This is a genomic window from Nocardioides sp. zg-1230, from assembly GCF_013155335.1.
Lineage (GTDB): Bacteria > Actinomycetota > Actinomycetes > Propionibacteriales > Nocardioidaceae > Nocardioides.
Genome location: NZ_JABJQZ010000001.1, coordinates 168,083 through 225,152, shown reverse-complemented (window position 1 = coordinate 225,152; position 57,070 = coordinate 168,083). Strand labels below are relative to the sequence as shown.

At 71.0% G+C, this 57,070-nt stretch carries 49 protein-coding genes, 2 pseudogenes and 1 other annotated feature (2 of these 52 cut by a window edge); of the genes and pseudogenes, 26 read left to right on the top strand and 25 right to left on the bottom strand.

From position 1 onward, the window contains the following. The 3 genes and pseudogenes from HOO61_RS01065 to HOO61_RS24720 all read left to right on the top strand — a co-directional run. Positions 1-2,549, top strand: the 3' portion of a protein-coding gene (locus HOO61_RS01065) for a vitamin B12-dependent ribonucleotide reductase (protein WP_172256137.1). The gene continues 349 nt to the left of window position 1, outside the view; the window shows 2,549 of its 2,898 coding nt (coding positions 350-2,898); the start codon falls outside the window, past its left edge; the stop codon is at positions 2,547-2,549. Positions 2,550-2,644: 95 nt separating this feature from the next. Continuing rightward, complete coding sequence (locus tag HOO61_RS01060; protein WP_172256135.1) at positions 2,645-3,808, top strand: DNA cytosine methyltransferase; 1,164 nt, start codon at positions 2,645-2,647, stop codon at positions 3,806-3,808. Then, positions 3,805-4,743 (top strand): annotated as a pseudogene (locus tag HOO61_RS24720) (DNA cytosine methyltransferase); the annotation flags it as partial. The gene HOO61_RS01060 and the pseudogene HOO61_RS24720, both read left to right, overlap by 4 nt. Positions 4,744-4,773: 30 nt before the next feature. Here HOO61_RS24720 and HOO61_RS23890 read toward each other — a convergent pair. Beyond that, a complete protein-coding gene (locus HOO61_RS23890; protein WP_367649971.1) occupies positions 4,774-5,733 on the bottom strand; it encodes a hypothetical protein in 960 nt (319 codons plus the stop codon). A 312-nt stretch (positions 5,734-6,045) separates the two neighbouring features. After that, positions 6,046-7,725, bottom strand: coding sequence for an AAA family ATPase (locus tag HOO61_RS01050; protein WP_172256131.1), 1,680 nt, complete (start codon positions 7,723-7,725; stop codon positions 6,046-6,048). Positions 7,726-9,289: 1,564 nt separating this feature from the next. On the opposite strand from HOO61_RS01050, the gene HOO61_RS01045 reads away from it, so the two are divergent. The 3 genes and pseudogenes from HOO61_RS01045 to HOO61_RS01035 all read left to right on the top strand — a co-directional run bounded on the left by HOO61_RS01045 (position 9,290) and on the right by HOO61_RS01035 (position 12,502). Next, complete coding sequence (locus HOO61_RS01045) at positions 9,290-9,691, top strand: very short patch repair endonuclease (protein ID WP_172258080.1); 402 nt, start codon at positions 9,290-9,292, stop codon at positions 9,689-9,691. A 130-nt stretch (positions 9,692-9,821) separates the two neighbouring features. Further along, positions 9,822-11,096 (top strand): annotated as a pseudogene (locus HOO61_RS01040) (IS3 family transposase). Next, positions 10,100-10,255: a sequence feature (AL1L pseudoknot), on the top strand. It overlaps the preceding pseudogene by 156 nt. 179 nt (positions 11,097-11,275) lie before the next feature. Next, a complete protein-coding gene (locus HOO61_RS01035) occupies positions 11,276-12,502 on the top strand; it encodes a hypothetical protein (protein ID WP_216658503.1) in 1,227 nt (408 codons plus the stop codon). 10 nt (positions 12,503-12,512) lie between these two features. Here HOO61_RS01035 and HOO61_RS01030 read toward each other — a convergent pair whose 3' ends face one another. Next, positions 12,513-12,743 carry a DUF2237 family protein gene (locus tag HOO61_RS01030; RefSeq protein ID WP_367649970.1) on the bottom strand — a complete coding sequence of 77 codons (231 nt, stop codon included), beginning with the start codon at positions 12,741-12,743 and terminating at the stop codon, positions 12,513-12,515. 115 nt (positions 12,744-12,858) lie between these two features. Further along, entirely contained in the window at positions 12,859-14,283 is a 1,425-nt protein-coding gene (locus HOO61_RS01025; RefSeq protein WP_172256127.1) for a serine hydrolase, read from the bottom strand. A 124-nt stretch (positions 14,284-14,407) separates the two neighbouring features. Here HOO61_RS01025 and HOO61_RS01020 point away from each other — a divergent pair, with 124 nt between their 5' ends. Further along, on the top strand, positions 14,408-15,418 hold the full coding sequence (locus HOO61_RS01020; RefSeq protein WP_367649969.1) for a DUF2804 domain-containing protein: 1,011 nt from the start codon (positions 14,408-14,410) through the stop codon (positions 15,416-15,418). 82 nt (positions 15,419-15,500) lie between these two features. On the opposite strand, the gene HOO61_RS01015 is transcribed toward HOO61_RS01020, so the two are convergent. From HOO61_RS01015 to HOO61_RS01005, 3 genes are all read right to left on the bottom strand, one after another. After that, entirely contained in the window at positions 15,501-18,311 is a 2,811-nt protein-coding gene (locus HOO61_RS01015; RefSeq protein ID WP_172256125.1) for a DEAD/DEAH box helicase family protein, read from the bottom strand. A 3-nt stretch (positions 18,312-18,314) separates the two neighbouring features. Continuing rightward, on the bottom strand, positions 18,315-18,968 hold the full coding sequence (locus HOO61_RS01010; RefSeq protein WP_172256123.1) for an endonuclease/exonuclease/phosphatase family protein: 654 nt from the start codon (positions 18,966-18,968) through the stop codon (positions 18,315-18,317). Between the two features lie 100 nt (positions 18,969-19,068). Beyond that, on the bottom strand, positions 19,069-19,779 hold the full coding sequence (locus HOO61_RS01005; protein ID WP_172256121.1) for a hypothetical protein: 711 nt from the start codon (positions 19,777-19,779) through the stop codon (positions 19,069-19,071). Between the two features lie 154 nt (positions 19,780-19,933). On the opposite strand from HOO61_RS01005, the gene HOO61_RS23885 reads away from it, so the two are divergent. Together HOO61_RS23885 and HOO61_RS00995 are read left to right on the top strand one after the other, a co-directional pair. Further along, positions 19,934-21,025, top strand: coding sequence for a histidine kinase (locus tag HOO61_RS23885; protein WP_172256118.1), 1,092 nt, complete (start codon positions 19,934-19,936; stop codon positions 21,023-21,025). Beyond that, a complete protein-coding gene (locus tag HOO61_RS00995; protein WP_172256116.1) occupies positions 21,022-21,699 on the top strand; it encodes a response regulator transcription factor in 678 nt (225 codons plus the stop codon). Before HOO61_RS23885 ends, HOO61_RS00995 begins: the two co-directional genes overlap by 4 nt. An 87-nt stretch (positions 21,700-21,786) precedes the next feature. On the opposite strand, the gene HOO61_RS00990 is transcribed toward HOO61_RS00995, so the two are convergent. Together HOO61_RS00990 and HOO61_RS00985 are read right to left on the bottom strand one after the other, a co-directional pair. After that, on the bottom strand, positions 21,787-23,895 hold the full coding sequence (locus HOO61_RS00990) for an MMPL family transporter (protein ID WP_172256114.1): 2,109 nt from the start codon (positions 23,893-23,895) through the stop codon (positions 21,787-21,789). 101 nt (positions 23,896-23,996) lie between these two features. After that, entirely contained in the window at positions 23,997-27,386 is a 3,390-nt protein-coding gene (locus HOO61_RS00985; RefSeq protein ID WP_172256112.1) for a BTAD domain-containing putative transcriptional regulator, read from the bottom strand. 95 nt (positions 27,387-27,481) lie between these two features. On the opposite strand from HOO61_RS00985, the gene HOO61_RS00980 reads away from it, so the two are divergent. Beyond that, positions 27,482-28,213: a hemerythrin domain-containing protein gene (locus HOO61_RS00980; RefSeq protein ID WP_172256110.1), complete on the top strand. Its 732-nt coding sequence runs from the start codon at positions 27,482-27,484 to the stop codon at positions 28,211-28,213. Between the two features lie 13 nt (positions 28,214-28,226). Here HOO61_RS00980 and HOO61_RS00975 read toward each other — a convergent pair whose 3' ends face one another. Both HOO61_RS00975 and HOO61_RS00970 read right to left on the bottom strand, forming a co-directional pair. After that, positions 28,227-29,060 carry an alpha/beta hydrolase gene (locus HOO61_RS00975; RefSeq protein WP_172256108.1) on the bottom strand — a complete coding sequence of 278 codons (834 nt, stop codon included), beginning with the start codon at positions 29,058-29,060 and terminating at the stop codon, positions 28,227-28,229. A gap of 130 nt (positions 29,061-29,190) precedes the next feature. Next, positions 29,191-29,670: a hypothetical protein gene (locus HOO61_RS00970; protein ID WP_172256106.1), complete on the bottom strand. Its 480-nt coding sequence runs from the start codon at positions 29,668-29,670 to the stop codon at positions 29,191-29,193. A 225-nt stretch (positions 29,671-29,895) separates the two neighbouring features. On the opposite strand from HOO61_RS00970, the gene HOO61_RS00965 reads away from it, so the two are divergent. From HOO61_RS00965 to HOO61_RS00955, 3 genes are all read left to right on the top strand, one after another. Next, positions 29,896-31,767 carry a BTAD domain-containing putative transcriptional regulator gene (locus HOO61_RS00965; RefSeq protein ID WP_172256104.1) on the top strand — a complete coding sequence of 624 codons (1,872 nt, stop codon included), beginning with the start codon at positions 29,896-29,898 and terminating at the stop codon, positions 31,765-31,767. 4 nt (positions 31,768-31,771) lie between these two features. Then, on the top strand, positions 31,772-33,136 hold the full coding sequence (locus tag HOO61_RS00960) for an FAD-binding oxidoreductase (protein WP_216658502.1): 1,365 nt from the start codon (positions 31,772-31,774) through the stop codon (positions 33,134-33,136). 91 nt (positions 33,137-33,227) lie between these two features. After that, positions 33,228-34,595, top strand: coding sequence for an FAD-binding oxidoreductase (locus HOO61_RS00955; RefSeq protein WP_172256100.1), 1,368 nt, complete (start codon positions 33,228-33,230; stop codon positions 34,593-34,595). A 60-nt stretch (positions 34,596-34,655) separates the two neighbouring features. On the opposite strand, the gene HOO61_RS00950 is transcribed toward HOO61_RS00955, so the two are convergent. Continuing rightward, on the bottom strand, positions 34,656-34,925 hold the full coding sequence (locus tag HOO61_RS00950; protein ID WP_172256098.1) for a hypothetical protein: 270 nt from the start codon (positions 34,923-34,925) through the stop codon (positions 34,656-34,658). 82 nt (positions 34,926-35,007) lie between these two features. Continuing rightward, positions 35,008-35,580, bottom strand: coding sequence for a hypothetical protein (locus HOO61_RS00945; protein ID WP_172256096.1), 573 nt, complete (start codon positions 35,578-35,580; stop codon positions 35,008-35,010). Between the two features lie 310 nt (positions 35,581-35,890). Between HOO61_RS00945 and HOO61_RS00940 the strand changes: the two genes are divergently transcribed. Beyond that, positions 35,891-37,183: an HNH endonuclease signature motif containing protein gene (locus HOO61_RS00940; protein ID WP_172256094.1), complete on the top strand. Its 1,293-nt coding sequence runs from the start codon at positions 35,891-35,893 to the stop codon at positions 37,181-37,183. 5 nt (positions 37,184-37,188) lie between these two features. On the opposite strand, the gene HOO61_RS00935 is transcribed toward HOO61_RS00940, so the two are convergent. Continuing rightward, positions 37,189-38,571 carry a plasmid pRiA4b ORF-3 family protein gene (locus tag HOO61_RS00935; protein ID WP_253941945.1) on the bottom strand — a complete coding sequence of 461 codons (1,383 nt, stop codon included), beginning with the start codon at positions 38,569-38,571 and terminating at the stop codon, positions 37,189-37,191. Positions 38,572-38,804: 233 nt separating this feature from the next. Between HOO61_RS00935 and HOO61_RS00930 the strand changes: the two genes are divergently transcribed. After that, positions 38,805-39,923, top strand: coding sequence for a hypothetical protein (locus HOO61_RS00930; protein WP_172256090.1), 1,119 nt, complete (start codon positions 38,805-38,807; stop codon positions 39,921-39,923). A 26-nt stretch (positions 39,924-39,949) separates the two neighbouring features. After that, on the top strand, positions 39,950-40,186 hold the full coding sequence (locus tag HOO61_RS00925) for a hypothetical protein (RefSeq protein WP_216658501.1): 237 nt from the start codon (positions 39,950-39,952) through the stop codon (positions 40,184-40,186). 80 nt (positions 40,187-40,266) lie between these two features. Here the strand turns inward: HOO61_RS00925 and HOO61_RS00920 are convergent, their stop codons facing one another. The 7 genes from HOO61_RS00920 to HOO61_RS00890 all read right to left on the bottom strand — a co-directional run bounded on the left by HOO61_RS00920 (position 40,267) and on the right by HOO61_RS00890 (position 45,118). Then, positions 40,267-40,473, bottom strand: a complete 207-nt coding sequence (locus HOO61_RS00920; protein ID WP_172256088.1) for a hypothetical protein — start codon at positions 40,471-40,473, stop codon at positions 40,267-40,269. 101 nt (positions 40,474-40,574) lie between these two features. Beyond that, entirely contained in the window at positions 40,575-40,757 is a 183-nt protein-coding gene (locus tag HOO61_RS00915; protein ID WP_172256086.1) for a hypothetical protein, read from the bottom strand. A 121-nt stretch (positions 40,758-40,878) separates the two neighbouring features. Then, entirely contained in the window at positions 40,879-41,472 is a 594-nt protein-coding gene (locus HOO61_RS00910) for a hypothetical protein (RefSeq protein ID WP_172256084.1), read from the bottom strand. 118 nt (positions 41,473-41,590) lie between these two features. Continuing rightward, positions 41,591-42,040: an isoprenylcysteine carboxylmethyltransferase family protein gene (locus HOO61_RS00905; RefSeq protein ID WP_172256082.1), complete on the bottom strand. Its 450-nt coding sequence runs from the start codon at positions 42,038-42,040 to the stop codon at positions 41,591-41,593. Continuing rightward, complete coding sequence (locus HOO61_RS00900; protein ID WP_172256080.1) at positions 42,037-42,348, bottom strand: hypothetical protein; 312 nt, start codon at positions 42,346-42,348, stop codon at positions 42,037-42,039. Before HOO61_RS00900 ends, HOO61_RS00905 begins: the two co-directional genes overlap by 4 nt. A 2-nt stretch (positions 42,349-42,350) precedes the next feature. Further along, positions 42,351-43,961 (bottom strand): LuxR C-terminal-related transcriptional regulator, encoded by a 1,611-nt coding sequence (locus tag HOO61_RS24715; RefSeq protein WP_216658500.1) that lies wholly within the window; start codon positions 43,959-43,961, stop codon positions 42,351-42,353. Between the two features lie 20 nt (positions 43,962-43,981). Further along, entirely contained in the window at positions 43,982-45,118 is a 1,137-nt protein-coding gene (locus HOO61_RS00890; RefSeq protein ID WP_172256078.1) for an NAD(P)/FAD-dependent oxidoreductase, read from the bottom strand. Positions 45,119-45,228: 110 nt separating this feature from the next. Here HOO61_RS00890 and HOO61_RS00885 point away from each other — a divergent pair, with 110 nt between their 5' ends. From HOO61_RS00885 to HOO61_RS00865, 5 genes are all read left to right on the top strand, one after another. Continuing rightward, entirely contained in the window at positions 45,229-47,904 is a 2,676-nt protein-coding gene (locus tag HOO61_RS00885; RefSeq protein WP_172256076.1) for a LuxR C-terminal-related transcriptional regulator, read from the top strand. A gap of 125 nt (positions 47,905-48,029) precedes the next feature. Continuing rightward, positions 48,030-48,722, top strand: coding sequence for a hypothetical protein (locus HOO61_RS00880; RefSeq protein ID WP_172256074.1), 693 nt, complete (start codon positions 48,030-48,032; stop codon positions 48,720-48,722). Continuing rightward, positions 48,719-49,387 (top strand): DUF2306 domain-containing protein, encoded by a 669-nt coding sequence (locus HOO61_RS00875; protein ID WP_172256072.1) that lies wholly within the window; start codon positions 48,719-48,721, stop codon positions 49,385-49,387. The genes HOO61_RS00880 and HOO61_RS00875 overlap by 4 nt, the downstream gene beginning before the upstream one ends. Further along, positions 49,384-49,653 carry a hypothetical protein gene (locus HOO61_RS00870; RefSeq protein ID WP_216658499.1) on the top strand — a complete coding sequence of 90 codons (270 nt, stop codon included), beginning with the start codon at positions 49,384-49,386 and terminating at the stop codon, positions 49,651-49,653. Before HOO61_RS00875 ends, HOO61_RS00870 begins: the two co-directional genes overlap by 4 nt. After that, the gene (locus HOO61_RS00865; protein WP_172256070.1) at positions 49,637-50,053 is read left to right on the top strand and encodes a hypothetical protein; all 417 of its coding nucleotides are present in this window, start codon (positions 49,637-49,639) and stop codon (positions 50,051-50,053) included. The genes HOO61_RS00870 and HOO61_RS00865 overlap by 17 nt, the downstream gene beginning before the upstream one ends. Here the strand turns inward: HOO61_RS00865 and HOO61_RS00860 are convergent. Then, entirely contained in the window at positions 50,037-50,426 is a 390-nt protein-coding gene (locus HOO61_RS00860; RefSeq protein WP_172256068.1) for a DUF2237 family protein, read from the bottom strand. The genes HOO61_RS00865 and HOO61_RS00860 overlap by 17 nt on opposite strands. 80 nt (positions 50,427-50,506) lie before the next feature. Here HOO61_RS00860 and HOO61_RS00855 point away from each other — a divergent pair, with 80 nt between their 5' ends. Continuing rightward, positions 50,507-50,695, top strand: a complete 189-nt coding sequence (locus HOO61_RS00855) for a DUF1918 domain-containing protein (RefSeq protein WP_172256066.1) — start codon at positions 50,507-50,509, stop codon at positions 50,693-50,695. A gap of 16 nt (positions 50,696-50,711) precedes the next feature. On the opposite strand, the gene HOO61_RS00850 is transcribed toward HOO61_RS00855, so the two are convergent. Beyond that, entirely contained in the window at positions 50,712-51,284 is a 573-nt protein-coding gene (locus HOO61_RS00850) for a cupin domain-containing protein (RefSeq protein ID WP_172256064.1), read from the bottom strand. A gap of 108 nt (positions 51,285-51,392) precedes the next feature. Further along, a complete protein-coding gene (locus HOO61_RS00845) occupies positions 51,393-52,325 on the bottom strand; it encodes an acyl-ACP desaturase (RefSeq protein ID WP_172256062.1) in 933 nt (310 codons plus the stop codon). A 135-nt stretch (positions 52,326-52,460) separates the two neighbouring features. Here HOO61_RS00845 and HOO61_RS00840 point away from each other — a divergent pair, with 135 nt between their 5' ends. Both HOO61_RS00840 and HOO61_RS00835 read left to right on the top strand, forming a co-directional pair. Then, on the top strand, positions 52,461-53,438 hold the full coding sequence (locus tag HOO61_RS00840; RefSeq protein ID WP_172256060.1) for an SPFH domain-containing protein: 978 nt from the start codon (positions 52,461-52,463) through the stop codon (positions 53,436-53,438). 12 nt (positions 53,439-53,450) lie between these two features. After that, positions 53,451-53,690 (top strand): hypothetical protein, encoded by a 240-nt coding sequence (locus HOO61_RS00835; protein WP_172256058.1) that lies wholly within the window; start codon positions 53,451-53,453, stop codon positions 53,688-53,690. Between the two features lie 38 nt (positions 53,691-53,728). Here HOO61_RS00835 and HOO61_RS00830 read toward each other — a convergent pair whose 3' ends face one another. Next, positions 53,729-54,916, bottom strand: coding sequence for a zinc-dependent alcohol dehydrogenase (locus HOO61_RS00830; protein ID WP_172256056.1), 1,188 nt, complete (start codon positions 54,914-54,916; stop codon positions 53,729-53,731). A gap of 203 nt (positions 54,917-55,119) precedes the next feature. Here HOO61_RS00830 and HOO61_RS00825 point away from each other — a divergent pair, with 203 nt between their 5' ends. Then, positions 55,120-56,541, top strand: coding sequence for a sensor histidine kinase (locus tag HOO61_RS00825; RefSeq protein ID WP_172256054.1), 1,422 nt, complete (start codon positions 55,120-55,122; stop codon positions 56,539-56,541). After that, positions 56,538-57,070, top strand: the 5' portion of a protein-coding gene (locus tag HOO61_RS00820) for a response regulator transcription factor (RefSeq protein WP_216658498.1). Its footprint extends 112 nt past the window's final position; only the first 533 of its 645 coding nucleotides appear in the window; its start codon is at positions 56,538-56,540; the stop codon falls past the right edge of the window. Before HOO61_RS00825 ends, HOO61_RS00820 begins: the two co-directional genes overlap by 4 nt.

Genomic DNA, 57,070 nt, shown 5'->3' with positions numbered 1-57,070 from the left:
AGATCTTCGAGCACGAGCTGACCTGGCTGCTGGTCAACCAGTACTTCTCCTTCAACTCCCCGGTGTGGTTCAACGTCGGCACGCCGTCGCCGCAGCAGGTCAGCGCCTGCTTCATCCTGAGCGTCGACGACTCGATGGACTCGATCCTCAACTGGTACAAGGAGGAGGGCTTCATCTTCAAGGGCGGCTCCGGCGCCGGCCTCAACCTCTCCCGCATCCGCTCGTCGAAGGAGCTGCTCTCCTCCGGCGGTACGGCGTCCGGTCCCGTCTCCTTCATGCGCGGCGCCGACGCTTCCGCGGGCACCATCAAGTCGGGCGGCGCGACGCGTCGTGCGGCCAAGATGGTCGTCCTCGACGTCGACCACCCCGACATCGAGGAGTTCGTGATGACGAAGGCGCGCGAGGAGGACAAGATCCGCGCGCTGCGCGACGCCGGCTTCGACATGGACCTCGGCGGCGCCGACATCACCTCCGTGCAGTACCAGAACGCCAACAACTCGGTCCGCGTCAGCGACGAGTTCATGCGTGCGGTCGAGGACGGCACCGAGTTCGGCCTGCGCTCGCGCGGCACCGGCGAGGTCATCGAGACCGTCGACGCCCGCGACCTGTTCCGCAAGATCAGCCAGGCGGCGTGGGAGTGCGCCGACCCGGGCCTGCAGTACGACGACACGATCAACGACTGGCACACCAACCCCGAGACCGGCCGCATCACCGCGTCCAACCCGTGCTCGGAGTACATGTCGCTCGACAACTCCTCGTGCAACCTCGCGTCGCTCAACCTGCTGAAGTTCCTCAAGGACGACGACACCTTCGACGCCGCCCTGTTCGCCAAGGCCGTCGAGTTCATCATCACCGCGATGGACATCTCGATCTGCTTCGCCGACTTCCCGACCGAGGCGATCGGCAAGACCACCGTCGACTACCGCCAGCTCGGCATCGGCTACGCCAACCTCGGCGCCCTGCTGATGGCGATGGGCCTGGGCTACGACTCCGAGGGCGGCCGCTCGATGGCTGCCGCGATCACGTCGCTCATGACCGGTACGTCCTACAAGCGCAGCGCCGAGCTCGCCGGGATCGTCGGCCCCTACGCCGGCTACGCCCGCAACGCCGACGCCCACAAGCGCGTGATGCGCAAGCACCAGGCGGCCAACGACGTCGTCCGCGTGCTGCACACCGAGGACGGCCGCGTGCACAAGCTGGCCACCAAGGCGTGGGCCGATGTGATCAAGGTGGGCGAGAAGAACGGGTTCCGCAACGCGCAGGCCTCGGTCCTCGCGCCCACCGGCACCATCGGCTTCATGATGGACTGCGACACCACCGGCATCGAGCCCGACTTCTCGCTGGTGAAGTTCAAGAAGCTCGTCGGCGGCGGCTCGATGCAGATCGTCAACCAGACCATCCCGCGGGCCCTCAAGAAGCTGGGCTACCAGGAGGAGCAGGTCGAGGCGATCGTCGCCTACATCGCCGAGCACGGCCACGTGGTCGACGCCCCGGGCCTGAAGTCCGAGCACTACGAGGTCTTCGACACCGCGATGGGCGCCCGCTCGCTCAAGCCGATGGGCCACGTGCGGATGATGGCGGCCGCGCAGCCGTTCCTCTCCGGCGCGATCTCCAAGACGGTCAACCTGCCCGAGGACGCCACGGTCGAGGAGATCGAGGACGTCTACCTGCAGTCCTGGAAGCTCGGCCTCAAGGCGACCGCCGTCTACAGGGACAACTGCAAGGTCGGCCAGCCGCTGGCCGACGGTGGCGGCAAGGCCAAGAAGGACGCCGCAGACAAGGCTGCCGCGTCGGCCGAGGTCGAGACCAAGGTCGTGGAGAAGGTCGTCTACGCCCCGGTCCGCAAGCGCCTGCCGAAGTCGCGCGTCTCCCGTACGACGTCGTTCACCGTCGGCGGTGCCGAGGGCTACATGACCTCCGGCGCCCACGACGACGGCCAGCTCGGCGAGGTCTTCCTCAAGCTCGGCAAGCAGGGCTCGACCCTCGCCGGCGTGATGGACGCCTTCTCGATTGCGGTGTCGATCGGCCTGCAGTACGGCGTCCCGCTGGAGACCTACGTCTCGAAGTTCACCAACCTGCGCTTCGAGCCCGCCGGTCTGACCGACGACCCCGACGTGCGGATGTCCCAGTCGATCATGGATTACATCTTCCGCCGCCTCGCCCTGGACTACCTGTCCTTCGAGGAGCGGTCGATGCTCGGCATCTACTCCGCCGAGGAGCGCCAGCGCCACCTCGAGACCGGCTCGTACGAGCCGCTCGTCGAGGAGACCGGCTCGGCCGCCGAGCTGACGACGCCGGCCTCGTCCTCCGCTGCGGCCGAGGTCGTCGAGGCCGAGGAGGTCGAGACCAAGGACACCCACGGCTCCGAGGCCCGCGAGGTCCCGGCCCAGGTGACCACGGGCGAGGCGAAGACGACCGCTGAGCTCTTCGAGAAGCTCACCGGCACCGCCGTCGACTCCCCGCTCTGCATGACCTGCGGAACGAAGATGCGGCCGGCTGGCTCGTGCTACGTCTGCGAGGGCTGCGGAAGCACCAGCGGCTGCAGCTGACGACAGCAAGACTGTCTTGCAATAGCCAACGGATGATTCGGGACTGTCGTACCCGACGACTAGCGTGCGAGGCACGCTAGAAACTAGGAGCAATTGTGAAGGCACGCGTCGTGGAGTTCTTCGCCGGCTGCGGCGGAACCTCCTTGGGGTTCGCCATGGCGAACAAGGAAGGCGTTGAATTTGAGGTCGTCGGGGGAGTCGAGCTAGATAGACACGCGGCGGCGACATTCGAAAGAAATCTCGGGGTGCCTCTGCACCTAGGCGACGTTCGAGACCTCGCCGATCCAGACACGCTGGCACGCGTGTCGAAGTCGTGGGCAGGCGACGGCCCATTGGTGCTGATCGGATGCGCTCCATGCCAGGGCTTCTCTTCGCACCGCAAGAAGGATTCACGAGCGGACTCGCGTAACGATCTCCTAGAGGCTTTCGCTCAGGTCGCGATACAACTCGATCCAGAAGTCATTGTGATGGAGAATGTTCCCGAGATGCTCTCCGCGCAGCACTGGCGGCACTTTCTACAGTGGCGATCCCTTATTGAGGCGGCTGGCTACACTGTGAAGGTTGCGATTCACAATCTCGCTGAGTTCGGAGTTCCGCAGGAGCGGTTCCGCGCCCTTGTGATCGCCGCCAAATGGCGACACTTCTCAATGCCGAAGCCCTTGATGGGTGCCAACCAGTTTCGGACGGTACGCGACGCGATTGCGCATCTGCCCGCGCTGAGCGCCGGCGAGGCAGACGTTGAGGATCCGATGCACGTTACATCTCGCCACCGTCAGTCGACGGTGGACCTGATCAGTCTGATCCCTCACGACGGAGGGAGTAGACGATCTCTTCCCCCGGGCGTAGGTCCCAAGTGTTGGGAGGGAGTGGATGGTTTTAGGGACGTGTACGGCCGTCTCTGGTGGGATCGTCCAGCGGTTGCCATCACAGCACGGTGCCGTACCCCATCGTGCGGCCGTTTCGCCCATCCGGCGCAAGATCGCGGCCTTTCGGTTCGAGAAGCCGCGCTATTGCAGGGTTTCCCGGAGGACACCCAGTTCGAGGGGCCGTTTGACGACAAGTTCAAGCAAATCGGCAACGCAGTGTCCCCGATCTTCGCGCGGGCGGTCGCTGAGCATCTCGCGATCGAGTGGAGCGCGGATCACGAGGACGAGGCTAGGTCTGCTCAGCACCAAGACCCGCAACTCCCGCTGGTCAAGTCATTCTCATCGTCTATCGCGGGCCTTAAACGTGCCCGACAGATGAGCTCGGCGCAGTGAGCATCAAATACATTGATGCCTTTGCAGGTGCGGGTGGGCTAAGCCTGGGCCTCCACCAGCTTGGGTTCGAATCACTCCTCGCCTTCGATACCGATCCCCTAGCGTGTCGAACCTTGAGTGAGAACTTGGGCGGGACCGTGGTGAATGCTCCGCTAGCAGCATTCGAGCCTGCCGATGTAGTACGCGAATACGGCATGCCCGACGTGATCGTTGGCGGCCCACCATGTCAAGGTTTCTCTACTCAGAGGCGCGGTGAACGCAACGATGCTCGGAATGACCTTGTTCTCGACTTCTTTGCGTTCGCGCTGGAGGTCGGGCCGAGCATCATAGTTATGGAGAACGTTCCGGGCGTTCTAGGTGAGCGCGGGAAGCGCCATATGTCTGATGTGTTCGCGCTATTGGGCGCAAGGGGTTACGTAGTCGACCACCGTGTTCTGGATGCGTCCCGCTTCGGCCTCCCACAAAGGCGGCGCCGCGCCATCATTGTTGCGTGGAATCCGCAACAGGCCAAGCCATTCGACTTCGATTCGTTGGGCGAGGCTGAATCAGTGCGGACGGTTCGCGATGCGATCGGGGATCTCCCATCGCCTCCCTCCGACTTCTCCGAACACCCGGCGATTCCCAACCATGCCCAAGCCAGGATGAGCGAACTCAATGTGAGGCGCATTTCATTCGTGCCGCCTGGTGGTGGGAGACTGGACATACCCGTTGAACTGCAAATGGCGTGCCATCGGGACAGCAGTCATAGACACTTGGATGTCTTCGGGCGACTGAGCTGGGACGAGCCGTCTGGAACTATCACGGCCATGTTCGATAACTTCACGCGCGGGCGCTTCGCTCACCCGAGTGAGAATCGTAACATCACGAATCGTGAAGGAGCGCGCCTACAATCCTTCCCCGACTCATACAAGTTTGTTGGCCCAAAGAAGGACGTCGCTAGGCAGATTGGAAATGCCGTCCCGCCGTTACTCGCGCGTGCGATCGGACGAGGCATTGCCGCCCAATTGGGAGTCTGTGTCGAGGATCTCATTCAAAACTCGACGAGCGGAGGATTCCAATCTGGGCAATGTCGGCCCCGGGCCTTTGGGTGAAACCGCGAGCGAGTGAATCGCAACCCCGTTGTCGCCGAACTTGCTTTGCCACGGCCGATCTGCCGCAAGGTAGGCCAGCGCGGCGTGCTCAATTTGTAGGTGTTTTGCATACGCGTAAACTTGGTATACGCCTGAAGGGTCTGGGCTTGCGGCCAAGTAGTCCTTGGCGTCGACCACCATCCACGGATGACCATCCCGAAAAACAATCACGTCAGGATCGATGTCTGGTCCGCCATCAGAAAAAAGGGGGGTGCTACTTCCCCGAAGAGGATGTAGTGCGACCTCAAATCCTGCTCTTCCTGCGAGTGCGGTCTGGAAAGCTGCGTGGACGGCGCGTTCCCAGAGCGCGTCGGCGTCTGCGAAACGATACGATCCGGAGCTCGCGGTCACACGGGCCATCGTCCCAGTGTGCTCTTCATTGAGGAGCGCTTCGCAGGTGGCCACCAGGTGGAGCACATCAGGGCGTTCTGGGTAGCGCGAGCTGATCCGCAACGCCAGTGTCCGCGAATCCTCATCGGTTTCCTGAACGCGATCTGATGTCCGGATTCCGTCCAAGAGTTGTGCCATTGTGGCCGATTCTTGTTCCGAGGCCAGGGTGAGGTCGCGGACCATCTCGCTGACCCTCTGGCAAAGTGAAACGATATCCTGATCCGTGTGACGAATTGAAACGTGCGAAACGGCCCTATGCGCTATGCCCCGAGCAGCGAACTCGCGAATTGTTCCAGACATGTCGAAACTCCCACGAGGAGCGCTTGAGTTGTCTCGTTTCGATTCGTATTCGAATGGAACGCCTTCCGCCAGCACCGCCATCAGAGCGGTCAAGTAGGTCGCCACGCCATCGTTTGATATCCGTTCAGAGCCCCCCGTCTGAACGCCCCCAACTTGCCGCGCCTGCCTGTGGAAAGATCGGGTCAACTCACGAAACAATTGTGGGTGTCTCGGCGCCACGCGGACCGTTCCAGTCTCTGTTCTGGCTACACCCGCGAACTGGTTCGGAAAAAGCAGAACGCGATCCACCCGGCGTCGAATTTTTAAGATGCGCGCGACTTCCAGGGGCGCTAGCGACCTCTCCCATACATTATCGAATTCTGATCGCGGCATGATGGTGGGTTCACCGCGCTGCAGAAAGTCAAGATCTGGCATCTGTCAGGCCCACGGGTAAGTGCTGGCCGCGTCAACAAACTCACCGCGGATCTGACCGCTCACATCGGTGAGAGTGTGCACTAGTGTCCCGTGCCAAAGTTCCCCCAGTTCCTCTTCGCTCGTCGCCTGCGTGAACTCCCCATGCCCGAACGGAAGGACCGCGGCATAATTCGCGTACCAGGCCAACAGCTTTACAGCGACTTCCGCAGTGAGATTGCGTGCGGCAATGGGCTGGAGTATGGCGGGGCTCGGGGCAACCGAAATCTGGTGCAGTCGCCGTAGGATGGCTTGGTCTAGGCGGAGTGCGGATTTATCCCGCGGATTCATGGTGGCGATCACAACGAGGTTCGGTGCCAACTTCATGTCCAATTGGGAAAGCGGTAGCCGAAAAGACCGATCGCGATGCTCGATATATGTAAGCAACTCTCCTAAAGCGGCGTGCACGTCCGCCCGAGTCAATTCCTCAATTAGAAGAACATACGGGCGCCCTCCGGGATCCTGGCGCGCGCGGTCGTTAATCTCTCGCAGTGTCATTGGCTTCAGTTCAAATCCGGTGCCATCAGTCCTCGGGACGAAGCCTTCAACGAATTGTTCGTAACCTGTCCGCTCGTGGAACTGAATTTCTTGAATCCTGTATGTGTCGTTCTGCGTTATGCGGGAGGCGAGCATGCGTGCAAGTCGCGTCTTTCCAGTCCCGGGAATTCCGGAAAGCGCGATGATCTTCCGGCTTCCATAGCGCTGGCAGATCGCTTCGAGCCGATCGAGTACCGGTTCGTCTTCCAGTGTTTCCGGAGCATCAGAGGCGGCTAATCCCGCGATCAAGTATGCGAGATACGCCTCCCTCGACAGGAGTTGTTGCGGTGTTGGTGTGGGGGCTGGTTCGCTCAGTAGCGCATCGATGAGGGTTCGATACTCAGGCCGGAGGGTGTAGAAGCCATCGGCGGCCTCGGCGAGGATTGTCCCGCCCAGACCGGCCTTGATGAGCCACGGAGTGATACGCCTCCGCGTTTCGGCTCCGTCGTCAACCGCCGGCGTGCCCAGGCGCCCAAGTGCGGCTTCCGTGTAGCTGCCGCTTGCTGGTCTGGTGGCGCGAATGTGATCAATCGCGGCTCTTAGGTCCGCGTCTTGCGTGAGGTGCATCAGGACGCGATTCAACTCCTCCCAGTGCACCCGATCGTCGAGGGCCCGAACGGTCGCCCAGATCGCCCGATATGGGTGCAAATCCGTCTCGGGAGGGTAGGAGGCAGTTGTGAGCGGACTTCTCAGCGTGTGCCGACCTAGAACGGCCAGGCCCAGAGATGCGATATGCGCGTTTGCTCCTGCAACCTTATCGGCAAGGTCAGAATGAAGGTCTCGCACGCGGCTTCCGAGCGCAGTAGTCCTCAGTCTCTGATCATCCGATACATAGAGGAGTCCGAACTCTTCGAAGACCTTCTTCCACGTTCGAAGTCGACTGGGGGCTACGTCAGACCTGGGCGGCTGCGCCGCTGCTCGGGATCGAACGGAATTCTCATTAATGACAGTTTGAATGTTCTGTCTGACGGCCGCATAGGGCTCGCGGAATTCCTCGTGCTCGCTTCTCAATAGTCCGTGAAGGTATGTGGGTACCTCGGTGAGCAGCAGATCGAACTCCAAAGGGGGGATGACGTCGTGCGACGCCGTACTCCACTGGGTGCTGGTCATGGCTCTCCTTGCTCGCCTCGTGCGATCTCAGACCCTAACGGGCGGTAAGCCTCTTAGGCTCCGGAACGGCCCAGAGCGTGCTCCCTCGTATCTGAGCTCGGCGCCTGGCGAGGGTCCGCCTTCCACGTACAGCGCAGCGGGGTTCATAATCGGGGCGTGGCAGACCATGGGACCTGGGCCGAATGGTGCGCGGGCTGTCGCTGCGGAGACTGTGCCCATGCGGCTCGCGCCTACCGTCGTCAATGGCTGGCCGGCACTCGGGCGGTTGGTGGCGTTGGGCGTCACGGCACGAGGTATCGGTACGTCACTGGGTGTCGGTGCGCTAAGTGTCGAGCGGCGAACGCTGCTTACGATCGCGAACTGCGCCGGCGGCGCAAGGCGTGACGACCCCGCAGTAGTTGGTCTCGCGAGGTCAGGTGTGCGGTATCGGCTTTGCCGAGTCCTCTGTTGGTCTGGCGCCGGAGACAAAGGGAGCCCGGTCGTCTGACGCGCGCAGCACATGCGAGCGATTGCCGCCTGGCCGCCTTCGCATCTCGAGCCGGGTTCCGTGAGGCCGACTGGGTAGGCGGTCGCTAGAGTCGGGCCGCCCGATTCGCCACCCAGAGTGGAGCTCAGGGCGTCGCACTGGCGCGGCGTCCCGTCGGGAAACGGGTGCCTTGAATTGGGGCGCGGGGGCGTGCCAGCGCCACTCTCCTCGACGAAGGTCTACGCGAGGAGTGGGGTGGACGGACAGCTGGAGTTCAACCTGCACGTGCTCAACGAGTTCACAGCCCGGCGGGACGGCGCGGTCGTGGACGTCGTCGGGCGGCACAGCGCGCCGTACGGGCGGCCCTGGTGATCCAGCAAGACCGGGTCGTGACGGCGGATCACCTCGTCGAGAGTGCGTCTGCGGGGAGCTCCCGCCCGCCTACGCCCGGGACGCTGCAGGCGTATGTTGGTCACGCTGCGCCGTCGGCTCGACGTTGTCCGGCGCTCCGCAGCGGGCAGACATCATCGCGCGGGCCGGCCCCGTCCAGTGCTGCGTGCTCTATCAGAGTCACGCCCCCCACACTCGGGTGGCATCGGCGTCGACAGACCTCGCGGCCATCCTCGGCCAGCACCGCACGGTGTGGTCGCAGGCGATGCCCAAGTCGATGCCGACTAGGTCGTCTGCAGCCCATCAGATCTCCTGTCGTGTCGCTGTGTGTCGACTCGACAGGCCCACCGGGGGCGCACCCACGGCTACGGTCCCAAGAGCAAGGCGAGCAAATCTGACGACGGCTCCCACTCATGTGCTGAAACCGGACTCGGCCTCGCTGGGCCGGCCCATCTCACTTCTCTGCGGCATCCGTGGCTAGACCAGCGATGACATCAGTCGAATGAGGCCGCCGACCCGCAGGCCGACACCCCAGAGTCCTTCTCGACGCCACGCACCGGAACAGCCGGGACACCCGCAAATCCCGGGACCCGCGACGTGATCAACAGCTGGAGCTCCTTACATGAGTCCAGCGTTTCATGGGTATGCGACGCTGGAAGCGTGGATGAGGCTGGTTCATGGGCGTCCACGCCGGGCGTGCGGCGCAGCATGCAAGGCAACCGCCGGCGAGACACGACCCCCGAGCTCGCCGTTAGACGCCTTGTCCACCGTGCCGGCCTTAGGTACCGAGTCGACACTCGTCCGATTCCCACGCTAAATCGGCGGGCAGACCTTGTCTTCTCACGAGCTCGAGTCGCGGTCTTTATCGACGGATGCTTCTGGCATGGATGCCCCGCGCATGGCAGCATCCCTCGGACGAACTCCGCGTACTGGCATCCAAGAATCCAAGGCAACGTCGCAAGGGACGCAGACACAGTTGCGCGTTTGCAGGCGGGGGGGTGGACGGTTGTGCGGATTTGGGAGCACGAGGATCCGGTTGTCGCGGCCGGAAAGATCCTGGCTGTGGTGCTAGCTGCGCAGCGACCGCAGGAAGGCCATGCGCCTCCATGACCTGCGAACAGCGCCTCATCGACCCGACGGTGTTGCTCAACCAGCTGGGGAGGAGCGAGCCGGGCCACAGCTTGGGGTGCCGCGTGCCGGGGTCTGATGGAGGCTCTCATTCCACGGAAGAATGAGAGTCATGGCAGCACCGAGGAAGTATCCCGAGGAGCTTCGGGAGCGGGCGATCCGGAAGGCGGTCGATCTGCGCGGTGACCGGGCGACCAGGACCGGCGGGCTGCGTCGTGTCTGTGAGCAGCTCGGGATCAACCCCGAGACGTCGCGCAACTGGGTCTCGCAGGTCGAGATCGACGAGGGCCACCGCCCCGGCGTCACGACTGATGAGGCGAGGCGGATCGCCGAGCTCGAGCGCGAGGTCAAGGAGCTGTGGCGAGCGAACGAGATCCTTAAGACGGCGTCAGCGTTTTTCGCCGCGGTGGAGCTCGACCGCAAGCTGAAGTGACCACCCGGGTCAACACCGCGGTGGTGGTCGAGTACATCGCCCAGCATCGCGAGGAGTTCGGGGTCGAGCCGATCTGCACCGTCCTACGCACGGCTAAGGCGCCGATCGTCCCGAGCAGCTACTACGCCGCCAAGACCAGGCCCCTTCGGCGCGAGCGGTCGCCGACAAGGGTCACCGAGAGGCGATCCGGAAGGTCCACGAGGACAAATACGGCGTGTACGGGGTGCGCAAGGTGCACGCCGAGCTGAACCGGCGTGGACATCGGATCGCGCGGTGCACCGTGCACCGGTTGATGCGCGCCGCCGGGCTGCGCGGGATCAGTCGCCCGAAGGGACCACGGACCACGGTTCCTGGCACCGGCGAGGACACCCGGCCGATCACCTGGACCGCAACTTCGCCGCTCCGGCACCGAATCGGGTCTGGGTCGCGGACATCACCTACTGCTGGACCTTCGCCGGCTGGGTCTATGCCGCGTTCGTCATCGACGTCTACTCCCGCCGCGTCGTGGGTTGGCAGCTGTCGAGGAGCTTGCGCACCGACCTGGACCCGTATTCTCTCGAGATGGGGCTGTGGACCCGCGCCCACGCCGGCCACGACAGCACCGGCGTCATCGCATACTCGGACAGGGGCGTGCAGTACCTCGCCGTGCGCTACACCCAGCGACTCGCCGAGGCCGGCGCCGTCGCGTCGGTCGGGTCGACCGGAGATTCGTATGACTACGCTCTGGCTGAGGCGTTCAACTCGCTGTTCAAGGCCGAGCGGGTGCGCAACAAGTGCCCCTGAAAGAGCATCGACGATCTCGAGATCGCGGTCGCCAAGTAAATCGACTGGATCAACCACCGACGCCTGCACGGCGAGATCGGACTCATCCCGCCCGTCGAGCTCGAGGACAACTACTGCCGGCACAACCCCGCCCCGACTACCGTCGGCGCGCTAGTTCAGAGTCTCCACTGAGCCCGGCACGCGACGGAGCGCGTGTGGGCCCATTCCCCCAAGGCCGGCCATCGCTCCACGTAGGGTCACCGAGCCGGCAGGTCGAGTAGGCAGCCGTTCATACAGGGAGCCGCTGGCTCAAGACGCACTCAGGAGCCGACGTGGACAACGAGATCGAGCTGATCAGTGACGGCGACGGCTTGGCCGTCATCGGCAGTGCGTCGGCCCTCGAGCGGTTCGTCCAGACTCACGGCCTGCCGTCGAGGGACCTCGGTCCGCGCCTCAGTAAGGTGCTGAGCAGGGCTGCGACTGGCGCGCAGGCCGTCGGCACGAAGGTGGCTGCAGCGGGACCGGCGGACTCCGCCCGATGGGTGAGGCTGACCGAGGAGTCCGCGAGGAAGATCGACGAGCTTGGCGGTCTGATGCCCACGAAGACGCCCGGTATCAGCCACGCCATGATCGGCAAGCCCGGTGCCAGCAAGTCGTGGATCCAGCTCGAGAAGGGCCCCGGGTCGCTTCCGACCAACCCCGCGTTGCTCGCAAACGCCCCCGCGCTGATGGCGCAGATGGCGATGCAGCAGGCCATGGACGAGATCACGGACTATCTCGCGGTGATCGACGCGAAGCTCGACGACGTGCTGCGGGCGCAGAAGGACTCCGTCGTCGCGCGGATGATCGGCGTCGGGCTACAGATCGACGAGGCGATGACGATCCGCGAGCACGTGGGTCGCGTCAACGAGGTCACGTGGTCGAAGGTCCAGGACGCAGCAGGGACGATCGCGGACACCCAGGCGTACGCGCTGCTCCAGCTCGACGCGCTGGCGGAGAGGCTGGAGCGGAAGTCAACCGTCGCCGAGCTCATGAAGACCGCGCAGGAGGCGGAGGCCAAGACGCGCGAGTGGCTCACGGTTCTGGCCCGCTGCTTCCAGCTCCAGGAGGGGATCGCCGTCCTCGAGCTCGACCGCGTCATGGAGACGGCGCCCGGGGATCTCGAGGGGCATCGGCTCGGCTTGAAGGCGGCCCGTAGGGATCGGCTCGCGACCATCGCCACCAGCACGCAGCGGCTGCTCACCCGTATCCAGGACGCTGCGGGGACCGCGAACTCCAAGGTCCTGTTCAACCCCATCCAGTCCCCGGCGGTCGTGGCAGCGAGCACGCAGGTCGCCGCCGCGGTGGGCGAGCTTCACCAGACTCTCGGGATCGGACTGGATCAGCAGACCGTCGAGCAGAGGCGGTGGGGCGCGGCCGCGGCCGACGTCCGGGACCGTGCGCGAGCCCTTGGCGGTGACACAGTCGCTGCTGGCAAGCGACTGGGCGCCGGGACGGCCGAGCGGGCGTCGTCCGCGACTGGGAAGCTTGCCGGGCGAATTCCCAGCCGGGCCCTTCGCCGTCGGGATGCGGACGAGGGCACGCCAGAGGAGCTTTGACCGGGTCCGCCTATCGCAAGTCGCGCGGATCCGTAGGTACGTCGACGGACTGGGCGTGGACCGGGTGGAGCGGCACGACGTCGAGCGCGCGCTCGGAGGTGGCGGCGAAGCACGACAGGCTCACGCCGAGGTTGTACGCCTGCAGCCAGCGGACCGCGACGACGCACCAGCCGTCGCCGGGCACGACCCCGGGCAAGTCCCCTTGGAGCCGTGGTGTCAGAGGTCGTTGCCGACCGAGCACGGGCAGGCGAGGAACTCCTCCGCATGACCGCGCAGACGGCGTGGATGCCGACGTCGTGTGGGTCGACGGTGCACGTGCCGCGCGGTGGAAGCCGGTCACGGGGCCTGAGCGGCCTCTACCGCGGGCGGTGCAGCCTCTTCAGCCTGCCGCCGTCCAGCGGCGTACCGCGCCACGCGGCTCGTGCGGTCCCGGTCGAGAGGGAGCACTCGACGTCCAGGCGATGAGGTGTCTCGAGGAAGATCGCCTCGATCCGGAGGGTGTCGTCGTCGATCCAGCCGGCCGAGGCCGCCACGGGTACGTCGTCCCCTGAGGCGTCGCTCGGCTCGGAGACGAGCCACTCGCCGGCGCCCGCTGTGAAGGTCAGGGCGTTGTCCGGCTCATGGAGCGTGATGCCGACGCTGCCGTTCGCTGTCTCCACGGCGACGGACGACAGCGCGGACGCGGAGGAGTCGACCGAGAACGTCGTACCGCTCCAGTCCTCCCGTCGCGGCGGCGACGGCGTACCCGGGCAGGGCGGCAGACCGAGCGTGCGGAGCCGCTCCACCAGGCGAGGGTGTGCGTCCTCGACCATCTCGGTGTCGCCACCGAGGCTGGGGAGCAGGTGCTCCCAGACGTGGTCCAGGACCGTCTGCATCGCCTCGGTGCCACCGGTGATGGCGACCACGGCGTCCTGCTCCGGCAGCACCAGGCAGAACTGGCCGAAGGCGCCGTCGCCGCGGTAGCCGTGCCGCGACATCCAGAAGCCGTAGCCGTAGCCCTGGCTCCAGTCGACCTTGTCCGGATCCTCATCCGCCGTGGCCACCGCCCGGGACGTCGCCTGGGCGACGTACGACTCGGGGATCAACTGCTGCTCGTCCCAGCGGCCGCCCTGGAGGTAGAGCTGGCCGAGCTTCGCCACGTCCTCGGCGCGGGCGAAGAGTCCGCTGAAGCCCTGTTCGCGTCCCGGCGACATGGAGAACCAGGCGACCGGGTCGATCCCGAGCGGCTCGAGGAGCCGCGGACCGAGGTACTCGCTCAGCCGCTGCCCCGCGCGTCGCTGGATCACGGCGGCGACGGTGTAGGTGCAGGGTTGGCTGTAGGCGAAGACGCTGCCCGGGGTCACCTCCGGCGGGATCAGCAGGAACCCGCGAACCGGGTCCTCGCGGTCCCGCGCCACGGCCTCCGGCCACATCTCCCGGTCGTGACCGCTGGCCATCGAGATGAGGTGCCGCAGGGTGAGCGACCGGCTGCGCGGATCGGTCACCTCGTCGGCGTACTCCGGGAAGTGCTGCAGCACCGTGTCGTCGAGGTCGACCAGACCCTCGTCCACCGCGAACGCCAGAGCAGTCGAGGTGAAGCTCTTGCTGAGCGAGTAGACCAGCCGCGTCCGCTCCGCCGTGTGCGGGGCCCACCAGCCCTCGGCGACGACGTGCCCGTGCCGGAGCACCATCAGCCCGTGGAGCTCGACGCTCGGATCCGCGTCGACCGCGTCGACGAACGCCAGGACTCCGGCCGGGTCGACTCCCGGGCTCATGGGCGTGGCTCGAGGGAGGGGACGCATGCTGCCAGCCTAGGTCCGCAACCTGACGGGATGCGTCGACCAATGCCGGACAGACGTTGCCGGGGGACCCACCTCCCGCGGGCGTTCCGTGTCCCGGCCGCCCCGGAAAAAGTAGGGTCCGGCCGTGGCCCTGACCGAGCGCGAGATCACCGTCCCCGTCTCCCTGACCCTGCCGGACGGCCGGCTCAACCCGGATGCCGTGGGCTGGACCCGCAGCCCGCTGATCACCACGGACGGCATCGGTCGCGGGCTCAGGGGCCGCGGGCGCAACAAGCGCTGGGAGTACTGGGGCGTCACCACGCCCACCCACGTCATCGCGCTCGTGCTGTCCGACATCGACTACGCCGCGGTCCACAGCATCTGGGTGCTCGACCGCCGCACCGGCGAGGAGGTCGCGCAGGACGCGATCGGCGTGCTCGGCCGCAGCGCCACGCTGCCCGGCACCCTCGGCGCGGGGCCCGCCCGCGCGCGGACGAAGAACGTCCGCATCGATCTCGACGAGGTCGACGGCGGCACCCGGCTCCGCGCCGAGGGGCCGCGGGTGCGCGTCGACGTCACCGCGGAGCGGCCGCCCGGTCATGAGTCCCTCGGCGTGGTCGTCCCGTGGACCGACCGGCTCTTCCAGTACACCGTCAAGGACGTCGCCCGGCCCGCGGTCGGCACCCTGTGGGTCGACGGCGAGGCGTACGACGTACCGGCGGGGGAGTCCTGGGCGACGCTCGACCACGGCCGCGGACGCTGGCCGTACGCGATGCACTGGAACTGGGGCGCCGGTTCGGGGCGAACCGACGGGCGCGTCATCGGGATCCAGGTCGGCGGGAAGTGGACCGACGGCACCGGATCGTGCGAGAACTCGCTGCTGGTCGACGGGCACCTGACGAAGATCAGCGAGGAGCTCGACTGGCGCTACGACACCGACGACTGGCTCGCGCCGTGGCGGGTGACGGGGGAGACCGTCGACCTCACCTTCACGCCCTTCCACCTCAAGCGCTCGGTCATCGATCTCAAGATCTTCGCCTCGCGCACCCACCAATGCTTCGGCCACTGGTCCGGTCGCGTGCGGGACGACAGCGGCGCCTGGGTGCGGGTCGCCGAGGTGGTCGGCTGGGCCGAGGACGTGCGCAACCGGTGGTGACAGCGCACCGTCTGCGCACGGTGCGGCTCGACCAGCTCGCACCAGTCCCACGTGGCCGCCGAGGTCGGCACTCGCGTTGCGGTCAGGACCAGTGGCGCCGCACGACCGTGGTGGCTGCGAACGGATCCTCGCCCGAGACCGCGGCCGCGATACCGGCGCCCTCCGGCTTCGCAGCGGCCAGCAACCGGCCCTCGCCGACCCACCTGCGCCAAGCGTCGAGGTAGTGGCCGGCGTTCGCGGCATTGCGGCCGAGCACGGTCGGGACGGGGTGCCACGCCTCGCCGGTCGGGCGTGCGGCCTGCAGGGCCTTGCGCGCGCCCCGGCGCGAACGGATCGGCCCGTCCGGTGGCTGCGCGTCGGTGTAGCGCGAGACGAGGTAGCGCGGGACGCCGACCGGGCCGATCGCCTCGTCGAACGCGGTGGCGAACACCTCGGCGTCGTCCTCGGTGCCGGCGAGGCGGAAGCGATACTCCCCACCCGGGTGGACGTCGACCGCGAGCGCCGACGCGCCGACGCTCGTCAGCCCGGCCGCAGCGAGACCGTCCGCGACGGCCGCCGCGACCGCCTCCAGCGGCGGCACGGCCGACGTCAGGGCCACCTGTGCGCGCACCCACTTCGTCAGCACCTCGGACTGCTCGCGGCTCGTGCCAACGACGTGGCCGAGAGTGACCAGCACACCCACCGAGCCAGCCGCGACCAGCGCCCACGGGCTCGCGACCGCAGCCACTCCACTGGCGCCGGCGGTGCCCGCAGCCAGCGCGAGCGACGTACGCCAGCTGGTGTCCGGCACCGGGATGTGGGTCGTCATGCCGTCCGGCGTCAGTCGCCACGCCGGCGGGACGGGCGTGAGCGTGACGACCTCGTCGACCTTTGCGACGTACGAGGTGGGGCGGCGTACGCGCAACGACGCGAGCGTGACGTCCTGGTAGGGCTCGCCCACCTCCCACGCGTCGCGGATGGCCTCGCGGTCGGCGGCGGCGACGAGCATCCGGGCGTTGAGGGCGTCGAACGAGTCGACCGGCGGAGGCGAGTACGGGGAGAAGGACGCGTCGATGTGAGCGACCCCGTCGACGATGTCGCCGTCGGCGTCGACGCCGTGGAACCCCTGGTGCTTGCGCACCAGCCGGGACCAGTCGTTGTCGCCCTTGGGGTGCGCCTCCGACACGCACACGACGGTCCAGTTGGTGGCGACCTTGTCCGGCCAGGTCGGGTCGGTACGCAGCGCCCGGCCCCTCGTCTGGACGACGGCCGTGAGTGTGGTCGCGGTGGTCAGGTCGATGAGGGTGGAGACGCCGCGGGCGTTCCACCCCTCGCCGAGGAGGCCGCGGGTGCCGACGAGGACCTGGGTACGGCCGGACTCGAAGAACGCGGTGACATGGGTGACCCAGGTGCGCGCGGACCATCCGGACGTGCACGTCGCGACAGCGCCCGCGCCGGTCTCGACGCGGAGCCGCGATGCCAGGTCGGGGTCGCGGCCGGCGACGAACGCGACGAGATTGCGCAGCGTCGACTCGGACGCGGCGACGACGGACCCGGTGACCAGCATCGGGTGGAGGAGGGCGGTGCTCGGGTCCGCCAGCAGGGCCTCGAGCGCCGCGATCGCCGATCCGGCCTCGGCGTCGAGCACCCCGTCCAGGGTGACCGGCACGGTCGCGGCCGCGCGCTCGTGGTCGCACAGCACCAGCACCCGGGCCCGCTCGCCGATCGCGGCGTGCTCGGCCGCGATGATCTGCGCGGCCGCCCCGGGCTTGGCGTACGACCTTGCCAGCACGCGGTCGACGGGGGAGCGCCCGCGACGTACGCCGCGACGCGTCCACTGGTAGCCCACCGACGGCAGCGCGGCTCTCACCACCGCGAGCACCTCGGCGTCGGCCGGGTCGTCGGACTCGGCGACGTGGTGGAGCAGCCAGTCGCCGAGGAGCCGGACCCAGTCCTCGGCCGACGGGGCGTGCCGGTGCTCCTCGCGCAGCCGGGCGCCGGCGGGCACGGCGAGCAGGCCCGCGTGATGCATGCGCAGCGCGGCGTCGCACAGGTCGGGCTCGCGCTCGGCGAGCGCCGCCCAGGTGGTCGTGGCGGGGACGGCTTCGACGAACCGGGTGGTGAGCCACTCGAAGAACCCGACCGACCCGAAGCCCGGGGTGGTGAGCAGGGTGGTGAGCTCGGTGAAGCGCAGCGCCTCGCTGGTGAGCCAGTCCTCCTCGGTGGGCGTGGGGGTGGTCAGCCAGACGAGCTCGTCGAACGGCGCGAGGTGGCCCTCCTTCACCACCGCCGGCACCGAGACGCGGTATCGGATGCTCCCGAAGAGCTGGTCGACGAGGGCGCGCTGCTCGCCGGCGAGGCTCTCGGGCGGTGTCGCGGTGAGCGCCAGGACGTGGGCGCGGCCGACGGCGTCGAGCAGCTCGGCGAGCAGCCGCCCCCACACCTCGAGCAGGTGGTGGCACTCGTCGAGGACGAGCACCAGCCGCGGCTGCGCGCGGATCCGCTCGAAGAGGGCGACGCCGTTGGGGTGGAGCCGGTCGACGACCGTCGTCGTGGAGTCGTCGTCGTCCGCTGCTTCTGAGTCGAAGACGGCCAGGGACTGGTAGGTCAGGCAGGTCAGTGGGCTGGTGAGGGACTTGTCGTCGCTCGCGTCGAGCCCCAACGTCCGGGCCTCGGCGATCCACTGGGACTGGATGGCGGTGTTGGGGGCGAGCACAACGGCGCGGGTGTCGGGGTGTGCCCGGAGCTCGCCCGCGACGGCCTCGAGCCCGACGCGGGTCTTGCCCGCCCCGGGGGGCAGCACGACCCAGGCGCGCGGATGGTCCGCGTCGTCCCACGCGCGGGCGAGCGCCTCGAGCGCTTCACGCTGGTGGATGCGCAGCGACGGTACGGCGGACGTGTCCGGGTCGGGCACGGTCTACGCCTCCAGCGTGTCGACGACGTACGCGTCGTGGTCAGAGAGGCGCTTGCCGTCGCACTCCGCCACGACCCGCCGCGCGACTGCGTCCGACCCCGCAGGTACGGCGACGTGGTCGATGCTGAGCAGCCCCTCGATCGCGTGCGGCAGGTCGGAAGTCGGCACGACCAGACCGAGCTCGTCGAGAGCAGCTGTGATCGAGGCTCGGCCGGCCTTCGAGCCGGCGTACTCCTTGCCGGTCAGGGCGTGGTTCCAGTCGCCGCCCCATACCAGGGACGGGGCGGCACGCAGCCGCAGGAGCAGGTCGTCCACCGCGGTCTGCGTCTTGTCGGCGTGACGCTCGCCGACCCACACCGGCCCCGATCGGGCATTGCGCCACGGCAGCACCGAACTGACGTACGTCGTCGCGCCGACCTGTGCGGCCGCGCTGGCTGGGTGCGGGTCGGGGCTCGAGGCCATCGGCAGCCGGCTCGCGACCGCGGCCCAGCGACGCCGGGGCGCCATCGGCGCGGCCGACAGGTGCACGGCGAAGCCGGGAAAGCTCGTCCGCTCGTTGACCTCCGTCAGCAGCCAGACGTCGCAATCGGCCTCGAGCAGGAGCCGACGATGATCGTCCGACCACCGGCCGGCGAGGTTCCACGTCCCGATGCGCACGCCCGCATCCTGTCGGACGGAGAGGGCGCCCGCCGGAGGACCCCACCTCCGGCGGGCGTCTGGCGTACCCACCCCCGCCGCGGATCCGCGGCCGTGCTGGTCAGTGGACGACCGGCGCCGTCCGGGACGGCGAGACGGCGGTCGCGGGGTACGGCTCGCGAGCGATCCGGCGGCCGAGGATCCCGAACGCGAACGCGACCGGCAGGAACACGCTGCCGAGCGACGTGACCTCCGAGATCACGAACAGCCCCGGGAAGGTGAGCGCGAGCAGCCACGCGGGCAGGCCGAGGCCGCGACGGACCAGCACGATGCCCAGGAAGGTCGAGCCGACCATGGTGAGCAGCAGGACCGGGATCAGGACGATGAACACCGCTTCGAGGAGGCGCTCGTTGCCGGTGCCCCACTGCGTCCAGTACTCGGCGAAGCAGCCGAGGGTCGCCAGCGAGAGCGCGGTGAGCGCGATGCGCCACGCCCAGCGCTCGGCCCCGCGGAACCCGGCGACGGACCGCCGGCGGTGGACGACGAACGCGGCCAGGGTCGCGGCCCCGACGACGGGGCCCCAGATCTTGCCGTAGGTCAGGTAGACCACGGTGGGCGAGGACCAGTCGAGCAGCGGCGCGAGCGCCGTCGACGCCGGCTCGACCCAGAGGTGCATGAGCCCCTCGTCCGGGTCGGACGCGCCGTCCTTGGTGGCGACCCGAGCGAGGGCGTGGAGCTGCCCGACGACCAGGCCGACCCACGCCATCACCCAGGCGAGTCGGCCGATCCGGCGCTGGTCCTCGGGCCGGTCCAGCATGGTGAGGGACGACATGGCTTCTCCTTCGCTCAAGGGATCTCCACCATCGGCTGGTCAGCGCGCGCGGCGCATCGGCGCAGGGACCGAACCCCGGTCAACCCCTGGTTTGACGGAGCGGGGCCGGCGAGCCGCGTAGCCTCGACGTGTGATCGGGCGAGCTTCGTCGACGGTGACTGACTGGGGTGTCCCGGCGGTCGTCGCCGCGATGTCGCTCCTGGAGATCGTCCTCGTCGCGCCGGACGGCGCCGCGGCCGCGATCGTGCTGTCGTTGCTGTCGTGCCTGGCCCTCGTGCCGCGCCGCCGGTGGCCCAGGCTCAGCACACTGGTGGCCGGCGCCCTGACCCTCTTCACGCCTTGGTTCGGGCCGGAGCTGGACGACCTGGCGGCGCCGATCATGGTCATGGCCGTCGTGGCCTACTCGCTCGCGCGGTGGGTGCCCAGCTACGGCGGCCTGCTCGTGCTCGGCGCGCTCATGGTGCTCCTCGCCTCCGACTACCTCTTCACCGACGAGCGGGACAACGACGTCACCGACGTCTTCTTCGTGACCTCGCTGCTGGTGCCGCCGTACGTCCTGGGGCGCGTGACGCGGCGCCTCGCCGAGCAGACGGCCGAGCTCGAGCGCCAGCAGAGCCTCGTCCGGGAGCAGGCAGTACGCGACGAGCGGCAGCGGATCGCGCGCGACCTGCACGACGTGATCGCGCACTCGGTCAGCGCGATGGTGGTGCAGACCGCCGTCGCCCAGGAGCTCCTCCACACCGACCCGGCCAAGGCCGCTGAGGCCCTCGACAACGTCGCGGCCACCGGGCGGCAGGCACTCGCCGAGACGGGGCGGCTCCTGCACCTGGTCCGCGACAACGCGGACGAGCTCGGTCTGGAGCCGGCACCGGGGCTGGCCCAGCTGCCCGAGCTGGTCGAGAGGTTCCGCGTCGACGGTCTCGCCGTGGACCTCCGGCTTGCCGACCCGGTGCCCGAGCTGCCCGCCGGCGTCGACGTGTCGGCGTACCGGATCGTGCAGGAGGCGCTGACCAACGCGCTGCGCTACGGCGCCGACAGCCACGCGGAGGTCACGATCAGCTGGGACTCCGACACGCTGCGGATCCGTGCCGCCAACCAGGTCGGCAGGCGCACCGGCCAGGGCAGCGGGCTCGGGCTGCTGGGCATCGCCGAGCGCGTCCACGTGCTCGGCGGCCAGCTGGACCACGGGGTCACCGACGGCGGCCGGTTCGAGGTGGACGCGAGCCTGCCGATGGGCGCGACGTGAGCGCCCCGGTCCGGGTCGTGATCGCCGACGACCAGGACCTCGTCCGCAGCGGCCTGCAGCTGGTGCTCGAGGCACGCGGGATCGACGTCGTCGACGCGGTCGGCGACGGTCGGGCGGCCGTCGGGTCGGTCGCGGCGCACGCACCCGACGTGGTGCTGATGGACGTCCGCATGCCCGTCCTCGACGGCATCGCGGCCACCCGGGAGATCGTCGCCGCCGGCGGGCCGACCCGGGTGCTGGTCCTGACGACGTACGACATCGACACCTACGTCTACGGCGCGCTCCGGGCGGGCGCCGCGGGCTTCCTCCTCAAGGCGACGCCTCCCGAGCGGCTGGTCGCGGGCATCGAGACGGTCGTCGCCGGGGAGGCGCTGCTGGCGCCGGCCCTGACCCGCCGTCTGATCGAGGACCACGTCCGTCAGCCGCCGGGGGTCGACGCCGCGCTCGACGTGCTCACCGAGCGAGAGCGTGAGGTGTTCGTCCTGATGGCTCGCGGCCTCGCCAACGCCGACATCCAGGCGCAGCTGGTCATCTCCGAGGCCACCGTGAAGACCCACGTGAACCGGATCCTGGCCAAGCTGCACCTCACCACGCGGGTGCAGGTCGTGGTCCTGGGGTACGAGACCGGCGTGGTGCGCCGGGGAGAGGGCGTCCTGCCGGCCACCCCGGGCTGACGGCAACCCTGCTCGGCCACGACCGGCCCGCAGAACGGCCGGGCCGGCGCTCCCCGCAGGGAACGCCGGCCCGGCACAGCTGACCCCCTACACCCCGACCAGCTCGCGCTCGGGGACAGGCTCCTCCTCCACCTCGACCCGCACCGTCGGCAACAGCCGGTCGAGCCACGCCGGCAGCCACCAGTTCCAGTGGCCGAGGAGCGACATCGTGGCCGGCACGAGCACCATCCGGACGAGGGTGGCGTCGAGGACGATGGCGACGGCCATGCCGAGGCCGAGCTGCTTGACGACCACGTCGCCCTCGGTGGCGAAGCCGAGGAACACGACCACCATGATCGCTGCCGCGGAGGTGATCACCCGGCCGGTCGACGACAGGCCGCGCACGACGCTGCCGCGCGGGTCGCCGGTGCGGAGGTAGTCCTCCCGGATCCGGGAGAGCAGGAAGACCTCGTAGTCCATCGACAGACCGAACAGGATCGCGAACTGCAGGATCGGCATCCAGCTCGAGATGGGCATCGACTGGTCGACCCCGATGAGCTCGGCGCCCCAGCCCCACTGGAAGACCGCGACCAGCACGCCGTAGGCGGCGCCGATGGACAGCAGGTTCATCGCCGCGGCCTTGAGCGGCACCAGCACCGACCTGAACATCAGCGCCAGCAGCAGCACCGAGACGCCGACCACGAACGCGATCACCAGCCACAGGCGCTCCTGCAGCATGTTCGAGATGTCGTTGAAGTACGGCGTCCACCCGGTCACCTCGACCTCGGCGGGCAGCGCGGCGCGCAGGTCGTCGATCAGGTCCGGCGTGCGCTCGTCGGTCGGCCCGAAGGTGGGCTCGGCCGTGATGATCGACAGCGCGCCGTCCGGCGTGGTGACGGCCGGCTCGACAGAAGCGATGCGGTCGTCGGCGTCCAGGACGGCCACGGACTGCGCGACATCGCCCGCCCCGGTGGGCACCACCACGGTGAGCGGACCGTTCGCGCCGGGGCCGAACTCGGCGGCGACCAGGTCGTACGCCTGCCGGGTGGTGTTCCCGGCCGGCTGGTTGCTCGCGTCGCCCGGCCAGGTGCGCAGGTCGAGCACGGGCGCGGCGAGCACCAGCAGGACGCCTAGGCTGACCAGCGCCCAGGCCAGCGGCCTGCGGCCGACGCGGGCGGCCCAGCCGGCGGTGAGGGGCTCGCGGGTCCGGAGCGGACGGTTGCGGCGTACGGCCCGGGGGAGCAGCCTGCGGCCACCCAGCCGGCACAGCGCCGGCACGAGGGTGAGTGCGGCCGCGGCGACGCACACGACGGCGATGGCGGTGGCCAGGCCGAAGGAGTCGTACGTCGACAGTCCGGCGAGGCGCAGGCCCATGAGCGAGACCAGCACGGTCACCGCGGCGAACACCACCGACCGGCCGGACGTCGCGACCGCTCGACCGGCGGCCTCGATCGCGTCGTGGCCGAGGCGGAGGTTCTCCACGTGCCGGGTGACCAGGAGCAGCGCGTAGTCGATCCCCACGCCCAGCCCCACCATCGACGCGACCATCGGCGCGGAGGTGCTGACCGACATGGTGGCGGCGAGCAGGGCGATGCCCGAGCTGCCCACGGCGAGCCCGGCGACGGCCACGCCGATCGGGAGCCCGGCGCCGACGGCGGAGCCGAGGGCGACCACCAGGATCAGCAGGGCGATGCCGACCCCGGCCAGCTCGCCCGTGCCCCCGATGGGCTCGCCTGCGGTGTCGGGGACGTCGCCGCCCAGCTCCACCTGCAGGCCGGCGTCGATCGTCTCGGCGATCGCGCCCTGCAACGGCTCGATGTTGCCCATCAGGTCGGGGTGCGTGATGGGCTCGGCGTACTGCACGGTGAGGACGGCGGTGTCGCCGTCGCCGCTGAGCCGGGCCGGCCCGACCTCGGCGACGTGCTGGAGGCCGCGCAGCCGCTCGGTCAGCGCGTCGACCTCGGCCGACGGAAGTGCGTCACCGTCGCGGTCATGGACGACGACGCGGGCGCTGGCGAAGCCACCGACCCCGTGCTCGCGCATCAGGTCGATGCCCTGCTGGGCGCGGGCGCCCGGCACGTCCCAGTCATCCCTCATCGGGGCGCCGAACGACGAGGCGAGTGCCGCGGCGGTGGCGATGAGCAGGACCCAGGCGCTGACCACCCGCCACGGATGGGCGGCGGACGAGCGGCCGAGACGATAGAGGTACGACGACATGGTGATCTCCTGCGGGTGCGGGTCGGTCTGACCCGATGACCCTGCGGCCGGCACCTTCAGTCGCACTTGGGCGCCGCTTGGGTCGCGGCCCAGGTGCCGCCTCAGAAGTCGAGTCGCACGCGGTGCGCGGCGAGCCAGTCGGCGTACGCCGTGAAGCCCCACTCGTCGCACTGGATCGTCGCGCGGCCGGCCGCGTCGGCGGCCTCGCGCGGACGGCCGGTCGTGGCCAGGGCCAGGGCCAGGTAGCCGTCGACCGGACCCATCACGGTCGAGATGCCGCTGATGGCCATCCGCCCGTGGAGCGGGGCCAGGCGGGCGACCAGCTGCTCGGCCAGGCGTACGTCGCCCGCGACCGCGGCGGCCTCCGCCAGGCTGCACCAGGTGGTCACGCTGCCCCAGTTGTCCACCGGGTGCGTCACCGGGGCGACCAGCTGGGCGCGCAACCGCTCAGGGTCGCCCGCGCGAGCAGTCGCGAGCACCAGCACGTCCGCGGCCATGTCGTTGTCCGCGATCGCGATGGCGTGTGTGATCGGCTCGATCAGCTCGCCGATCCGCTCGTCCCACATGTGCGACATCAGGTGGATGCCCATCAGGTGGAGTGCCTCGTTGCCGGGGTTGAGCCGCGGCCGCAGAGCGTGCAGCTCGGCCGCGATCCGCTCCACCGCGGCGTCGTCGCGCCGGAGCGAGGCGAGGCTGAGGTCGATCCACGCCAGCGCCACCTGTGCGTAGGAGTTGCGGCGGCGGGACGCGAGACGGGCGGTGGCCGCGGCAGCGTCGAGGTACGCAGTCCGGTCGCCCAGCTCGAGCAGGCTGCCGGTCAGCAGGATCGACGCGACGACCTCGGCGTCCGGGTCCGCTGCCTCCCGGGTGGCCTGGAGGCCCTCGTGGGCGAGCGTGAGCCGGAGGTCTGCGTGGGCCGGGGTCCAGAGCGCCTTCCAGGCGGTCAGCGCCGACCAGGCCACCAGGGCGGGATCGCTGATCCGGCGGGCCATCGCGACGCCCTCGTCGGCGAGCGCCCTCACCTCGGCCTCGGCCGACGGGTCGTAGTAGAGCAGCACCGCCAGCGAGAGCATGACCCGACAGCGCTCCGTGGAGTCCCCGCGAGGCAGCTCGCCGAGCGCCCAGCGCAGGTCCTCGATGGTGTCCTCCGGCACCTCGTTCCACTGCTGGGGCATCCAGACCGAGCCGTCGGTGGCGGCCGCTGCGGCCGCCGCGAGCCGGTCGAGGTCCTCCTCGCGCCTGGCCAGCGTGATCGCCTCCGCTGCGCACGGCAGCACCTGGTCCCACTCCGCGTTGGGCCGGCAGTCGCGTGCCCGGTCGAGCAGCAGGTCGATCCGCTCGGCGGTCGTGCCGAGGGGGTCGCGGCGGTGCGCGTCGATCGCGGCCGCGACGAGCTGCTCGGCCTCGACCCACGAGAAGGTACGCCGGGCCTGCGCGGCCGCGTCGGCCGCAGCGCGCCAGGCGCGGCTGACGTGGGTGGGCCCGGCGGCGAGCCAGTGCCGGGCGAGCTCGGCGACCCGCTCCTCGCGACCGACCATCCCGGCGACGGCGTCGTCGGCGAGGGTGTGGGCCACCTGGGCGTGGAGCCGGGCGAGCCGTGACGGGCTCGTGGTCGTCACGACGGCGTCGCGGGTCAGGGCGTGCGTGAAGGCCACGGTCCCCGCACCGGGGTCGACGACGAGCCCGGCCTCACGCGCCGGGGTCAGGGCGTCGTCGACGTCCTCCGCCGGCTCGCCGGCCACTGCGGCCAGCAGGTCGAGCGAGAAGCGCCGACCCAGGACGGCGGCGAGCAGGAGCAGCTCGCGCGTCGGCTCGGGCAGCACCTGCAGGCGGCGCACGATGACGTCGCGGACGGTCGCGGGCAGGGTGGTGCTGTCCCGGGCGTCGAGCCGGGCGAGCTCGATCAGGAAGTAGGGGTTGCCGCCCGAACGCCGGTGCCAGTCCGCGACCACGTCGGCTGGCACGACGGTGCCCGCCACGGCGTCCACCAGGCTCTGGGCCTCCTCCAGTGTCAGTCCGGCGAGGTCGAGGCGGGTCACGTGGTGCCGCGCCAGCTCCTCGCCCAGCTGGGCCAGGTCGCCTGTCGGCTCGGGCAGCCGGCGCCGGGTGACGACGATTGCCAGGCGGTGCCCGGGTGCGGCGCTCGTGACGAGGTGCCGCAGCACCTTGAGCGACGCGGTGTCGGCCCAGTGGAGGTCGTCGAGCACGAGCAGGACCGGCTGGGACGAGGACCGGGAGGTGACCTCGTGCGCGAGGGTCTCCCGGGCGCGGAACGCCTCCCGTTCGGCGCCCTCGCCCGTGCTCGACGGTGCGCCGGCCAGCACCTGCTCCACGTTGCTGCCGAGCTCGCCGTCGGCGAGCTCGTGCAGGGCCTGGCTCCAGGGCCACAGGCTAGGGGCGCCGTCGTCCTGGGAGCACCGTCCCGTCGCCACCCGGAAGCCCCGCTCCCGCGCCGCGGCCATGGTCCGGGAGACCAGCCGGGACTTGCCGATGCCGGGCTCGCCGACGAGGAGGCCGGTCGCCGGCGTGCCCGCCTCGGCGCGAGCCAGCACGGCCATCAGCGCGGCCTCCTCCGCCTGCCGGCCGACCGTCGGCCACTCGGCCGTCGTACCGGTCGACGAAGCGGTTGCAGCCGCCGAAGCGGGCGCAGCAACCGGAGCACGCAACCACTGGTGCAGGGCGGGATCCTGGACGAGCACCGCATGTTCGAGGTCGCGCAGCTCCTGGCCGGGATCGAGGCCGAGCTCGTCGGCGAGGACGGATCTGATGTGGCGCAGCGCGGCCAGCGCGTCGGCCTGCCGACCGGACCTGGTCAGGGCGAGCGCGTGCAGCGCCCAGACGCGCTCGCGGAGCGGATACCTCGCCGTCGCCTCCTCGGTGGCGGCCACGACCACCGCATGGTCGCCGAGGGCCAGCAGGCCGAGGACGCGGGCCTCCTCGGCGTCGACGCGGAGCTGGTCGAGCGACGTGCGCTCGAGGACGACCTCCGGCTCGTCGGGGAGGTCGGCGTAGGCATCGCCCGTCCACAGGCCGAGCAGCTCCTCGACCCGGTCGACCAGCTGCGAGATCTCCCCTCGGTCGGGCCAGTCAGCCCTCGGCCCGGTGGTGAGCTGGTCGGCCAGCGGTGCCAGCTGCCGGTGGAGGGTGCGGACCTCGTCGGCGAACCGGTGCGCGTCGACGTGCTCGCGTTCCAACGCCAGCCGGTAGCCGTGGTCGCCGGTCAGCAGGACGCGGGGCTTCTCGCGCGGGCCCAGGCCGGGCTCGAGGACACGTCGTACGCCGGAGAGGTAGGAGTGGAGCGTCCCGTGGGCGCCGCGAGGAGCACCCTCGCCCCAGACCAGCCGCACGAGCGCGTCGGGCGGGACGTCGCTGCCGAGCCGGAGGGCCAGCGCGGCCAGGACCGAGCGCGGCTTGCGAGCACCGACGTCCACGGTGGCGGCCGGGTCGTCGCCCAGCGCCACCTGGCTCGTTCCGAGCACCCGGACCCACACGCGCAGCAACGTAGCGCCAAGCGGCCCAAGTCGCGCTGGAGTCCGGCTCAAGAGTCGGCGGAGATCGTCGTTCCACCACCAGCCAAGGAGAGGCCATGAAGCACACCGAGACCAGCACGACGTCGTACCGCCCGCAGCTGACGCTGCCCCGGCAGGCGCACACCGCCGAGGGTCCGCACGACCAGACGGGGATGTACGTGATGCACCACGCCCTTCGCCGCGACTTCGCGCGCTTCGTCTCCGCCGTCGAGAGCACTCCGGTGGCGGAGCACGACGTGTGGATCGCGCTGGAGCGGCGCTGGGTCGCGATGGCCGACGTCCTGCACCACCACCACTCCGCCGAGGACGCCGAGCTGTGGCCGCTGCTGCAGCGGCACGCGGAGGCCGCCGGCGACGAGGCCGACCTGCAGGTGCTGGCCGACATGGAGGACGAGCACGCCGACATCGACCCCGCCCTCGCCCACGTGCGCGACGCCTTTGCCGCGATGAGCCGACACCCGTGCATCGACCACCGCAACGCACTGGAGATCCGGCTCGGTGCCGCCCACGAGCTCCTCCTGGCACACCTGGCCCACGAGGAGAAGCACGCCCTGCCCATGCTGCAGCGGACCCTGAGCCAGGAGGAGAACGCGGCCTTCGAGAAGGCGGTCGAGAAGCACTACCCGCTGCGGCTGATGCCGTTCACCCTCCCGTGGGTGATGGACGAGATTCCCGCTGATGCCCGCGAGCGCCTGCTGGAGTCCACCCCGCCCGGCTATGGCCTGCTGCTGCGGATCTTCCGGCGTCGCTACCAGCGCGGCGAGCGGCTCGCGTTCCGGTTCGCCTGAGCTCGCACCGTCGTCAGCCCACGCTGCGAGCAAGCCGCTCGACGGCGTCGGCGACCCGCGGACCGAACATGACCGCGTCGTTGTGGCCCGCGCCCTCGATCACGACTCGTTCAGCGAGCGCGGGCGCGTTGTCGGCGACCCGCACGCTGAGCTCGGTCGGCACCACGTCGTCGCGGTCGCCATAGATCACGGTGACCGGTACGTCGCTCCCGGCGACAGGTCCGAGCACGGGGAACCGGTCGCGGAGTAGCGTGCGGACGGGCAGCCACGGATAGTGGTGGCGTCCGACGTCGGCGAGCTCGGTGAACGGTGACCTCAGCACGACCGCGGCCGGACGGTGCCGCTGCAGGAGGCCGGCGACCACGCCGGTCCCCAACGACTCACCGAAGAAGACCGTGCGGTCGGAGGGATGACCGAGGTCGTCCAGCGCGCGCACCGCTGCGTCCGCGTCGGCGGCGAGCCCGTCCTCGCTGGGACTGCCCGGGTTGCCGCCGTAGCCGCGGTAGTCGAGAAGCAGCACTGCGAGCCCGCGGTCCCCGAGCTCGCGGGCGAGGCCGGCCCGGCCGGCCCTGTTGCCACCGTTGCCCGGGGCCAGCAGGACGGCCAGGCCGGTGTCGCGCCCGGCGTCGGCAGGCAGGTACCACGCGCCCAGCTCGAGCCCGTCCGCCGTCTCCAGCGTGACGTCGCTGGCACCCGGCAGCACCTCGCCGGCCGGTGGTACGTCGCTCGCGTCGGGGTAGTAGACGAGCTGTCGCTGCAGACCCCAGACGGCCGCCAGGCTCAGCCCGGCGAGGAGCGCCACGACCACCAGCATCACGACGATCCTCCTGCCGCGAAGGCGAGCCATCACCTCATCGTGGCACGCGCACCTGAACCTCTCCCCCCACAGCTCAGCGAATAAGCGATCGCCACGGCGATCGAACAACGCCAGGTCGGGGACCGGCTCGACGGCAGGTTCCTTCGGCCCCCAGCGGCACTCAGGAGTCGAACGCCTCCACGTTGGCCCGTCCCTCGGTGGCGAGGACCAGCGAGATCCAGCCGTCGCTGCCGCGAAGCCTCCGGCTCGTGGCGTCGGCGACGACGTAGTGGCCGACGAAGCGGTGGGTGACGACGTAGGTGGCGTCCGCGAACTCGCCGCACACCTCGCCGACGGCGTCGAGGTGCAGCGTCCGCTTCGAGGAGTTCACGTCGAGGGCGCCGGTTGCGGGCTCGCAGGTGCCGGGAGCCGGAAGCGAGCCGTCGTCCGCGGCCAGCGTGGCGACGTACGTCCCGTCGAACGGATCGCCGGTGACGGAGCCCGCGAGCTGTGCGGCCCCGGTCGCGTCCAGGACGTAGGTGCCGACGTCGGCGCCGCGGAGGTCCACGAGGGGTTTGGGGGCGGCGACGGCGGGGACGGCGATGGCCGGCCCGGCGAGCGCGGCGACGGCCAGGGCGGTGAGTCGGGTGGTGCGGTTCATCGGTGTGCTCCTGTGGTGATCGGTCGAGGGGACGACCGTGCCCGGAGCGGCTTGACGGCGACTTGGGAGTGACTTGAGGGGGTCTCGTTACGGGACTCCGTCCCTCCTCGACCAGCGGGGGGACGGCCCTCGACCAGTGCGGGCCGGGGCGAGCGTGCCCGAAATCGGGGCAGCGCGCAGCCCCGGGGGGCCCTACTCTCGACGAAGGCCAACGCGAGGAATGGGGTGGACGGACAGCCGGAGCTCAACCTGCACGTGCTCGGCGAGCTCACGGCCACGCGGGACGGCGCGGTCGTGGACCTCGGCGGGCGCCGCCAGCGCGCCGTGCTGGCGGCGCTGGTCATCCAGCGCGACCAGGTCGTGACGGCGGACCACCTCGTCGAGTGCGTCTGGGGTGAGCACCCGCCCGCCAACGCCACCGGAGCGTTGCAGGCGTACGTCAGCCACCTCCGTCGCGCGCTCGAGCCCGACGCCGGCGCCCGCCAGCGGGGGAGCATCATCGCGCGGGCCGGACCGGGCTACGTGCTACGCGTAGCACCGGACGCCGTAGACGCTTGGGAGTTCGAGGCGGCCGTCGACAGGGCAGCAGGGATGGCGCCGGGGGACGCGGTGTGCACGCTCGAGCCGGCGCTGCGGTTGTGGCGAGGACCGGCGTACGCCGACTACGCAGGCGAGGCGTGGGCCGAGGCCGAGATCGCGCGCCTCACCGAGCTGCGAGCCGTCGCGCGCGAACGGCTGCTCGCCACGCGGCTGGAGCTGGGGGAGGCGCAGCTGGTGATCGGGGACCTCGAGGCGTTGGTCAAGGAGGACCCGCTGCGCGAGGAGCGCTGGCGCCTGCTCACCCTCGCGCTCTACCGCGCGCACCGGCAGGCGGCCGCGCTGGAAGCACTCAGAAGGGCGCGGACCGTGCTTGCCGACGAGCTCGGTGTCGACCCCGGCCCCGCCCTGCGCTCGCTCGAGGCTGAGGTGCTCGCCCAGTCGCCGGACCTCGAGGCGCCGACGCCCAGGAACGCGACCGAGCTCGTCCCGCGGCCGCGCACGCCCGACGGCCTCGTCGACCGCGACCGCGAGATCGCCCTCCTGCAGACCAGGCTCGACGAGCTCGCCGAGGGGACGTCCGGCTGCGTGCTCATCGAGGGCCCTCCGGGTATCGGCAAGACCCGCCTGCTCGACGAGCTGCGCCGCCTGGCCGTCGGTGCGGGTGTCTTCGTCCGGTCGGCGCGGAGCAGCTCGTCGGAGCAGACCTTCGAGTGGGGCGTGGTCAGGCAGCTGTTCGGGGGCGGCGTGGACGACGTACTCGAGGACGGCGAGCGCTTCGCCGTGCTCCGCGGCCTGTGCGAGATCGCCACCGACCTCGCCCAGGACGCGCCGTACGTCATGTGCGTCGACGACGCCCAGTGGTGCGACGAGGCGTCGCTGCAGCTCCTCGCCTATCTCGTCCGCCGCCTGGAGGGCCTGCCCCTGCTGCTCGTGCTCGCGATGCGTTCCGGCGAGCCGCACCAGGCCGACGACCTGCTCTCCGAGCTCGCCGCCAACGAGTCGGTGGCGGTGCTGCGACTCGCGCCGCTGTCCGAGCAGGGCACGGCGACCCTGGTGACCGACCGGCTCGGCCGCGGCGCCGAGCCGTTCGTGGCGGCCTGTCACCGGATGACCGCGGGCAACCCGCTCCTGCTGCGGCAGCTGTTGCGCGCCCTGGCCGACGAAGGGGTGCCACCCGACGTGGCGCACGTCGACACCGTCCGGGCGGTGGGGTCGCGCGCGGTCGCCTCGCTGGTGACCCTCCGCCTGCGCCGGATGCCGCCGGCGGTCACGACGGTCGCCCGCGCGGTCGCGATGCTCGGGCCGATCGCCGACCTGCGGAGCGTCGCCGACCTCACCCAGCGCCCGGAGGAGGACGTGGCGGCCGCGCTCGACCTGCTCGCCCGGAGCGAGATCCTCCGCGACGGGCACCCGCTCGACTTCGTGAACCCTTTGGTCCGCGACGCCATCCACGCCGACGTACCGACGGGTGAGCGTGCCTTGCTCGTCGAGCGGTTGAACCGCCGGTTCAAGTCATCCTCAAGTCCCGCCGACCATGCTGAAGCGCCCAGATCGTGAGGTGGTGACGGTGCGAGAGGCCGAGGGTCTGCGAGGACTGGCGGGCGGTGCTGTCCACCTGCCCGGCGACCCCCTCTACGACGAGGCGCGGATGCCGTGGAACCTCCAGGTCGACGAGCACCCGGCCGCCGTCGCCTACCCGGCCGACCCGCACGAGGTCGCCCGGGTCATCAAGGCCGCCGCGGCGTCCGGGCTCAAGGTCGCACCGCAGGGCACCGGCCACGGCGCCCCGCCGCTCGCCGGGCGCCTCGGCGACGCCGTGCTGCTGCGCACCGCGGCGATGACCGGGCTTCGCGTCGACGCCGCCACCCGTACGGCGCGCGTCGACGCCGGTGTCCTGTGGGGTGACGTCGTCGCCCGGGCCGGCAAGGTCGGCCTCGCCGGGATGCACATGTCCAGCCCCGGCGTGGGCGTCATCGGGTCGTCGCTCGGCGGCGGGGTCAGCTGGTACGCCCGCCAGCACGGCCTGCAGTGCAGCGCGATCACGGCCGTCGAGCTGGTGCTCGCGGACGGCACCTTCGTGCGCGCGACCGACGACCAGGACGCCGACCTGCTGTGGGCGGCCCGCGGCGGCAGCGGTGGCTTCGGGGTGGTCACCTCGCTCGAGTTCGACCTGCTGCCGGTGCGGACGGCGTACGCCGGCATGCTCGCGTGGGACTGGCAGGAAGCCCGTCGCGTGCTGACCGCGTGGGGCAGGTGGACCGAGGACGCGCCCGAGTCGGTGACGAGCGTCGCGCGGATCTTCCAGGTGCCCGACGTCGAGTGGCTGCCGCACCAGCTGGGCGGGCGGAAGCTGGTGATGATCGACGCCGTCGCGCTCGGCGACCCCGAGGCCGGTGCCCGAGCGATCGCCCCGCTGCGCGCGCTGAGGCCCGAGATCGACACCTTCGCCGAGATGCCCGCGGCCGACATCGCCCACCTGCAGCTCGACCCGCAGGAGCCGACTGCGGTCTACGCCAACAGCGTCCTCGTCCACGGCCTGCCCGCGGACGCGGTCGACGCGCTGGTCGACACAGCGGGGCCGGGGTCGGGCAGCAACCTGCTCTTCGTCGAGCTCCGCCAGCTCGGCGGGGCCCTGGCCCGGCCCTCGCCCCGCGAGGGTGCGATGGACCACCTCGACGGCTCGTTCCTGGTGCTCGGCGTCGGGCTCGACGTCGGCACCGGGTGGAACGCCGTGCGTGCGGACGCCACCCGCATCCTCGACTCGCTCTCGCCGTGGACCTCGAGCTCGGCCTACCTCTCGATGGCCTACGAGGCCGCTGCCCGCCGCGGGTGGTCGCCGACGGCGTACGAGCGGCTCCAACGGATCCGTCGTTCCGCAGACCCTGAGGGACTGTTCGTGCAACCCCAGCGCGGTCCAGACCACTGATTCCGCGGTGCGGCTCAAGTCGGACGCAAGTCCGGCTCAACCGCGTGGGTGCACCTTCGGAGGCGTCAACGACGACTCAACGGAGGACAGCATGACCATCGCACAGACCAGCCCCGCAGCCGTACCGTTCGCGGAGCTGGACGCACTCACCATCGGCACCGTCGCGGTGCCGGGGGAGAAGAAGTACGACACCCTCGTCTCGCCGTGGAACCTCGCGGTCCCGGTCCGACCGGCCGCCGTCCTGGCCGCCTTCGACGCCCAGGACGTCGTCGAGGCCGTGCAGTTCGCGGCCCGCCACGGCCTGCGGGTGACGCCGCAGGCCACCGGTCACGGCCCGATGGCCGCCCTGACCACCGAGCTGCTGGTCACCACCAAGGAGCTCGACGAGGTGACCATCCACCCCGAGGAGGGCTGGGCGCGCGTCGGCGCCGGCGTGAAGTGGCTCGCGGTCGTGGAGGCCGCCGCCCCCTACGGGCTGGCACCCCTCTCGGGATCGATCACCGACGTCGGCATCGTCGGCTACACCACCGGCGGCGGCCTGGGCCCGATGGCCCGCACCTACGGGCTCGCCATCGACAAGGTCCGCGCCATCGAGGTGGTGACCGGGGACGGCGTGCTGCGGAGGGCGACGCCGACCGAGCACCCCGAACTCTTCTTCGCCCTGCGCGGCGGCAAGGGGATGCTGGGCATCGTCACGGCGATCGAGTTCGACCTGGTCGAGCAGCCGCGGTTCTACGGCGGCTCGCTGTGGTTCGACGGGTCGGACGCGCCCGCGGTCATCGACGCCTGGCGCCGGTGGTCGGACGAGCTGCCCGAGGAGGGCACGACGTCGTTCGCGCTCTTCCAGCTGCCCGAGATGGAGGGCGTCCCTCCGCTGCTCGCCGGCAAGCTCACGCTGTCGGTCCGCTACGTGTGGACGGGCTCGACCGAGGAGGGGGAGCGCCGGTTCGCCGCGATGCGGGCGGCCGCCCCGGTGATCCTCGACGACGTCGCCGACAAGCCCTACACGGCGATCGACTCGGTCCACACCGACCCGCTCGACCCGACCCCGGCCTACGAGGCGGGGCACGTGCTCACCGACTTCTCGGCGGAGACCGCGGACGCGTTGCTGGCCCTCACCGGACCGGGAGTCCCGTCGCCGCAGATCCTGGTGGAGGTACGCCAGCTCGGCGGCGCCTACGCCCGGCCGGGTGACCACCCGGCGGCGTTCGCCTCGCGCGGGGCGGCGTACTCGCTGCTGGTCGTCGGCATCTCGGAGATCCCGGGCGTCGAGGACCACTCGGCCGCAATCCTCGAGGCGATGGCGCCGTGGATCGGCGACCACCGGCTGCCGAACTTCACCTTCACCCCGGAGGAGTACGTCGACGCCTACGACGAGGTCACCCTCGCCCGGCTGCGGCGGGCGCGGCGGACGTACGACCCGGACGGCGTGCTGATGATCGGCGGCGTGCTCGGCTGAGCCACGACCCGCGGCCCCCTGGTTGGTGGGGGCCGCGGGTCGTTCGCGTGCACGGGGTGGTCAGTCGACCCACTCCAGCTCGAGGCCGTCGGTGATCTCCAGCTCCTCGTGCTCGCAGATCTCACGGTCCGCGAAGTCGTGCCGGACGATCACCGTGCCGGCTGCGTCGCGCACCTCGAACGAGCCGTCCCCGGCCACGAGGCACTGCGGCTCGCGGTCGGGGAACTGCGTGTCGAACCGGAACGCCGGGTCCAGGGCGGCCTCCCTGAACGGCTCACCGTCCCCGGCGAGCATGACGACGCGCAGGTCGTCCCGGTCACGAACGGTCATGGCGTCATCCTCCCGCCACGACCCGCGAATCCACGTCAGGTCTCTGCCCGACGGATTCGGTGCTCGCGCCGCCTGTCCTCGATCAGAGCCGCCAGCGGAACGGCTCGCCCTTGCTCGCCGTCAGCTGGTCGTTCACGGGATAGCCGCCGCTGAGGTCGATGGACGCAGCCGTCCACGTGAGCACCGCGGCGCCCTCCTTGACCTGCTCACGCCTGACCACGGTGCGATAGGTCGTGGCGTCGACCTTGGTGACCGGCAGGCTGCTGCAGTCGTAGGGCTCGACGGGCTTCCTCCCCCTTGTGTCGCTGCAGACCTCGCTGCGCAGGATGCCGTCCTCCGTGACGATCTTGACCACGCGCCGGGTCCGCCTGTCCTTGATGAAGTCCACCCACATGCCGCCGGGCTGCTCCAGGCTGCCTTTCAGCACGTACGAGTGGAGCCGGAAGGTGACCCGGATGCGTTTCTTCCGGTTCACCGTCGCGAGCTGCACGGCGGCCAGGTCGATGCCGCCGCCCACGCCTCCCAGGAAGACGTCGTTCCTCGGATCCGTCTTCGTCGTGCGCGAGGCGTGTGCCGGCACGTTGGTGCCCAGGCCGATGGCGAGCGCAAGGGCTAGGGGTGTTGTCAGCAGCCTGGTGGTCCTGGACGTGGTCATGGCGTTGTTCCCCCGGTGCGGTCAGTGGTTGCACGGACATTGTGCGCGCAAGCACCTCGGCCAGCCGTCGCCGGGGAGTGCGTCAGGCATGTAGAACATGCTTGCGAATAGTGACTTTTGGGCGTAGGGTGGAATCACGTTCCACCAGATCAGGGCCACCAGGACAAGTCACCAGTGCGCCAAACCTTGGCTCGTGGGACGAGTTGCGAGGGTCATGTAATTGCCTCCCCAGCTGGGGGCCTCCAGGAGCGACGACCGTTGATCAGCTGCGCGCGTGCGTAGCGGACCCGTCGTCGTGAGGAGGCCGATCGTGACCCATCCGATCCTTGCTGCTGCCTCCGACGTCCGGTCGTCGCTGAAGGCGGTCGCCGACGCCAACCCGACCTTCATGTCGGTCGGGGAGAAGGCGACAGCACTGCAGGACCTGGTCGCTGCCGAGGGTCAGCTGGCCGAGCTGCGGCTGCGGATCCTCGCCGATGCCGGCGACCTCGCCGCCGAGACCGCGGCGAAGGACGCCGCCGGCTGGCTGGCGCACCACACGCGCACGAGGTACGCCGATGCCCGTGCGGAGCTGCGGCTCGCCGAGGCACTCGACCGGGACCGTCCGCGACTGATGGCAGCCATGCGCGAGGGCGGCGCCACCCTGGCCCAGGCGCAGGTGATCGACCGCGCTCTCAACGCTCTGCCTGCGACGCTGGACCCCCAGACAGTCGCCGAGGCCGAGGAGCACCTCGTCGAGCGTGCCCGGGAGTTCGGTCCGAAGGAGCTCGGGCGGATCGGTCGACGCATCCTCGATGTCGTCGCGCCCGAGATCGCCGAGGCTGCCGAGGGTGCGCGACTGGCCGAGCTCGAGTCGCGCGCGCGTGAGGTCACCCGCCTGACCATGCGCCGGCTGGGCGATGGCACGACTCGTATCTCCTCGGTCGTCCCCGATGCGGCCGCGACCCGGTTCGCGACCTACCTGGAGGCGCACGCCAACCCGCGTCGTACGACCGCTGACGGCGATCCCGCGGATCGGCCCGTCGCGGACGACGCGACGGCGCACGATCCGGTGGCGCGGCTCGCCTACCCGCGCAGGATGGGCGAGGCGTTCGTCGCCTTCCTCGAGAACGTCGACGCCGGCCACCTGCCCATCCACGGCGGCAGCGCCACCACGGTGGTCGTCACGATCCCGTTGGCCGCCCTGCAAGCCGAGCTGGCCGCGGCCGACCTGGTCGGGTCAGGACTGATCCCTGGCGACGACCTCACCGGCGACCGCATCTCCGCCGCGCAGGCCCGCCGTCTCGCGTGCACCGCGCACATCGTCCCGGCGGTCCTGGACGGGCGCAGCGTCCCCCTCGACCTCGGTCGGTCGCGCCGGCTGTTCACCCCTGCCCAGCGCCTGGCCATGGCCGTGCGCGACGGCACGTGTCGCGCCGAGGGCTGCGACGTCCCGGCGACCTGGTGCGAGGCCCACCACCTCCATCCGTGGCAGCACGGCGGGCGCACCGACATCGACGACGGCGTCCTGCTCTGCAGTCACCACCACCATCGCGTCCACGACACGAGCTACCTCGTCGAACGCATGCCCAGCGGGGACGTCCGCTTCCGTCGACGCAGATAGGCCGATCAAGAGCCATCGGATCTCGTACCCCACAGCGCTTTAGAGGCCGCAGCGACCTGCGCCGGGAGTGCGCCAAGGGTGCTGTGGTCCTGCTGCACCACGAGCAGGAGCCAGAGGGTGGGCAGGTGCCAGGCATGCACCTGGTGCTCAGTGGGCGGCCGGTCACCCGTCTTCCAGGCGACCATGTCGAACAGGACGCCGGCGTGACGGTCGTACACCCCGTAAGTCGAGCGCCCGGAACGCTGGGTGAGCAGCCAGATGGCGCCAGCCATCCGCTCCTCGGGGCTGTCTCCCTGCGGAAGGTTGGCGACGAGGTGCTGCCACAAGCCATCAGCGTCGCCGACAACCTCGCGTCCGGCGGGGGTGAGCACGAGGCGGCCGGCGTGGCGACGTACGAGCCCGAGTGTCTGGGCTCCGCGGCGCACCCAGCGGACCGGAGGCAGGTTGTCCTCGCGCAGAGTCCGGCCGAAGACCCAGTCTCCGCCCCAGCCGAGCCTTTCGAGAAGCACACGCACGGAGGCCTGCTTCATCAGGCCGGTCGGCGTGAGGTCGATGCCGTCACGTGCGAGGTCGAGCAGGGTGAGCAACGGGCGCAGTGCGGCAGCTCGATCGACCGTGGGCACTGGTGCTTCCGGGGACAACCCCGCCAGCAGCCGGACACCCTCCTCCGGGAGCGCTGCCACAAGAGCGGCTAGGTCCGGGTGGGGAGGCAGCCGATCGGACAGCTGCTCGGTGGTCAGCGCGGCAGCGGACGCCGACGCCTGGGCTTCCGCCACGTCGAAGCGCGCAGGATCGAAGTCGAAGGGCGCCCGCTCCGCCAGGTGGCGGAGGTGCTCGTCGTCGAGGTCGTCGGAGTCGCCGTCGACCAGCCATCGCACGAACACGTTCCAGGCTCCGGTGCCGCCGGCATCCTCCAGCGGGCATGCAGCTGCCCCGTCGACCACGCGCACGGCCTGGGCGGGCTCGACGTCGCGGACGGCCTCCAACCGGAGGTCGTGGTCCCATGCGTCGCCGAAGTCGTAGAGGTAGCCGACCGCGTCGCCGACGTCCGCCAGCACCTCGTCCAGGCGTACGTCGCGCTCGGGCGTGCCGTCCATCCCCTCCTCGACCTCGCTGTCCGCGAGCAACCGGACGCGCGAGCGGGACGTCGTGAACTCGTGCAGGTGCGAGTCCGACCAGCCCATGACGGCCTGCAGGACCCGATGCACGCTGCGTAGGTCGAGCCGGCTGTCGAGCTCGAGCCGTCGCCAGATCGGCGGCTCGCTGTCGGCGAGCGTCACACGGACGACGTACGTGGCAGGGTGGTCGCGCCGGGGTGCGAGACGTGTGCCCCCAGACGGGACCGGCCCGTCCCCAGGTCGAAGAGGTATCACGTTTCCGGCGGACATGGCCTCACGGTAGGGGAGGAGGGGTCGGTCGTCGCGCTCTCCCAGCAGTGGTTCTCCACAGATGCGGAGGAGCGTCTGGCGCCACGCCTAGGTGACGCCGTTCAGTGGTGGACATGCCTCGATCACGCCACCGTCGAAAAGGACGCAACCGCACGTCGCACGTGTCGCAGGTGCGGCCCCCGGCGTCCCCGCCCGACTTCGACATCCGCGCCCAGATGCCATGGCTCCAACGGATGCTCGCCGTCGACGCAGCCGAAGCCGCGGGCGATCCCGTGAAGGCGCTCGCCCTCGTGGAGGGCATGCTCCACGGGCCGGACGGCAGGCCGTGGTGGCGGCCCCAGCGCGTGCGCAGACTCCGCCAGCTGGTGGCCCTCGGCGACGCTGCACCGGGCTGGGCGTGGGGACGCTGGGTGGTCGCCCAAGCGGCACAGCCGAGGCCGGGCCGTGACACGGACGCTGCGGACGTCGCCATCGACGTTCGCGGCGGCCGCAGCACGCTCTGGGGCATGGACCCGAGCGACGCCCTGGCCAAGGTCATCGATCACGACTGGGTCTTCCGCCAGCTCATCCTGCACGAGCGCGGAGGTCTTGATCACTTCCTGCGCCGCGTCGCTGCGCCGCACCTGCTCGACCTTGCAAGCGAGGTCCACTCCTGGGTCGGAGCACCCTTGGGCGCATACGAGCTGGTGTCCGAGCGGGCCGACCGCATCGTGTGGCGCGACCTCGGTGTCGGGACGACCGTCGAGACCCTCAACCTCGGAGGCGCATCGATGATGGCGCTCGGCGAGGCCGTGGTCGGCCGCGTCGTGCACGCAGGTGAGGGATCACTGTTCGAGAGTGCTCCACTGTGCGTGCCGCTCAACGTCGCCCACGACGTCGCTGCCCGTCCTGCTGACTGGTTGGACGCCCTGTCTCGGGGGTGTCGGGGTGAAGCGGGGCGAGTGCTGACGGAGCTGATCGCGAAGGCGAACGACTTCGACCTCCTCTTCGACCTCTCCTCACGCATGCGGCGGCACCTCCTGCAGCCGGTCGACCCGGACCTGCGCTCCGACAGCGTGGGCGCCGGAGGCAACGGAGTGGCCTACGACGTAGCGGTGGTGCTCGCTGCCTTGAGCGGCGATTTGTCGCTCAGTGGCGATGACGCCGACCACGTCTGGTCGGATGTCGATGCCGTACGACCTCTTGCCCCGCTCGTCTCGGCCGCGCTGATGGAGCCAGAGACCCATGCGGCGATCGAACCGCTCCTCCTGACGTCGGACGCGCCTGCCATCTCTCGTCTGGCAGACGCCCTCGTGTCGCCTGCTGACGTGTTCTGCAGGCAGATCGGCGACCAGTTGACCAGCGCGGCATGAGGACCATCGCGCGGTATGATCGTGGTATGACCACCAAGATCGCTGTGAGCCTGCCCGACCACCTGGTCGAGGAAGCACGCGCCGCGGTTGTGGAGGGTCGCGCCACATCGGTGTCCGCCTACGTGGCCGAAGCGCTCGCCGAGAAGTCGAGGCGCCGCACGCTGACCGAGGTGCTGGACGAGATGGACGCCGAGCTGGGTTCCCCCGGTGCTGCCGCCGCGGCCAAGGCGGCTCGCGTCCTCGATGCCCACAACAGCCGGTGACCGGAATCAGCCTCGACGCGGGGGCGCTGATCGCGATCGAACGTGGCGACCCCGACGTCCGTGCACTGTTGCGAGAAGCGTCAGACCGTGGGCTGGAGGTGCACGTGGTTCCCGAGGTCGTTGCCCAGGTGTGGCGCGGGGGACCGCGGCAGGCGCGGCTCGGTGCGTTCCTCTCGGCTCGCGGCGTGACGACGCCGGCGTACGACGTGCACGCTGCTCGCGCGGTGGGACGCCTCTGCGGGGCGACGGGTCGTCACGACGTCGTCGATGTGCATGTCGTCTGGCATGCGCGCAGCCTCGGTCACCTCGTCGTCACGTCAGACCCGGACGACCTGCGGGCCGTCGACCCGTCGCTGCCTCTCGTGCCAACCTGACTCCAGCCGTCGTGTCACGCGCCCAGCGCGTCGAGGCCGTAGTAAACGGCGAACGCCGGCCAGACGAATCCTTCGAGGACGGCGAGGACGTGCTCCCAGAAGCCGTCGGCCTGGATCCAGAAGTAGACCCACGCGCCGAAGATGCCGAGTCCGTAGATCGCGTTGCCCGCCTGGTTGGCGGCCGTGTTGTTGCCCATGGTGGTGCTCCCTTCACCTCCACGCTAGGCGTGGGGACGGGAGCCCGGCAGGGTCCTTCGGCCCGGTCGGGGCAGGGCGTGCCGGGGCTCCCGAGCGCCCCGGTGCCACCCTCTGGTCGTCTCAGCGGGAGGCGAACCAGGGACGGTGCAGGTCGTAGAACTGCGCGCCCGCCATGGCGTACTCGAGGTCCTCGCGCACCTCAGCCGGTGGTTCGAGGCTCTCGCCCTGCCGTGCTGCGTCCTCGCTGGTGAAGGCGACGGTCTCGGTGAAGGTGCCGTCCGGCTCGATGGCCAGGGTGCCGCCGATGATCTCGGGCCGCATCTGGTGAAGCGAGTCGGTGTCGGTGGTCATCATCGTCCTGAGCCGGTCGACGTCGTCGACCTTGCCCCGGATGACCTGGACGAAGCCGGCCTCGTCGGACCCGCCGTCCATCAGGAGCGTGACGTCGTCGCAGTCGTGGAACTCGACGGGTCCGTCGAAGAGCTCTATCATGCGGGCGGCCCAGGCGTCCTGCTCGGGCCGGCCGGAGTTGGCCATGGCGGCGTCGCGCGACTCGAATCGGACGACGCCCATGAACATGTCGTCGTCGGTGAACCCGTAGGTCCCTCCGAGCCAGCCCTGTGCGTCCGGGCCGAGCTCGTTGCGCCAGGTGTCCAGGTGCTCGTGGAGCTCCTGCTGGCGCGTGCACTTGCCTTGGATGATCTGGATGAACACGCTGCCCCTCCTCGGTGTGGTCACCCACCTCTCGGGTTTGGGGGGTGGGAGGGCAGTCCTCGAACCTACGCCGACGGGGCCGTCCCTGACAGGGGGAGCCGGATCGGTCTGGACCGCCTCACAGGTAGCGCGGCACCCGGGCCCGGTAGGCGTCGTACTCGGCGCCGAACAGCTCGTGGAGCAGAGCCTCCTCGCGCGGCACCCAGCGGTGCACGAGCACTGCGCTGATGGGGCACGTGGCCAGCATCCAGCCGTTTCGGGCCACCGCAGCCAGGCCGAGGTGGGCGAGGGCGAAGCCGACGTAGATCGGGTTGCGGGTCCGCGCGTGCACGCCCGTGGTGACGAGGACGACCGGGTGCTCCAGGTCGCCCGGGCCCCGCTCGCGCCACGCCGTCGCCACCAGGCCGATTCCCGCGACGACGCAGGCGAGGCCGACCGGCCGGACGGTGGGCGACAGCGTCCACGGCCGCAGCCGCTGCGCCAGGACGCCCGCCACGACCCCGCCGACGGTCTCGCCCGGCAGCGGGACCGAGTCGACCAGCTCGCTGACGCGTCCCCGCACGGTCATCGCGCCACTCCGACGGCAGCCGGCCTGTCGGCGCCTGCGCGGGTGACGGCCCGCGCGCGCAGGCACCAGTGCAGCATCAGTGCGGAGCTGATGACGTAGAACGCGTGCAACACCCAGATCGGACCGGGCGGCAGCGCGAAGACGTACACGGAGTGCACCGCGTTGCCGATGTTGGCGAGCACGATGTTGCCCAGGCTGTACGACGAGAGCTCCCGAGTGCGGCACGCCTTGTGCAGCATCGGCAGGACGCTGCCGACGAAGACGATCGTGGAGACCGTCCCCGCGAGCACCGGCAGCGTCGTGTCCATGCTCACACCAGCCCGTGCTCGAAGGCGTACGCCGCTGCGGCGGTGCGCGAGGCGACGTCGAGCTTGACGAAGATGTTCGACAGGTGCCGGGCGACGGTCTTGTCGCTCAGCACGAGCTCGGCCGCGATCTGCGGGTTGCTGCGGCCCGACGCGACGAGGCGGAGCACCTCGACCTCGCGGGCGGTCAGGCCGCCGGGGAGGGCGGCCGGGGCCAGGAGGGAGGAGGCGAGGTCGGCCATCGGCGCCGCGCCGACCTGCCGGAACACCGTGCGGGCGGCGGTCAGCTCGCGCTCGGCGGACGACGTGTCGCCGAGGGCGAGGAGGCAGCGGCCGATGAGCAGCCGCGTGACGGCTGCGTCGTACGGCGAGGACGACTGCCGCCACAGCTGGTGGGCCTTGCGGAGGTAGGGCAGCGCGCCCGCGGGGTCGCCGGCGGCCAGCTCGACGGCGCCGTGGGCCCGGGCGGCGGCCGCGGACAGCACGGTCGCCCCGACCGCCGCCGCCAGCGACTCGAGCTCGAGGGCCAGCGGCCGCGCCCGCTCGACCGCGCCGACCGCCAGTAGCACGTCGATGCACCCCGGCAGGGTCCGGCACCGCTCCACCGGCCCGGCCGGCGCGGCCAGCAGCCGGTCGACCGCCGCGACCGCCGCCTCCGACCGGCCCCGGGCCTGCCACAGCTGGGCCAGCCCGGGCTGCGGGTCGACGCCGAGGTCGGCGGCGCGCTGGTAGGACTCGTCGGCGGCGTCGAGCTCACCCCGCAGCCGCAGCACGTCGCCGGTCTCGAGGGCGGTGAGGCCGATGGCCGCGGGGGTGTCGAGGGCGACGTACCGCTCCGCAGCCAGCGACCACTCGCGCAGCGCGTCGTCCCACGCGCCGTGCAGCCGCATCAGCTGGCCGCGGTGCACGGCGCACTGCCCGGTGAAGGCCAGCAGCCCCGGCTGGGCGTCGCACCACCTCTCGAGGGCCGCGGTCCACTCGTCGACGCGGCCGAAGTCGCTGACCTCCTGGGCGCCCTCGATCGCGGTGCAGTAGACGTGGCCCGCCATCACCGGCGACAGCTCACCGGCGACGACCCTGACCATGGCGTCGTCGAGGTCTGCCAGCCCCTCGGCGAAGCGGCCGGTCATGATCGACACCCGCCCCCGCGCGCACGTGCTCATGGCCGTGAGGTCCGCGTCTCGGAAGCGGCGGCCGACGTCGTACGCCTCGCGGGCCAAGCGCCCGGCCTCCGCGAGGTCGCCCGCCCCGAGGGAGCGGAACATGAGCAGGAACGCCAGCCAGCCCCGCTCGGTGCAGTCCTCCCCGATCTCGTCGACCAGCTCGGCCGCCCGCGCGGCCCACCCGCCGGCCAGGGCATGCTCGCCGTGCTCGGCCAGGCCCATCGCGAGCCGGAACGCGCACCCCGCGGCGGCATGCAGGTCGCCCGCCTGCAGGTGGGCGCGGAAGGCGCGCTGCAGGATCCGGACCACCTCGTCGTGCGGCCCGACCAGCTCGACGGCCGCGCCGAAGGAGTCGAGCTCGGCGGCGCTGAGGTCGTCCAGCCCGGTGCGGGACCACGCGTCGTACGCGGCCTGCCAGTCGCCGCGTGCGAAGTGGTCAGCGGCCTGACTCACGGTTTCGAGCCTACGACGGGTCAGGCTGCGGTGGGCAGGCTCGGCGTCGCCTTCCCCAGCCTGCGGGAACGCTCCGCGACCCGGTCCGCGACGTACGCCGCGTCGCGACCGACGCCGGGCAGGATCATCGAGCTGAAGGCGTACTGGAAGGACAGCCCGCAGAAGAACAGCCCGGGTGCGTCGGCGACCACGCCGCGCATCTCCCGGGGCCAGCCGTCGTCACCCAGGATCGGCAGGCGGATCCAGTCGAAGACCTGCCGGAACCCGGTCGCCCACACGACCGTCGAGACCTCCCGGGGCGTGCCGTCGACGACGGGCCGTCCGTCCCGGACCTCCTCGACCCGGCTCGTTGTCCGCTCGACGCCGCGCGCGAGCAGGTCGCGCCGCTTGACCCGGAGCATGGGGCCCCCGTGGTGGCGGACGTGGTCCATCTCCCTGCGGCCCATCGGCGTGCGGCGGGTGAGCACGTGCCTCCACGCGAACAGCAGGACGGGGAACACGACGCGGAACACCGGCGACCCGAGCCGCGGCGGGATCTCGCCGCAGTCGCGACCGGCCAGGATCGTGGGGTGCAGCTCGGCCAGCTCGTAGGCGATGTCGGTGCCGGAGTGGCTCGCGCCGACGACCAGCACGGGTCCGTCGTTGATCTGGCTGGGCCGGCGGTACTCGCTCGAGTGCAGCTGGAGGATCGCCGGGTCGAGCCCGGCGGCGATCTCGGGCACCGAGCCCGTGCGGCCGAACGTGCCGGTGCACACGACGACGTTGCGGCAGGTGAACCGGCCGCGGTCGGTGGTCACGACGTACCCCTCACCGTCGGCGTCGAGCGCCTGCACCCGCGTCTCGAGGCGCACCGGGAGCGCGAAGGTGCGCGTGTAGGTCTCGAGGTAGTCGCCCACCGCGTCCTTGCCCGGGAAGGTCCAGCGCGGGGCGGGGAACGGCAGCCCGGGCAGGCCGTCGACGTGGGCGGGGGAGTAGAGCCGGAGGCTGTCCCACTGCCGGCGCCAGTTGTCGCCGACGCGGGTGGCGGCGTCGAGGATGACGAAGGGAATCCCTCGACGCTGGAGGTGGTAGCCGGTCGCGAGGCCGGCCTGCCCCGCGCCGATGACCACGGTGTCGATGTCGATGTCTGTCGTGGGTCGGGTGTCGGTGGTGTCCATGCCCTCACCGTCGCGCTCGTCGTACGTCGTCCGCGTCGGGCGCGATGCCCATCTCCCGCCGGTGCCGCATGGGTGGATGCACCCAGGTCCGCAGCACCTACGCTGGCGCCATGGGGGTGCCGGGCACGAAGCTGCGCGTCCCGCGGTCGCGCCGCGCGCTCGTCGTACGGTCCCGCCTCACCGACCGCCTGCGCGACCGGTTCCGGGCTGCCGGGGACTCTGTGCCCCGGCTGGTGCTGGTGGCGGCGCCCGCGGGGTTCGGGAAAACGACGCTGCTGACCCAGTGGCTGACGGCCGGCGAGGTCCGGGTCGCCTGGATCTCGCTCGACGACGGGGACGCCGACCTCCGCCGGTTCCTCACCCACCTCGTCGCGGCCGTCCGGGTGGTCGCCCCCGAGGTCGGCGCCGACGCGGTGGAGCTGCTCGAGAGCGAGCGGACAGTGCAGGCCGAGGACGTGCTGGTCGGCCTCGTCGACGACCTCGACGCGTTGCCCGGTCCCACCGTCATCGCGTTCGACGACTACCACGTCGTCGACGGCGCCGACGTGCACGAGGCGGTCACGTTCCTGCTCGACAACCTGCCGCCCCAGGTCAGCCTGGCGATGACGACGCGGGCCGATCCGCCGCTCCCGCTGTCGCGGCTGCGGGCGCGCGGTGAGCTCCTCGAGGTCCGCGCCGCCGACCTCCGGTTCACCGACACCGAGGCGACGGCGTTCCTCAACGACGTGATGGGGCTCGGGCTGGAGCCGCAGCACGTCGCCGCGCTCGAGGAGCGGACGGAGGGGTGGGCGACCGGGTTGCAGCTCGCGGCTCTCGCCGCCGGTGCCGCCGACCCGGGTGGCTTCGTCGAGGCGTTCGCCGGGAGCCACCGGTTCGTCCTCGACTACCTCGTCGACGAGGTGCTCGCGGCGCAGCCGACGGAGGTCCGGGCGTTCCTGCTCGACACGTCGGTGCTCGACGACCTGAGCGGCCCGCTGTGCGACGCGGTCACCGGTCGCCCCGGCGGGCAGCAGCAGCTGGAGGCGCTCGAGCGGGCGAACCTCTTCGTGGTCCCGCTCGACGACCAACGCCGGTGGTGGCGCTACCACCACCTCTTCGCCGAGGCGCTGCGCGCGCGGCTCGCCGCCGACGCACCCGAGCGCGTCGGACGCCTGCACCGCGGCGCCGCCTACTGGTACGCCGAGCACGACCGCCTGCCCGACGCCGTCCGGCACGCACTGGCCGGCGACGACGTCGAGCAGGCCGCCGACCTGGTCGAGCTCGCCGTGCCCGGGATGCGACAGCGACGCGAGGACCGGACGATGCGCGCGTGGCTGCGCGCGCTGCCGGAGGACGTCGTACGCCGTCGGCCGCTGCTGGCGACCCACCTCGCCTGGGCGCGACTCTCCGAGGGCGACCTCGACGGGCTCGACCGGTGGCTCGACGCCGCCGAGGCTGCGCTCACGTCGCAGCCGGCTCGGACGCCGTCGGCCGGTCCAGCGGGCGCGAGGGCGGCCCGCGACCAGGACCTGGCCACCCTGCCGGCCATGATCGAGGTCTACCGGGCCACCGCCGCCCAGGCCAGGGGCGCCGTTCCTGAGACGACTGCCCGCGCGCGCCGGGCGCGTGAGCTCGCCGGGCCCGACGACCACTTCGTGCTCGGCGCCGCGTCGGGCTTCGTCGGGCTGGCCGGCTGGGCAGCCGGGGACCTGGCGGCCGCCGCGGGCACCTTCGCCGAGGCGCAGCACCACATCCGGGCCGCCGGCAACGTCGCCGACGGGCTCGGGATGACCGTCGTGCTGGCCGACATCGCCACCGGGCGGGGTCGACCCGACGAGGCGCGACGCCTCCTGGAGGTCGCCCTCGAGGCCGCGGACTCCGCGCCCGGCCCACCGCTGTCGACCACCGGCGACCTCCATGTCGGGCTCGCCGTCGTGCTGGTCGAGGAGGGCTCGCTCGCCGAGGCGGAGGCGCACCTGCAGGCCGCGGCGGACCTCGGCGAGCGCGGTTCTCTCCTCGAGAACCGGCACCGCGCGTACGTCGCCCGGGCCGCGCTGCTGCGGGCGCGGGGCGACCTCGACGGTGCTGTCGCCGCGCTGGACGAGGCGCAGGCGCTCTTCCTGCCCGGCTACTTCCCCGACGTCCGACCGATCCCGTCACTGCGGGCGCGGACCCGGATCGCCCAGGGTCGGCTCGCCGACGCCCGCGACTGGGCGGACCAGCACGCCGTGGTGCTGGAGCACGGCGACCACCTCGGCGAGCACGACCGGCTCACCCTCGCCCGGCTGCTGGTGGCCGAGCACGACCGCCTCGACGACGTCGTCGACGTGACGGAGAGGATCGCGGCGGAGGCCGAGGCCGCCGGACGCGGAGGTAGCGTGGTCGAGGCGCACGTCGTACGGGCTCTCGCCCACCGTGCGCGGGGAGAGGGCGAGCCCGCGCGTGCCGCGCTGGAGGACGCGCTCGCCCGCGGCGTGCAGCACGGCTACCGCCGCCTCTACCTCGACGAGGGGGCCGCGATGGTGGAGCTGCTCGAGGCGCTCGGGACCGAGCCGGCGGCCGCCGTGCTCGCGGCGGCTGCTCGGGACGAGCCGGTGTCGCGTCGGCAGCAGGCCGAGGGGCTCAGCGACCGCGAGCTCGAGGTGCTCCGCCTCCTCGCGACCGAGCTGAGCGGGCCGGAGATCGCGCAGCGGCTCTACGTCTCGCTCAACACGCTGCGCACCCACACCAAGCACATCTTCACCAAGCTCGACGTCACCACCCGCCGGGCCGCCGTGCGTCGTGCGGCCGAGCGCGGCCTTCTCTGACGAGCGGCTCGCCACCCGGGTCACATCGCCGGTCACATCACGATGTGATGTGCGGTCACCACGTCGCTCCCTAGCGTCCTGGACATCGCCGGACACCCCGCCCGGCCCGTCGTCCAGGAGCCACCATGAACGTCACCAGCACCGGCCTCGCCAGGGCCGCCGGCGCCGCCGCCGCGACCGCCGGCGCCATCTTCGTCGCCGTCCAGGTCAACCACCCCGCCGGGTCGGCCTTCGACACCGAGACGAGCGAGTGGGTCGCGCGCTCGGCCGCCAAGACCGTGATGGCCGTCCTCGCGCTCGCCGGGATCACCGGCATCTGGCTGCGCCAGCACCGGCAGGTCGGGCTCCTCGGGCTGGTCGGGTACGTCGTGTTCGCCGTCGGCTACCTCGCGATGCTCTGTGTGCAAGTCATCGCCGCGACCGTGCTGCCGACCCTGCTCGACTCCGACCCCGGCTACGTCATGGACGTCGTGCACGCAGCCGAGGGCGGTGCTCCCGCCGGCGACATCGGTGCGATGCAGGTGGTCCTCAACGTCAGCGGTGCCGGCTACATCCTCGGCGGGCTGCTCTTCGGTGTCGCACTCTTCCGCGCGGGCGTCCTGGCCCGCTGGGCCGCGGCCCTGCTCGCCGCCAGCACGGTCGCGACGGCGACCCTCGCCGTCCTGCCGGAGGCGTTCAACCGGCCGCTCGCGGTCCCCGCGGGCCTCGCGCTCATGGGTCTCGGTGCCTCGCTGTGGCGCAACCCCGCCGACGCCGCCTCCCGCGATTCCCGTCCGACCGAGCACGCAGGCGCGGTCGCCGAGCCCGCAGTCCGATGAGCCGCCGCACCGGGTGGGCGCTCCCGGCAGCCCTGGTCGCCCTCTGCCTCGTCCCGGTGACGTCGGGAACCCTCCGGCTGGTGCAGCTGGCCGGCGGCCCCGACCTGATGCCGGCCGATGACCGGTGGGCCGGCTGGCCCGTGGCGCTCGTCGTCCACATCGTCGGGTCGGCGGTCTTCGCGCTGGTGGGCGCCTTCCAGCTCGTGCCCGGCATCCGTCGCCGGCACCCCGGGTGGCACCGCAGGGCGGGCCGGGTGCTCGCCGTCGCCGGCCTGCTCGTCGCGGGCTCGGCGCTCTGGCTCACTCTCTTCCACGACCCACAGCCGGGGACCGGGCCGCTCCTGTTCGTCCTGCGACTCGTCGTCGGCTCCGCGATGATCGGCTGCCTTGCGGTGGGGGTCGCTGCCGCACGACGCCGGGACTTCGCGACCCACCGGGCGTGGATGATCCGCGGCTACGCGCTCGCGGTCGCCGCCGGGACGCAGGTCTTCACACAGGGGTTCGGCGAGGCAGTGGTCGGCCACGGCGAGCTGCGCGGCGACCTGCTCAAGGCGGCCGGCTGGGTCATCAACCTGGCCATCGCCGAGTGGGCGATCCGCCGGCCCGCCCGGCGGCGTACGCCGTCCCGCCCTCGCCCACTGCCGGCCGAGGTCGCGTCGTCATGACCGACCCGGCGACGTACGACATCCGCGTCGAGGGACACCTCGACGACCACTGGTCCGACCGGCTCGGCGGCGTCGCGCTGACGCGCAACGTCGACGGGACCACCACCCTCACCGGCCGGCTCGCCGACCAGGCCCAGCTCTACGGCGTGCTCGCGGGGCTGCGTGACATCGGGGCAACGCTGCTCTCGCTCGAGGTCGACGGGCGCCGGCCAACGATCCATCGAGTGACCGATCGAGAAGGAGAAGACCATGACCATGTTGACTGAGGCGGCCCCGGTCGCCGGCGAGCTCACCCCGCTGCGGCTCCACCTGATGCGAGGTGGCTACCTCGTGATGGGCGTCGGGCTCGCGCTCGTGAAGTGGCCGCTACTGCCCGACGCGCACACCATGCCCCTCTACGAGGGCGTCACCCTGTGCCTGCTGACCGCGATGTCCCTGCTCGCGCTGCTCGGGACCCTCCGTCCCGTGTGGATGCTGCCCGTGCTCGTGCTCGAGGTGCTGTGGAAGGCGGTGTGGCTCTCGCTCGTCGCCCTGCCGCGTGCCCTGTCGGGCGACCTGGGACCGGAGTTCGTCGAGGTCGCCACCAGCTGCACGCTGATCGTGGTGATCGCGGCCGCGGTGCCGTGGGGCTACGTCTGGCGGAGGGCCGTCAGTCCAGCTCGCTGAGGTCGGGAGGCACGTCGACCGAGTGGGCCTGCAGCAGCTCGAGGGGTACGACGTCGAGCGCGCGCTCCGACGTCGCGGACAGCACGACCGGGGCGGCCACCCCGGCGTCGTACGCCTGGAGCCAGCGGACGGCGACCACGCACCAGCGGTCCCCCGGGACGAGGCCGGGGAAGTGCCACTCCGGGCGCGGGGTGGACAGGTCGTTGCCCACCGAGGCCTGGTGGGCGAGGAACTCCTCGGTCATCACCGCGCACACGGCGTGCAGGCCCACGTCGTGCGGCCCGACGGTGCAGGTGCCGTCGCGGTGGAAGCCGGTGAGCGGGTCGGTGCCGCAGGGGTCCAGCTCGCCGCCGAGGACGTTGCGCTCCGTCATGGGGAGATCATCGCGCGTCGGTGGCGGAGGGGGCACAAGGTCCCTTGTCCGGAGGCCGGAGTGCGGCGCATGGTGGACAGATGAAGGCCGAGGTGGGCGACAGCCTGGTCGCCGAGAGCAACAAGGTGGACAAGACCCCCCGGCACGGGGAGATCGTCGAGGTGCGCGGGGACGACGGGGGACCGCCGTACGTCGTGAAGTGGAGCGACGGCCACGAGGGCCTCGTCTACCCGGGCGCGGACGCGCACGTCGTGCCCGCGCAGCGTTGAGCCGCGCGCGGGCGGGTCAACGGGGCCGCGGGATGGGATCGGACGTGTAGCGCGGGTACCACCCGCGGTACCCGAGCGTCCGGCCCACCAGCGCCAGGGGCGTGAAGACCGCGCGCTGGACGACGGCGGGCGGACGAGCCAGCTGCATCTCGGCGTCGTACTCCCGCAGGATGACGGCCATGCGCAGCAGGTTGGGCAGGCCCTTGCTGTTCGTCCTGCCGTCCGAGGCCAGGCCGAAGAAGGTCTCGAAGAACATCTCGGTGCGCAGCGCCGGCTCGAAGTCCACGCGGACGCACGCCTCGTCGTCGCCGACGTTGGCCCAGGTGTGGGCCCGCCCGGGAGGCACGGACGCGGTCTCCCCGGGCCCGAGGACGCGCTCCCGGCCGTCGACCTCCAGCCGCACGGTGCCGTGCACGACCCGGAAGCGCTCCTCCTGGTGCGGGTGCACGTGGGTGGCGGCCGGGTGACCGCCCGGCTGGGCGAACAGGTCGCCCTCGAGGAGCCGACCGTCGGTGTCGCCGGCGACCTTGAGCCACACGATCCGCTCGCCCGTCACCGGGTGCTCCAGCACGTCACCTGACCTGGCCATCGCGCACCTCCTGCCGACCTTCGACTGTAGGCCGGTCGTCGGGCGCACGTCATCACCCACCCAAGGGGGTCGAGCGGGCCCTCCCCGGCTCCTGGGTTCGAGGCGCGGTCAGGCCTGTCGGGCTGCCTTCTTGGCTGCCGCCTCGTCTCGTCGCTCGACGAACCGCGTCGCCTCGCCGTCGAGCGCGCCGACGGCGGCAGCCAGCTCGTCGCGGGCCGCCTCACCGTCGGCGTCGAGGCCGGTCAGCTCCCACACGCCCCACTGCCGCAGCAGCGGCGTGACGATGTCGTCGTGGTGGATGCGGAGGTCGTAGATGCCGGCCTTGGCCATCTGGACCGCTTTGCGCGAGAAGCCCGGGATGACGCTGCCCGGCATCTCGAAGCCGACTACCTCCTCGGTGATCGCGCGCATCGTCTGGCTGGGGGCGATCTCGAGCGCCGCGGCGACGAGGTTGCGGTAGAAGATCATGTGGAGGTTCTCGTCCTTGGCGACGCGGGCGAGCAGCTTGTCCGCGATCGGCTCCTCCGTGTAGCGCCCGGTGTTGCGGTGCGAGACGCGGGTGGCGAGCTCCTGGAACGAGACGTACGCGCAGACGTTGAGCAGCGACTTGTCCATCGCCTCGTAGCCGGTCTCCATCGTCTCCATCCGGGCGCGCTCGAGCTCGACGGGGTCGACGCCGCGGGTGACGAGGAGGTAGTCGCGGATGCAGAACGCGTGCCGGCCCTCCTCGGCGGTCCACCGGTTCACCCAGGTGCCCCACGCGCTGTCGCGGCCGAAGGCGCGGTCGATCTCGCGGTGGTAGCTCGGCAGGTTGTCCTCGGTGAGGAGGTTGACCTCGAGCGCCGTGCGGGCGATGGGCGAGAGCTGCGACTGCGCCACGTCCCAGGGGTCGCCGCCGAGGTCGGCGAAGTCGCGGCCCAGGCTCCACGGGACGTACTCGTGGGGCATCCACTCGTCGGCGATCGCCAGGTGGCGGTTGAGGTTGTCCTCCACCACCGGCTCGAGCTCGGTCAGCAGGTGGGTGGTCTCGAGTGCGGTCATCGCATCTCCTCGTCCGGCGGACGCGAGGGCGACGCCCTCACCCTCCTTGCCTACACCCGGGGACGGCCCTCTGGATAGGGTCGCTGCATAAATGTGATATCTATTTGCCATCACATTGAGCGGGAGGGAAGACGCATGAACGGGGACCAGGCAGTGCAACAGACGGAGACCGGTGAGTCGGAGGGCGGCGCGCCCGCGGGGCACCCCGTCGGGCACGAGGGGACGCGCGTCGACGTCACCGAGCGTGTGGCGTGGTCGATCGACGGCTTCGCGGGCCTCGCAGTGACCCTGGTGCTCCTGGGGCTGGGAAGCTGGCTCACGGTCATCGGCATCATCGACGCGGACGCCGGCGAGGGCGGCATCGGCCTCATACTCGGCGGCCTGGCCGTCGTCGTCATCGGACTGTTGCTCTCCGCCTCGCTGGCGATCGTGGCGCCGGGCCAGACGCGGGTCGTGCAGTTCTTCGGGCGTTACGTCGGCACGGTCCGCAAGCCCGGCCTGCGGATGCTCGTCCCCCTGACCACCCGGCGCAACGTCTCCGTGCGCGTGCACAACTTCGAGACCAACGAGCTGAAGGTCAACGACGCCGACGGCAACCCGATCAACATCGCCGCGATCGTCGTCTGGCAGGTCGCCGACACCGCGCGGGCGACGTTCGCGGTCGAGGACTACGAGGACTTCGTGGCCGTGCAGGCCGAGTCCGCGCTGCGACACGTCGCGATGAGCCACCCCTACGACAACGCGGTCACCGAGGTCACCCTCCGAGGCGACACCGAGATCATCTCGGCCGAGCTCGCCGCCGAGGTCGCGGAGCGGATCGCCCTGGCGGGGCTCGAGGTCATCGAGGTTCGGATCTCGGCCTTGGCCTATGCCCCCGAGATCGCCCAGGCCATGCTCCAGCGCCAGCAGGCCTCGGCCGTCATCGCCGCGCGCGAGAAGATCGTCGAGGGCGCGGTCGGCATGGTCGAGAGCGCACTCGAGCAGCTCGAGCGCAAGGACATCGTCGAGCTCGACGCAGAGCGCAAGGCGGCGATGGTGTCCAACCTGCTCACGGTGCTCTGCTCCGAACGCGGCACGACCCCCGTCGTGAACACCGGCTCGCTGTACACCTGACCGGGACGTCCCGTGAGCGACGAGGCGGGGGAGTCCGCTCCCAGACGAGGCGCAGAGCGCAAGTCCGTGCTGCTGCGCCTCGACCCCGCCGTCCACGCCGCCCTCCAGCGTTGGGCGGCCGACGACCTCCGCAGCGTCAACGCCCAGATCGAGCTGCTGCTGCGCGAGTCGCTACGGGATGCTGGCCGAGCGCCGTCCGACGCAGGTCCGGTGCCGAGACGGGGGCGGCCCCCGAAGGACCGGGAGGACTGACCCCGCACGGGGGTCGCGGGGTCAGTCCGAGTCGTCGGTCAGGGCTGGAAGACCACCTTGACCATGCCCTCCTCCTTCTTCTGGAAGTGCTCATAGGCGTCAGGCGCCTCGGCGAGCGGGAGGTGGTGGGTGGCGAACGCGTCGACGCCGAAGGGGTCGTCCTCGACCAGCATGGCGAGCAGCTCGTCGGTCCAGCGGCGCACGTTGGCCTGGCCCATCCGGACCTGGACCTGCTTGTCGAAGAGCTGCATCATCGGCATGGGGTCGGCCATGCCGCCGTAGACGCCCGAGATCGAGATCGTGCCGCCGCGACGTACGGCGTCGATGGCGGTGTGCAGCGCGGCGAGGCGGTCGAGGCCGGCCTTCTTCATCATCGGCTCGGCGATCGCGTCGGGCAGCAGCCCGGTCATCTTCTGCACGACCTGCGCCCCGCCGGAGCCGTGGGCCTCCATGCCGACGGCGTCGATGACGGCGTGCGGGCCGCGGCCGTCGGTGGCCTCGCGGACGACGTCGCCCACGCTGCCGACGTTCTCCGCATCGTCGAGGTCGAGCGGCTCGGCGCCGAACGCCTCGACGCGGGCGAGCCGCTCGGGCACGCGGTCGACGGAGATCACGCGGAGCCCGCGACGGACGCCCATGCGCGCCGCCATGTCACCGATGGGGCCGGCGCCGAGGACGAGCAGCGTGCCGCCGTCGGGCACGTCGGCGTACTGCACCGCCTGCCACGCGGTGGGCAGGACGTCGGAGAGGAACAGGAACCGGTCGTCGGCGTGCTCGTGCGGCACCTTGACGGGCAGGAAGTCGGCGAAGGGGACGCGGAGGTACTCCGCCTGGCCGCCCGGCACCTGGCCGTAGAGCTTGCTGTAGCCGAAGAAGCTGGCGCCCGTGCCGTGCTCGTGGTTCTGCGTGGTCTCGCACTGGCTGTAGAGCTGCTGGTCGCACATGAAGCACGAGCCACAGCACACGTTGAACGGCACGACGACCCGGTCGCCGACCTCCAGGTTGCTGACGCCGGGTCCGACCTCCTCGACGATGCCCATCGGCTCGTGGCCGACGATGTCGCCCGCCTCCATGAACGGGGCCAGCGTCTCGTAGAGGTGGAGGTCGGAACCGCACAGGCCGGTCGACGTGATCTTGATGATCGCGTCCGTCGGCTCCTCGATGCGGGGGTCGGGGACCTCCGTGACCTGCATGTCGTGGACGCCCTGCCAGGTGACTGCCTTCATCGCGCTGAACCGCCTTCGGGTCGGGGGTGGTCGGGGGTGGTCGAAGGCGTTCCGTACCCGAGGGTGCGGGGTGCATGCGGTGGAGGCGGTCTGCTCCCAGCACCCACCCCCACGGGTAGGCGAGTTCCAAGGGACGTCCAACCGTCGGTTCAGTTCTCGTAAAGCGCCACTGACGGCTCGTGGTCGCGACCTACAGTGCGCGCATGCCTGTGGGGGGCACCACCAGCCGTACGACGACGCCCGGTGCGCCGGTGCTGACGGCTGCCGGCTGGGCGGTCGGGGTGGGCTGCACGGCGATCATCCTGGGCACTCCCTACCTCCGCTTCGGCTACCACAGCCCCGAGCTGCACCTGGTGCTCGACTCGGTCGACGCCTGCATCGCCCTGTTGCTGGCCTATCTCCTCATCGGGCGGCTGCGGCGCACCCAGCGTTTGCAGGACCTCCTGCTGGCTGTCGGGCTCGTCCTGCTGGCGCTGGTCGGGCTGTGCGCTGCGCTGGTGGTCCACCGGCTCGCGGGTGACGACCGGCAGACGGTGGGGGTGTGGCTCCCCGTCGTCGTCCGCACAGTGGCGTCCGGCCTCTTCGTCGCAGCGGCGCTGACTGCGCACCGGCAGCTGTCGCACCAGCAGCTGCGCCGCGGGACCGGCGTGGCAGTGGCAGCCACGGCGGCGACGGTCGTGCTCCTCTGGGTCGCCAGGGACAGCCTCCCGGTCGCCGTCACGGCCACGCCGCCGGAGTCGGCACAGCGCCCGGTGATCGACGGGCACCCCGCGTTCCTCCTCGCCCAGGCGTTCAGCGCGTCGTGCCTCCTCCTCGCCTCGCTGGGCTTCATGCGCCAGGCACGGGCCGGTGGGGAGGAGGTCGTGCGGTGGCTCGGGCCGGGTTGCGCGCTGCTCGGCTTCGCCCGGGTCAACTACCTGCTGTTCCCCTCGCTCTACTCCGGGTGGTTCTACACCGGCGACCTCCTGCGAACCGCGGGCTACGCGTGCCTCCTCGTGGGTGCCGCCCGCGAGATCACGAGCTACTGGGCTGCGCGGGCCGACGTCGCTGTGGTCGAGGACCGTCGTCGCCTTGCCCGCGAGCTGCACGACGGCGTCGTGCAGGAGCTCAGCTGGATCAAGTCGGAGGCGAGGGTGCTGTCCCGTGCCGCGGACGGCGCTCCCACCGTCCAGTCCATCCTCGACGCCAGCGACCGGGCGCTGGACGAGGCCCGCGCGGCTGTGGACGCCCTGGGCCGGGACGTCGACGAGCCCCTCGGCTACGCGCTGCACCGCGCCGCCCGTGACGTCGCCGAGCGGCACGGTGCCCGGGTAGTGGTCGAGCTCGACGACTCCGTGCGGGCTGACCAGCACCAGCGGCACGGTCTGGCCCGCATCGTCCGGGAGGCGGTGGGCAACGCTCTGCGACACGGCGGCGCGGAGTGCGTCCGCGTCACCCTCGAGGCCACGACCGTCGGCAACCGACTGGTCGTGCAGGACGACGGACGCGGCTTCGACCTCGGCTCGACGGCGTACGGCGACGGCTACGGGTTGACGAGCATGCGTGAGCGAGCCCAGCGGCTGCCCGGCACGTGCGTCGTGAGGTCCACACCCGGGAGCGGTACGACGGTGGAGGTGACCTGGTGAGCGACGATGCGATCCGCGTCGTGATGGCCGACGACCACGCACGCATGAGGACACGCATCCGCGCCGCCCTCGAGACCGGCGGCTGCCTGGTCGTGGGGGAGGGCGCGTCGGCCGGAGACGCGGTCGCACTGGCTGCCGAGCACCGCCCCGACGTCGCCCTGCTCGACATCCACATGCCCGGCAACGGCATCACCGCTGCTCGGGAGATCGCCCGTACGCTGCCGGCGACCGCGGTCGTGATGCTGACCGCGTCCGCCGAGGACGCGGACCTGTTCGACTCGCTGCGTGCCGGGGCCTCGGGCTACCTGCTCAAGGACACCGATCCCGCCCTCCTCGTCGAGGAGCTGCGCAGCGCGCTGGCCGGCGAGGCGCCCCTGTCGCGGCCGCTGGTCAGCCGCATCCTGGAGGAGTTCCGGTCGCCGGCGACGCCCCGCTTCTCCCGCCGCTCGCGTGCGTCGGCTCGGCTCAGTGCCCGCGAGTGGGAGGTGATGGAGCTGCTGGGGGACGGCCTGTCGACCGATGAGGTGGC

Coding starts and splice junctions, on each gene's coding strand:
- HOO61_RS01050 (WP_172256131.1), bottom strand. CDS start 7,725: ATGACCAGCACCCAGTGGAGTACGGCGTCGCACGACGTCATCCCCCCT.
- HOO61_RS01045 (WP_172258080.1), top strand. CDS start 9,290: ATGCAAGGCAACCGCCGGCGAGACACGACCCCCGAGCTCGCCGTTAGA.
- HOO61_RS01025 (WP_172256127.1), bottom strand. CDS start 14,283: ATGCGTCCCCTCCCTCGAGCCACGCCCATGAGCCCGGGAGTCGACCCG.
- HOO61_RS01005 (WP_172256121.1), bottom strand. CDS start 19,779: ATGTCGTCCCTCACCATGCTGGACCGGCCCGAGGACCAGCGCCGGATC.
- HOO61_RS00990 (WP_172256114.1), bottom strand. CDS start 23,895: ATGTCGTCGTACCTCTATCGTCTCGGCCGCTCGTCCGCCGCCCATCCG.
- HOO61_RS00980 (WP_172256110.1), top strand. CDS start 27,482: ATGAAGCACACCGAGACCAGCACGACGTCGTACCGCCCGCAGCTGACG.
- HOO61_RS00975 (WP_172256108.1), bottom strand. CDS start 29,060: ATGGCTCGCCTTCGCGGCAGGAGGATCGTCGTGATGCTGGTGGTCGTG.
- HOO61_RS00970 (WP_172256106.1), bottom strand. CDS start 29,670: ATGAACCGCACCACCCGACTCACCGCCCTGGCCGTCGCCGCGCTCGCC.
- HOO61_RS00955 (WP_172256100.1), top strand. CDS start 33,228: ATGACCATCGCACAGACCAGCCCCGCAGCCGTACCGTTCGCGGAGCTG.
- HOO61_RS00950 (WP_172256098.1), bottom strand. CDS start 34,925: ATGACCGTTCGTGACCGGGACGACCTGCGCGTCGTCATGCTCGCCGGG.
- HOO61_RS00945 (WP_172256096.1), bottom strand. CDS start 35,580: ATGACCACGTCCAGGACCACCAGGCTGCTGACAACACCCCTAGCCCTT.
- HOO61_RS00935 (WP_253941945.1), bottom strand. CDS start 38,571: ATGTCCGCCGGAAACGTGATACCTCTTCGACCTGGGGACGGGCCGGTC.
- HOO61_RS00930 (WP_172256090.1), top strand. CDS start 38,805: ATGCTCGCCGTCGACGCAGCCGAAGCCGCGGGCGATCCCGTGAAGGCG.
- HOO61_RS00925 (WP_216658501.1), top strand. CDS start 39,950: ATGACCACCAAGATCGCTGTGAGCCTGCCCGACCACCTGGTCGAGGAA.
- HOO61_RS00920 (WP_172256088.1), bottom strand. CDS start 40,473: ATGCCAGACGACATGCACATCGACGACGTCGTGACGACCCGTCGCCCC.
- HOO61_RS00915 (WP_172256086.1), bottom strand. CDS start 40,757: ATGGGCAACAACACGGCCGCCAACCAGGCGGGCAACGCGATCTACGGA.
- HOO61_RS00905 (WP_172256082.1), bottom strand. CDS start 42,040: ATGACCGTGCGGGGACGCGTCAGCGAGCTGGTCGACTCGGTCCCGCTG.
- HOO61_RS00900 (WP_172256080.1), bottom strand. CDS start 42,348: ATGGACACGACGCTGCCGGTGCTCGCGGGGACGGTCTCCACGATCGTC.
- HOO61_RS00890 (WP_172256078.1), bottom strand. CDS start 45,118: ATGGACACCACCGACACCCGACCCACGACAGACATCGACATCGACACC.
- HOO61_RS00885 (WP_172256076.1), top strand. CDS start 45,229: ATGGGGGTGCCGGGCACGAAGCTGCGCGTCCCGCGGTCGCGCCGCGCG.
- HOO61_RS00880 (WP_172256074.1), top strand. CDS start 48,030: ATGAACGTCACCAGCACCGGCCTCGCCAGGGCCGCCGGCGCCGCCGCC.
- HOO61_RS00875 (WP_172256072.1), top strand. CDS start 48,719: ATGAGCCGCCGCACCGGGTGGGCGCTCCCGGCAGCCCTGGTCGCCCTC.
- HOO61_RS00870 (WP_216658499.1), top strand. CDS start 49,384: ATGACCGACCCGGCGACGTACGACATCCGCGTCGAGGGACACCTCGAC.
- HOO61_RS00865 (WP_172256070.1), top strand. CDS start 49,637: ATGACCATGTTGACTGAGGCGGCCCCGGTCGCCGGCGAGCTCACCCCG.
- HOO61_RS00860 (WP_172256068.1), bottom strand. CDS start 50,426: ATGACGGAGCGCAACGTCCTCGGCGGCGAGCTGGACCCCTGCGGCACC.
- HOO61_RS00855 (WP_172256066.1), top strand. CDS start 50,507: ATGAAGGCCGAGGTGGGCGACAGCCTGGTCGCCGAGAGCAACAAGGTG.
- HOO61_RS00850 (WP_172256064.1), bottom strand. CDS start 51,284: ATGGCCAGGTCAGGTGACGTGCTGGAGCACCCGGTGACGGGCGAGCGG.
- HOO61_RS00845 (WP_172256062.1), bottom strand. CDS start 52,325: ATGACCGCACTCGAGACCACCCACCTGCTGACCGAGCTCGAGCCGGTG.
- HOO61_RS00840 (WP_172256060.1), top strand. CDS start 52,461: ATGAACGGGGACCAGGCAGTGCAACAGACGGAGACCGGTGAGTCGGAG.
- HOO61_RS00830 (WP_172256056.1), bottom strand. CDS start 54,916: ATGAAGGCAGTCACCTGGCAGGGCGTCCACGACATGCAGGTCACGGAG.
- HOO61_RS00825 (WP_172256054.1), top strand. CDS start 55,120: ATGCCTGTGGGGGGCACCACCAGCCGTACGACGACGCCCGGTGCGCCG.